The organism is Cupriavidus pauculus (genome assembly GCF_002858765.1).
Lineage (GTDB): Bacteria > Pseudomonadota > Gammaproteobacteria > Burkholderiales > Burkholderiaceae > Cupriavidus > Cupriavidus pauculus_B.
On the sequence record NZ_PJRP01000005.1, the window covers coordinates 66,087 to 121,972 of the forward strand.

At 65.6% G+C, this 55,886-nt stretch carries 56 protein-coding genes and 1 pseudogene (1 of these 57 only partly in view); 41 read left to right on the forward strand and 16 right to left on the reverse strand.

Annotated features, from left to right (window positions below):
- The first annotated feature begins 51 nt into the window (after positions 1–51).
- Positions 52–1,418 (forward strand): IS3 family transposase gene (locus CYJ10_RS12975; RefSeq protein ID WP_101679808.1). Its coding sequence is split into 2 segments (ribosomal slippage): positions 52–529 and positions 529–1,418, totalling 1,368 coding nucleotides; the frame shifts between segments, so codons are not numbered across the junction.
- Positions 1,419–1,499: 81 nt separating this feature from the next.
- On the opposite strand, the gene CYJ10_RS12980 is transcribed toward CYJ10_RS12975, so the two are convergent.
- A complete protein-coding gene (locus CYJ10_RS12980) occupies positions 1,500–2,738 on the reverse strand; it encodes a polyhydroxyalkanoate depolymerase (protein WP_101681916.1) in 1,239 nt (412 codons plus the stop codon).
- 232 nt (positions 2,739–2,970) lie between these two features.
- Positions 2,971–4,167 (reverse strand): amino acid aminotransferase, encoded by a 1,197-nt coding sequence (locus CYJ10_RS12985; RefSeq protein ID WP_101681917.1) that lies wholly within the window; start codon positions 4,165–4,167, stop codon positions 2,971–2,973.
- A gap of 234 nt (positions 4,168–4,401) precedes the next feature.
- Here CYJ10_RS12985 and uvrB point away from each other — a divergent pair, with 234 nt between their 5' ends.
- The 12 genes from uvrB (at position 4,402) to iscX (ending at position 13,638) form a co-directional block, all read left to right on the forward strand.
- Positions 4,402–6,495 carry an excinuclease ABC subunit UvrB gene (uvrB, locus tag CYJ10_RS12990; RefSeq protein WP_101681918.1) on the forward strand — a complete coding sequence of 698 codons (2,094 nt, stop codon included), beginning with the start codon at positions 4,402–4,404 and terminating at the stop codon, positions 6,493–6,495.
- Between the two features lie 107 nt (positions 6,496–6,602).
- Positions 6,603–6,824: a hypothetical protein gene (locus CYJ10_RS12995; RefSeq protein ID WP_066738836.1), complete on the forward strand. Its 222-nt coding sequence runs from the start codon at positions 6,603–6,605 to the stop codon at positions 6,822–6,824.
- Positions 6,825–6,870: 46 nt separating this feature from the next.
- Positions 6,871–7,110 carry a hypothetical protein gene (locus CYJ10_RS13000; RefSeq protein WP_101681919.1) on the forward strand — a complete coding sequence of 80 codons (240 nt, stop codon included), beginning with the start codon at positions 6,871–6,873 and terminating at the stop codon, positions 7,108–7,110.
- Positions 7,111–7,158: 48 nt separating this feature from the next.
- Positions 7,159–7,638 carry a low molecular weight protein-tyrosine-phosphatase gene (locus CYJ10_RS13005; RefSeq protein WP_101681920.1) on the forward strand — a complete coding sequence of 160 codons (480 nt, stop codon included), beginning with the start codon at positions 7,159–7,161 and terminating at the stop codon, positions 7,636–7,638.
- A 197-nt stretch (positions 7,639–7,835) separates the two neighbouring features.
- The gene (gene iscR, locus CYJ10_RS13010) at positions 7,836–8,390 is read left to right on the forward strand and encodes a Fe-S cluster assembly transcriptional regulator IscR (protein ID WP_066738832.1); all 555 of its coding nucleotides are present in this window, start codon (positions 7,836–7,838) and stop codon (positions 8,388–8,390) included.
- A 74-nt stretch (positions 8,391–8,464) separates the two neighbouring features.
- Entirely contained in the window at positions 8,465–9,685 is a 1,221-nt protein-coding gene (locus tag CYJ10_RS13015) for an IscS subfamily cysteine desulfurase (protein ID WP_101681921.1), read from the forward strand.
- A 55-nt stretch (positions 9,686–9,740) separates the two neighbouring features.
- Complete coding sequence (iscU, locus tag CYJ10_RS13020) at positions 9,741–10,142, forward strand: Fe-S cluster assembly scaffold IscU (RefSeq protein ID WP_066738828.1); 402 nt, start codon at positions 9,741–9,743, stop codon at positions 10,140–10,142.
- Between the two features lie 80 nt (positions 10,143–10,222).
- Positions 10,223–10,543, forward strand: a complete 321-nt coding sequence (gene iscA / locus CYJ10_RS13025) for an iron-sulfur cluster assembly protein IscA (RefSeq protein WP_101682131.1) — start codon at positions 10,223–10,225, stop codon at positions 10,541–10,543.
- Positions 10,544–10,646: 103 nt separating this feature from the next.
- On the forward strand, positions 10,647–11,165 hold the full coding sequence (gene hscB / locus CYJ10_RS13030; protein ID WP_101681922.1) for a Fe-S protein assembly co-chaperone HscB: 519 nt from the start codon (positions 10,647–10,649) through the stop codon (positions 11,163–11,165).
- A gap of 9 nt (positions 11,166–11,174) precedes the next feature.
- Positions 11,175–13,040 (forward strand): Fe-S protein assembly chaperone HscA, encoded by a 1,866-nt coding sequence (gene hscA / locus CYJ10_RS13035; protein WP_101681923.1) that lies wholly within the window; start codon positions 11,175–11,177, stop codon positions 13,038–13,040.
- Between the two features lie 42 nt (positions 13,041–13,082).
- Entirely contained in the window at positions 13,083–13,421 is a 339-nt protein-coding gene (gene fdx / locus CYJ10_RS13040; protein ID WP_101681924.1) for an ISC system 2Fe-2S type ferredoxin, read from the forward strand.
- Between the two features lie 22 nt (positions 13,422–13,443).
- The gene (gene iscX / locus CYJ10_RS13045; RefSeq protein ID WP_066738820.1) at positions 13,444–13,638 is read left to right on the forward strand and encodes a Fe-S cluster assembly protein IscX; all 195 of its coding nucleotides are present in this window, start codon (positions 13,444–13,446) and stop codon (positions 13,636–13,638) included.
- Positions 13,639–13,748: 110 nt separating this feature from the next.
- On the opposite strand, the gene CYJ10_RS34685 is transcribed toward iscX, so the two are convergent.
- From CYJ10_RS34685 to prfB, 4 genes are all read right to left on the reverse strand, one after another.
- Positions 13,749–14,456 carry a glycine zipper 2TM domain-containing protein gene (locus CYJ10_RS34685; protein ID WP_257993295.1) on the reverse strand — a complete coding sequence of 236 codons (708 nt, stop codon included), beginning with the start codon at positions 14,454–14,456 and terminating at the stop codon, positions 13,749–13,751.
- A 245-nt stretch (positions 14,457–14,701) separates the two neighbouring features.
- Positions 14,702–16,246 carry a lysine--tRNA ligase gene (gene lysS, locus CYJ10_RS13055; RefSeq protein WP_101681925.1) on the reverse strand — a complete coding sequence of 515 codons (1,545 nt, stop codon included), beginning with the start codon at positions 16,244–16,246 and terminating at the stop codon, positions 14,702–14,704.
- Between the two features lie 50 nt (positions 16,247–16,296).
- Positions 16,297–17,067: an SDR family oxidoreductase gene (locus tag CYJ10_RS13060; RefSeq protein ID WP_101681926.1), complete on the reverse strand. Its 771-nt coding sequence runs from the start codon at positions 17,065–17,067 to the stop codon at positions 16,297–16,299.
- Between the two features lie 121 nt (positions 17,068–17,188).
- Positions 17,189–18,293 (reverse strand): peptide chain release factor 2 gene (gene prfB / locus CYJ10_RS13065; protein WP_146002036.1). Its coding sequence is split into 2 segments (ribosomal slippage): positions 17,189–18,211 and positions 18,213–18,293, totalling 1,104 coding nucleotides; the frame shifts between segments, so codons are not numbered across the junction.
- 242 nt (positions 18,294–18,535) lie between these two features.
- Between prfB and CYJ10_RS13070 the strand changes: the two genes are divergently transcribed.
- Positions 18,536–19,270: a peptidoglycan DD-metalloendopeptidase family protein gene (locus CYJ10_RS13070; protein WP_374703263.1), complete on the forward strand. Its 735-nt coding sequence runs from the start codon at positions 18,536–18,538 to the stop codon at positions 19,268–19,270.
- A 42-nt stretch (positions 19,271–19,312) separates the two neighbouring features.
- On the opposite strand, the gene recJ is transcribed toward CYJ10_RS13070, so the two are convergent.
- Positions 19,313–21,013, reverse strand: coding sequence for a single-stranded-DNA-specific exonuclease RecJ (recJ, locus tag CYJ10_RS13075; protein WP_101681929.1), 1,701 nt, complete (start codon positions 21,011–21,013; stop codon positions 19,313–19,315).
- Between the two features lie 46 nt (positions 21,014–21,059).
- Complete coding sequence (locus CYJ10_RS13080) at positions 21,060–22,181, reverse strand: hypothetical protein (RefSeq protein WP_101681930.1); 1,122 nt, start codon at positions 22,179–22,181, stop codon at positions 21,060–21,062.
- Between the two features lie 102 nt (positions 22,182–22,283).
- Between CYJ10_RS13080 and CYJ10_RS13085 the strand changes: the two genes are divergently transcribed.
- The 6 genes and pseudogenes from CYJ10_RS13085 to CYJ10_RS34700 all read left to right on the forward strand — a co-directional run bounded on the left by CYJ10_RS13085 (position 22,284) and on the right by CYJ10_RS34700 (position 27,488).
- Positions 22,284–23,534 (forward strand): lipoprotein-releasing ABC transporter permease subunit, encoded by a 1,251-nt coding sequence (locus CYJ10_RS13085; RefSeq protein ID WP_101681931.1) that lies wholly within the window; start codon positions 22,284–22,286, stop codon positions 23,532–23,534.
- Positions 23,527–24,270 carry an ABC transporter ATP-binding protein gene (locus CYJ10_RS13090; RefSeq protein WP_257993296.1) on the forward strand — a complete coding sequence of 248 codons (744 nt, stop codon included), beginning with the start codon at positions 23,527–23,529 and terminating at the stop codon, positions 24,268–24,270. The genes CYJ10_RS13085 and CYJ10_RS13090 overlap by 8 nt, the downstream gene beginning before the upstream one ends.
- A gap of 16 nt (positions 24,271–24,286) precedes the next feature.
- The gene (locus CYJ10_RS13095) at positions 24,287–25,114 is read left to right on the forward strand and encodes a TatD family hydrolase (protein ID WP_101681932.1); all 828 of its coding nucleotides are present in this window, start codon (positions 24,287–24,289) and stop codon (positions 25,112–25,114) included.
- A 156-nt stretch (positions 25,115–25,270) separates the two neighbouring features.
- Positions 25,271–25,933 (forward strand): annotated as a pseudogene (locus CYJ10_RS34690) (ComEC/Rec2 family competence protein).
- Complete coding sequence (locus CYJ10_RS34695) at positions 25,900–26,469, forward strand: ComEC/Rec2 family competence protein (protein WP_257993323.1); 570 nt, start codon at positions 25,900–25,902, stop codon at positions 26,467–26,469. Before CYJ10_RS34690 ends, CYJ10_RS34695 begins: the two are co-directional and overlap by 34 nt.
- 161 nt (positions 26,470–26,630) lie before the next feature.
- Entirely contained in the window at positions 26,631–27,488 is an 858-nt protein-coding gene (locus CYJ10_RS34700) for a ComEC/Rec2 family competence protein (protein WP_257993297.1), read from the forward strand.
- 6 nt (positions 27,489–27,494) lie between these two features.
- On the opposite strand, the gene CYJ10_RS13105 is transcribed toward CYJ10_RS34700, so the two are convergent.
- Positions 27,495–28,544, reverse strand: coding sequence for a MurR/RpiR family transcriptional regulator (locus CYJ10_RS13105; RefSeq protein WP_257993298.1), 1,050 nt, complete (start codon positions 28,542–28,544; stop codon positions 27,495–27,497).
- 304 nt (positions 28,545–28,848) lie between these two features.
- Here CYJ10_RS13105 and edd point away from each other — a divergent pair, with 304 nt between their 5' ends.
- From edd to ftsB, 12 genes are all read left to right on the forward strand, one after another.
- On the forward strand, positions 28,849–30,774 hold the full coding sequence (gene edd / locus CYJ10_RS13110) for a phosphogluconate dehydratase (protein WP_101681933.1): 1,926 nt from the start codon (positions 28,849–28,851) through the stop codon (positions 30,772–30,774).
- 149 nt (positions 30,775–30,923) lie between these two features.
- Positions 30,924–31,448, forward strand: coding sequence for a gluconokinase (locus CYJ10_RS13115; protein WP_101681934.1), 525 nt, complete (start codon positions 30,924–30,926; stop codon positions 31,446–31,448).
- Positions 31,449–31,690: 242 nt separating this feature from the next.
- Entirely contained in the window at positions 31,691–33,166 is a 1,476-nt protein-coding gene (locus CYJ10_RS13120) for a circularly permuted type 2 ATP-grasp protein (RefSeq protein WP_101681935.1), read from the forward strand.
- Between the two features lie 33 nt (positions 33,167–33,199).
- Positions 33,200–34,153 (forward strand): alpha-E domain-containing protein, encoded by a 954-nt coding sequence (locus CYJ10_RS13125; protein ID WP_101681936.1) that lies wholly within the window; start codon positions 33,200–33,202, stop codon positions 34,151–34,153.
- 82 nt (positions 34,154–34,235) lie between these two features.
- Positions 34,236–35,066 carry a transglutaminase family protein gene (locus CYJ10_RS13130; protein WP_219621464.1) on the forward strand — a complete coding sequence of 277 codons (831 nt, stop codon included), beginning with the start codon at positions 34,236–34,238 and terminating at the stop codon, positions 35,064–35,066.
- A gap of 102 nt (positions 35,067–35,168) precedes the next feature.
- A complete protein-coding gene (locus CYJ10_RS13135) occupies positions 35,169–35,972 on the forward strand; it encodes a peptidase (protein ID WP_101681938.1) in 804 nt (267 codons plus the stop codon).
- Positions 35,973–36,070: 98 nt separating this feature from the next.
- The gene (locus CYJ10_RS13140; protein ID WP_101681939.1) at positions 36,071–36,892 is read left to right on the forward strand and encodes an alpha/beta fold hydrolase; all 822 of its coding nucleotides are present in this window, start codon (positions 36,071–36,073) and stop codon (positions 36,890–36,892) included.
- Between the two features lie 137 nt (positions 36,893–37,029).
- Complete coding sequence (locus CYJ10_RS13145; RefSeq protein ID WP_101681940.1) at positions 37,030–38,682, forward strand: CTP synthase; 1,653 nt, start codon at positions 37,030–37,032, stop codon at positions 38,680–38,682.
- Positions 38,683–38,707: 25 nt separating this feature from the next.
- Positions 38,708–39,577 (forward strand): 3-deoxy-8-phosphooctulonate synthase, encoded by an 870-nt coding sequence (gene kdsA / locus CYJ10_RS13150; protein WP_066738786.1) that lies wholly within the window; start codon positions 38,708–38,710, stop codon positions 39,575–39,577.
- Positions 39,578–39,711: 134 nt separating this feature from the next.
- Positions 39,712–40,002: a DUF1330 domain-containing protein gene (locus CYJ10_RS13155; protein ID WP_101681941.1), complete on the forward strand. Its 291-nt coding sequence runs from the start codon at positions 39,712–39,714 to the stop codon at positions 40,000–40,002.
- Between the two features lie 63 nt (positions 40,003–40,065).
- The gene (gene eno, locus CYJ10_RS13160; RefSeq protein ID WP_101681942.1) at positions 40,066–41,355 is read left to right on the forward strand and encodes a phosphopyruvate hydratase; all 1,290 of its coding nucleotides are present in this window, start codon (positions 40,066–40,068) and stop codon (positions 41,353–41,355) included.
- Between the two features lie 240 nt (positions 41,356–41,595).
- Positions 41,596–41,937, forward strand: coding sequence for a cell division protein FtsB (gene ftsB, locus CYJ10_RS13165; RefSeq protein ID WP_101681943.1), 342 nt, complete (start codon positions 41,596–41,598; stop codon positions 41,935–41,937).
- 84 nt (positions 41,938–42,021) lie between these two features.
- Here ftsB and CYJ10_RS13170 read toward each other — a convergent pair whose 3' ends face one another.
- From CYJ10_RS13170 to CYJ10_RS13180, 3 genes are all read right to left on the reverse strand, one after another.
- On the reverse strand, positions 42,022–42,420 hold the full coding sequence (locus CYJ10_RS13170; RefSeq protein ID WP_101681944.1) for a hypothetical protein: 399 nt from the start codon (positions 42,418–42,420) through the stop codon (positions 42,022–42,024).
- A gap of 131 nt (positions 42,421–42,551) precedes the next feature.
- Complete coding sequence (gene hslO, locus CYJ10_RS13175) at positions 42,552–43,556, reverse strand: Hsp33 family molecular chaperone HslO (protein ID WP_101681945.1); 1,005 nt, start codon at positions 43,554–43,556, stop codon at positions 42,552–42,554.
- A gap of 45 nt (positions 43,557–43,601) precedes the next feature.
- Complete coding sequence (locus CYJ10_RS13180) at positions 43,602–44,126, reverse strand: gamma carbonic anhydrase family protein (RefSeq protein ID WP_066738778.1); 525 nt, start codon at positions 44,124–44,126, stop codon at positions 43,602–43,604.
- Between the two features lie 131 nt (positions 44,127–44,257).
- Here CYJ10_RS13180 and CYJ10_RS13185 point away from each other — a divergent pair, with 131 nt between their 5' ends.
- Positions 44,258–45,142, forward strand: coding sequence for a ferritin-like domain-containing protein (locus CYJ10_RS13185; RefSeq protein WP_101681946.1), 885 nt, complete (start codon positions 44,258–44,260; stop codon positions 45,140–45,142).
- Between the two features lie 36 nt (positions 45,143–45,178).
- On the opposite strand, the gene CYJ10_RS13190 is transcribed toward CYJ10_RS13185, so the two are convergent.
- The gene (locus CYJ10_RS13190; RefSeq protein ID WP_101681947.1) at positions 45,179–46,915 is read right to left on the reverse strand and encodes an acyl-CoA synthetase; all 1,737 of its coding nucleotides are present in this window, start codon (positions 46,913–46,915) and stop codon (positions 45,179–45,181) included.
- 146 nt (positions 46,916–47,061) lie between these two features.
- On the opposite strand from CYJ10_RS13190, the gene CYJ10_RS13195 reads away from it, so the two are divergent.
- The gene (locus CYJ10_RS13195; RefSeq protein WP_101681948.1) at positions 47,062–47,955 is read left to right on the forward strand and encodes an alpha/beta fold hydrolase; all 894 of its coding nucleotides are present in this window, start codon (positions 47,062–47,064) and stop codon (positions 47,953–47,955) included.
- 66 nt (positions 47,956–48,021) lie between these two features.
- Here the strand turns inward: CYJ10_RS13195 and CYJ10_RS13200 are convergent, their stop codons facing one another.
- Complete coding sequence (locus tag CYJ10_RS13200; RefSeq protein ID WP_257993299.1) at positions 48,022–49,089, reverse strand: NAD(P)/FAD-dependent oxidoreductase; 1,068 nt, start codon at positions 49,087–49,089, stop codon at positions 48,022–48,024.
- Positions 49,090–49,209: 120 nt separating this feature from the next.
- Between CYJ10_RS13200 and CYJ10_RS13205 the strand changes: the two genes are divergently transcribed.
- The 7 genes from CYJ10_RS13205 to CYJ10_RS13235 all read left to right on the forward strand — a co-directional run bounded on the left by CYJ10_RS13205 (position 49,210) and on the right by CYJ10_RS13235 (position 55,341).
- The gene (locus CYJ10_RS13205) at positions 49,210–50,055 is read left to right on the forward strand and encodes a 3',5'-nucleoside bisphosphate phosphatase (protein WP_101682134.1); all 846 of its coding nucleotides are present in this window, start codon (positions 49,210–49,212) and stop codon (positions 50,053–50,055) included.
- Positions 50,056–50,088: 33 nt separating this feature from the next.
- Positions 50,089–50,724 carry an L-threonylcarbamoyladenylate synthase gene (locus CYJ10_RS13210; protein WP_101681950.1) on the forward strand — a complete coding sequence of 212 codons (636 nt, stop codon included), beginning with the start codon at positions 50,089–50,091 and terminating at the stop codon, positions 50,722–50,724.
- 106 nt (positions 50,725–50,830) lie between these two features.
- Positions 50,831–51,496, forward strand: a complete 666-nt coding sequence (locus CYJ10_RS13215; RefSeq protein ID WP_101681951.1) for a site-2 protease family protein — start codon at positions 50,831–50,833, stop codon at positions 51,494–51,496.
- A 62-nt stretch (positions 51,497–51,558) separates the two neighbouring features.
- Positions 51,559–52,137 (forward strand): class I SAM-dependent methyltransferase, encoded by a 579-nt coding sequence (locus CYJ10_RS13220; protein WP_101681952.1) that lies wholly within the window; start codon positions 51,559–51,561, stop codon positions 52,135–52,137.
- Positions 52,138–52,285: 148 nt separating this feature from the next.
- Positions 52,286–53,170, forward strand: a complete 885-nt coding sequence (gene dapA / locus CYJ10_RS13225) for a 4-hydroxy-tetrahydrodipicolinate synthase (protein WP_092596240.1) — start codon at positions 52,286–52,288, stop codon at positions 53,168–53,170.
- A gap of 58 nt (positions 53,171–53,228) precedes the next feature.
- Positions 53,229–54,485, forward strand: a complete 1,257-nt coding sequence (bamC, locus tag CYJ10_RS13230) for an outer membrane protein assembly factor BamC (protein ID WP_101681953.1) — start codon at positions 53,229–53,231, stop codon at positions 54,483–54,485.
- Positions 54,486–54,552: 67 nt separating this feature from the next.
- The gene (locus tag CYJ10_RS13235; RefSeq protein ID WP_101681954.1) at positions 54,553–55,341 is read left to right on the forward strand and encodes an MBL fold metallo-hydrolase; all 789 of its coding nucleotides are present in this window, start codon (positions 54,553–54,555) and stop codon (positions 55,339–55,341) included.
- Positions 55,342–55,439: 98 nt separating this feature from the next.
- On the opposite strand, the gene CYJ10_RS34705 is transcribed toward CYJ10_RS13235, so the two are convergent.
- Both CYJ10_RS34705 and CYJ10_RS13245 read right to left on the reverse strand, forming a co-directional pair.
- Positions 55,440–55,679 (reverse strand): hypothetical protein, encoded by a 240-nt coding sequence (locus CYJ10_RS34705; RefSeq protein WP_101681955.1) that lies wholly within the window; start codon positions 55,677–55,679, stop codon positions 55,440–55,442.
- A gap of 199 nt (positions 55,680–55,878) precedes the next feature.
- Positions 55,879–55,886, reverse strand: partial view of a ribosomal protein uL16 3-hydroxylase gene (locus tag CYJ10_RS13245; RefSeq protein ID WP_180862924.1) — the 3' portion only. Its footprint extends 1,201 nt past the window's final position; 8 of the gene's 1,209 nt are visible here — the last part of the coding sequence; its start codon lies off the right edge, out of view; its stop codon occupies positions 55,879–55,881.

The following is a 55,886-nucleotide window of genomic DNA, read 5'->3' on the forward strand; positions in this document are numbered from 1 at the left end:
TGAACTGCACCCCAAAAGTTGGACATAGATCCAACCTTTGGGGTGTTTTTCATGACGAAGTACGACGAGGCGCTCAAGCGTCAGGTGGTTAGGGAACATTTGTCGGGGACGATATCGACCACGGCTTTGAGCGAGAAGCATGGGATAGACAGGTCTATAGTTCGTCGCTGGATCAGTGCCTGGGAGCATCATGGAGAAGCCGGGCTGCGCAAGAAGCATGAAGCCTTTGGTGCCGAGTTCAAGCTAGCGGTGCTGCATCATATGTGGCGCCACGAGTTGTCTTATGCGCAGACCAGTGCTGTCTTCGACTTGCGCGATACCGGCGGAGTCAGCCGGTGGGAACGCCAGTATCATGAGGGCGGTATCGATGCCCTCAAGCCGCGCCGCAAAGGCCGGCCACCCAACATGTCCCAGCCCAAGCAGGATCCCCAACTCACTCCGGAGCCGGCTCAAAACGAGCGCTCGCGCGAGGATTTGCTCAAGGAGAATGAGTATCTGCGCGCGGAGGTGGCGTACCTAAAAAAGTTGGATGCCCTGCTCCGGGCCAAGGAGCAAGCGGCGCCAAAGAAAAAGCGCAAGTCGTGAACGCCTTGCGCGAGCATCACCCGCTGCCAATCCTGCTCAAGATCGCCGCTCTGGCGCGCAGCACGTTCTACTACCAACTCACGGCAAGCAAGGCCGGAGATCGTCACGGGGAACTCAAGGAGCGCATCCAACGTGTGTATGCCGAGCACAAGGGCCGATATGGCTACCGCCGGATTACGGCAACGCTGCGTCAGACGGGGACGTTGATCAATCACAAAACCGTGCAACGGCTGATGTCGGTGTTGTGGTTGAAGTCGCTCGTGCGGCCCAAGAAGTACCGCTCGTACCGAGGTCAGGTGGGGCGAGTCGCCCCTAATCTGCTTCAGCGCGAGTTCGAGGCGAGCAAACCGAATGAGAAATGGGTGACGGACGTGACCGAGTTCAACGTAGGCGGCAAGAAGCTGTATCTCTCGCCCGTCCTGGACCTATACAACGGGGAGATCATCGCTTGGCAAACCAGTGAGCGGCCCGACTTCGCATTGATCCGGGAGATGCTCGACAAGGCATTGCGGAAGCTGCGACCCGGCGAAGCCCCTTTGCTCCATTCGGATCAGGGCTGGGCCTATCAAATGGCGGCGTATCGCCGAAAGCTGGCCGCACGAGGCTTGCAACAGAGCATGTCTCGCAAGGGAAACTGCCTGGACAACGCGGCCATGGAAAGCTTCTTCGGCACGCTCAAGTCAGAATGCTTCCGGCTTGAGCGTTTCGCCGATATCGACCAACTGCGCAAAGGCATAGCCGAATACATCCGGTACTACAATCACGACCGCATCAAGCTCAAACTAAAAGGGCTGAGCCCCGTGCAATACAGGACTCAGCCCTTCGCGGCCTAACTTACCCGTCCAACTTTACGGGGTCAGTTCAGATATCGCGGGCGTTTTGCCGTTCTGGCCCTGGTCGGGGCCACGCTACGTTCAATACTTGCGGATGAAGTCGCGCAGTTCCGGGTAGATGTTCTCGCGCCAGCGACGGCCCGAGAAGATCCCGTAGTGGCCGCACTTCGGCGCGGTGATGTGTTGCTTGCGCGCTTTCGGAATGCCGGCGCACAGGTCGTGCGCGGCGGCCGTCTGGCCCGCGCCCGAGATGTCGTCGAGCTCGCCTTCGATCGTCAGCAGCGCGGTGCCCTTGATGTCCTGCGGACGCACCGGGTCGCCATCGATCTCCCACGTGCCGTTGGCCAGGCGGAATTCCTGGAACACTTCGCGGATCGTATCGAGGTAGTAGTCGGCCGCCATGTCCAGCACGGCGTTGTATTCGTCGTAGAAGCGCACGTGGGCTTCGGCGTCGTCGGCGTCGCCCTCGATCAGGCTCAGGTAATAGTCATAGTGCGACGACAGGTGGCGGTCCGGATTCATCGCCACGAAGCCGGCGTGCTGCAGGAAGCCCGGATAGACCTTGCGGCCATGGCCCGGATAGTTCGCCGGCACGGTGTAGATGACGTTGTTCTCGAACCACTCGTACGACTTGTTCGTCGCCAGGGAATTGACCGACGTCGGGCTCTTGCGGGCGTCGATCGGGCCACCCATCATCGTCATCGTGCGCGGCGTCTTTTCGCCGGCCGACGCCATCAGCGAGATCGCGGCCAGCACCGGGACAGTGGGCTGGCAGACCGAGACCACGTGCAGCTTGTCGGCGCCGATATGGCGGATGAATTCCTGGATGTAGTAGATGTAGTCGGCCAGGTGGAACGCGCCGTCCTCGGCCGGCACCATGCGAGCGTCGATCCAGTCGGTCACGTAGACCTTGTGGTCCTGCAGCAGCGTGCGCACGGTATCGCGCAGCAGCGTGGCATGGTGGCCCGACAGCGGCGCGCAGACCAGTACTACCGGCTCGTCCTTGAGCAGCTTGATGGTCTCGGGGTCGTCGGCGTAGCGCTTGAACCGCACCAGCTTGCAGAACGGCTTTTCCAGCACGGTCTGTTCGACGATGGGGATCTCGCGGCCATTCGAGCGCACGCTCTTGATGCCGAACTCCGGCTTCTCGTATTCCTTGCCGAGCCGGTACAGCAGCTCATATCCGGCCGCCATCCGGGGCGCGCCCGGAATCAGCGAGAGCGGGCTGAGGGGGTTCGTAAATGTCTTGGCGGTCGCCTGGGCCCACGCGGTCAGCGGGTTCAGCATCGAGCGCTGGAATTCATGCAGTTGGTAAAGCATGCCGGTACCTGTCTAGCCTTTCTTGTCGCGAGTGCTTGTCGCGCAACTGATTATGCCCGCAATCGAACTATCGTGCTTTGCAGCATACCCTTCCAAATTACGCCGGCAAGCGGGGAAGACAATAGGACATTGGCGCTAAATCTGGATGACACCGGCCGACAATGGCAAAAAAGGCGACCGGAGTGGCCTCCAGGTCGCCTTTTCTTGCTGACGCAGGGTCAGGTGTTGCTTTTTAGTACACGGCGGCGATGGCGTTGACCACGGCGTCGATGTTGCGGCTGTTCAACGCTGCCACGCAGATCCGGCCGGTGCCGACGGCGTAGATGCCGTGCTCGGTGCGCAGGAGGTCCACCTGGGCCGACGTCAGGCCCGAGTACGAGAACATGCCGCGCTGGGACTTCACGAACGAGAAGTCGCCCGGCACGCCCTTGGCGGCCAGCTTGTCGACCAGCGCGTTACGCATCAGCTTGATGCGGTCGCGCATTTCGCCCAGTTCCTGTTCCCACATGGCGCGCAGTTCCGGGCTGTTCAGCACGGTGGCCACGACGGTGCCGCCATGGGTCGGCGGGTTGGAGTAGTTCGTGCGGATCACACGCTTGATCTGCGACATCACGCGCAGGCCTTCTTCCTTGCCCGTGGTGACGATCGACAGGGCGCCCACGCGCTCGCCGTACAGCGAGAAGCTCTTCGAGAACGAGCTCGACACGAAGAACGGCAAGCCCGATTCGGCGAACAGGCGGACGGCGGCGCCGTCCGGCTCGATGCCTTCGGCAAAGCCCTGGTAGGCCATGTCCAGGAACGGGATCAGGTTGCGTTCCTTGACCAGTTCCACCACCTGCTTCCACTGGGCGTCATTCAGGTCCACGCCGGTCGGGTTGTGGCAGCAGGCGTGCAGCACGACGATCGTATTGGCCGGATACGACTTCAGCGATTCCACCATGCCGGCGAAGTTCAGGCCATGCGACGGGGCATCGTAGTAGGTGTAGTTGATCACCGGGAAACCGGCGGCCTCGAACAGCGCGCGGTGGTTTTCCCAGCTCGGGTCGCTGATGGCGACCGATGCGTTCGGGTACAGGCGCTTCAGGAAGTCGGCGCCGATCTTCAGGGCGCCCGTGCCGCCAAGTGCCTGAGCCGTCACGACGCGGCCTTCGGCGATCAGGGCCGAATCCTTGCCGAACAGCAGCGTCTGCACGGCCTGGTCGTAGGCGGCGATGCCTTCGATGGGAAGGTAGCCGCGCGGCGTGGCGGTGGCCAGGCGGGCCTTCTCGGCTTCCTGGACAGCGCGCAGTAGCGGAATTTTCCCTTCGTCGGTGAAGTACACGCCAACGCCCAGATTCACCTTGGTGGCGCGGGTATCGGCATTGAATGCTTCATTCAGGCCCAGGATCGGGTCGCGCGGGGCCATCTCGACGGCAGAAAACAAACTCATTTGGGATCTCGTGGTCAGCTGTGTAACAAAACGGAGGGCGTAGAATGCTTGGAACTGCGCTGTGGCTGCGGCGGCACCGGCGTCGGGATCCTGGCATTCTTTCCTGTCACTACTGACAGAACCTGACAGCATCCCTGCGGCAAACTACCAGGTCAAACCGGGCTTGAACCGATCCGCGCAACCCCCAGATTCTAGCGTATCCCGCCAGTATTCCTCAGGTTTTTCCCTACGTTTATGACGAATCTAGCCGAAGTCGCCCCGCCCCTGGACGAAGACAAATTCGTCACGTTCCCGGGGTCTCCGTTCCAGTTGTACCAGCCGTATCTGCCCGCGGGCGACCAGCCCGAGGCCATCCGGCAATTGATGGAGGGGGTGGATGACGGCCTGTCGTTCCAGACGCTGCTGGGCGTGACCGGTTCGGGCAAGACTTTCACGATGGCCAATGTGATCGCCCGGATGGGGCGGCCGGCCATCGTATTTGCGCCAAACAAGACGCTGGCGGCCCAGCTTTACTCGGAATTCCGCGAGTTTTTCCCGCGTAATGCGGTGGAATACTTCGTCAGCTATTACGACTACTACCAGCCCGAGGCCTATGTGCCGCAGCGCGACCTGTTCATCGAAAAGGACTCGTCGATCAACGAGCACATCGAGCAGATGCGGCTGTCGGCCACCAAGAGCCTGCTGGAGCGGCGCGACACGATCATCGTGGCGACGGTGTCGGCGATCTACGGTATCGGCAATCCAAGCGAATACCACAAGATGATCCTGACGCTGCGCACCGGCGACAAGCTGAGCCAGCGCGACGTGATCGCACGGCTGATCGCCATGCAGTACACGCGCAACGAGACCGATTTCCAGCGGGGCACGTTCCGCGTGCGCGGCGACACGCTCGATATCTTCCCGGCCGAGCATGCCGAGATGGCCGTGCGCGTGGAGCTGTTTGACGACGAGGTCGATTCGCTGCAGTTCTTCGACCCGCTCACCGGCCGCGTGCGCCAGAAGATTCCGCGCTTCACGGTCTACCCGTCCAGCCACTATGTGACGCCGCGCGAAACCGTTCTGCGCGCCATCGAGGACATCAAGGTGGAGCTGCGCGAGCGGCTCGACTTCTTCTACAAGGAAAACCGGCTGGTCGAGGCGCAGCGGCTGGAGCAGCGCACGCGGTTCGACCTGGAAATGCTGTCCGAGCTGGGATTCTGCAAGGGCATCGAGAACTATTCGCGGCACCTGTCGGGTGCCAAGCCGGGCGAGCCGCCGCCGACACTGGTGGACTACCTGCCGCCCGACGCGCTGATGTTCCTGGACGAATCGCACGTGCTGATCGGCCAGTTGAACGGCATGTACAACGGCGACCGGGCGCGCAAGACCACGCTGGTGGAATTTGGCTTCCGGCTGCCGTCGGCTCTGGACAACCGGCCGCTGAAATTCGAGGAATACGAGCGCAAGATGCGCCAGGCGGTCTTCGTGACCGCCACGCCGGCGAACTACGAGAAGGAGCACGCGGGGCAGGTGGTGGAGCAGGTGGTGCGGCCGACCGGCCTGGTCGATCCGATCATCCACGTGCGGCCGGCCACCACGCAGGTGGACGACCTGCTCAGCGAGATCCACCTGCGGCTGCAGGTCGGCGAGCGCGTGCTGGTGACCACGCTGACCAAGCGCATGGCCGAGCAACTGACAGAGTTCCTGTCGGAAAACGGCATCAAGGTGCGCTACCTGCATTCGGACATCGATACGGTCGAGCGCGTGGAAATCATTCGCGACCTGCGGCTGGGCACGTTTGACGTGCTGGTGGGGATCAACCTGCTGCGCGAGGGCCTGGATATTCCGGAGGTATCGCTGGTGGCCATCCTCGACGCCGACAAGGAGGGTTTCCTGCGTGCGGAGCGGTCGCTGATCCAGACCATCGGGCGGGCCGCGCGTAACGTCAATGGCACGGCGATTCTCTACGGCGACCGCATGACCGATTCGATGAAGGTGGCGATCCAGGAAACCGAGCGCCGCCGCGCCAAGCAGATGGCGCACAACGAAGCCCACGGCATTACGCCGCGCGGCGTGGTCAAGCGGATCAAGGACATCATCGATGGCGTCTACAACGCCGACGACGTCAAGGCGGAACTGACGGCCGCTGCGGAGCGCGCTAGGTACGAGGACATGAGCGAGAAGCAGGTGGCCAAGGAAATCAAGCGCCTGGAAAAGCAGATGCTCGATCACGCCAAGAACCTGGAGTTCGAGAAGGCCGCCCAGGTGCGCGACCAATTGGCCAAGCTGCGCGCCCAGGTGTTCGGGGCCGGCGCCGAAGGCGACCATCTGCTGCCGCCGTCAAGCTGAGGGAAGACCTGATCGGCGCCCGATGGGCATGGTGCGCCACGGCATCCTATAGTGATTAGGCAATCCGCCCAGCGCGGGACGCCGGATCACGAACCAGGGAGTGTGCCATGGTGACACAGTTCGAATATGGTGGTTATACGGTCGTTGCCCGTGCCATTGCGCATGCGGGCGGCGGCTTCGCCGGGGTGCTGACCATTTCCGATGCGTTTGGCGAGCCCGGCGGGCCGACGTTTGAAACGGAAACCGGCTCGGCCGATACGCCAGAGGCAGCGCTAGCGCTGGCGGAGGCCGAAGCCATGCGGACGATAGATGCCGGCGAGGTAAGCTGAACCCCGAATCTGCGCCCAAAGAAGACCGGCACGCCAGGAGACACTGATGTCCTATAGCAGTGAATGGAAAAAGAGGGTTTACGAAACGCACGAGATCCAGGTGCTGGTGAAACCCCGATCGCCCATCGAATGGGACTACACGGTCCGTGTGTGCCGCAAGGGCACCAACATCCGCGCGGCCGATACGCTGGTCGAAACGTCGCCTCCGACAGAGCACTACAAGTCGCCTGCGGACGCCGAAACGGCCGGGTTCGCGCGCGGCAAAGCGCTCGCCGAGCGGCTCTAGCGCCTGACGCTGGTTTTCAACGGCGTGGGGGCGGGTAAAATCGCGCCGATGGAAAAATATGCCATTCTAATGTGTTGCATGGGCAACATCTGCCGTTCCCCGACGGCGGAGGGCGTGCTGCGCGCCAAGCTTCAGGCCGCTGGTCTGGCCGATCGCGTGGAGCTGGACTCCGCCGGAACCCATGACTATCACGTAGGCCGCGCCCCCGACACCCGCAGCCAGCGCCACGCGCTGCAGCGTGGCTACGATCTGTCCGCGCTACGCGCCCGTCAGGTCGAAGTGGCGGACTTTGATCGATTCGATCTGGTGCTGGCGATGGACCTCGCCAACATGGACGGCCTGCGCCGGCTGCACCCAGAAGTCAGCCCCGACAAGCTGCGCCTGCTGATGAGCTTTGCCTCGCGTTATCAGGTCGAGGAAGTGCCTGATCCGTACTATGGCGAGGGCAACGGCTTCGAGCGCGTGCTGGACTACATCGAGGACGCCTGCGACGGTGTGGTCGCCATGCTGCGGCGCGAACTTGCCTGAGCCGGACAATCCAAATCGTCCCATGTCCATGCCGGAAATCAAGCCGGCGTGCTTTGCATGGCTGTTTTCCGAAGCGGCGGCGGGTGGATCGTTATGGGACGTGGAATAGTGCGTTGCGGGATGGGGTACTTGACTGATTTAGTCGGGATATCTTAAACTCGACCGAAATTCTCAAGTATTCCCTCTCCCCGAGCATCATGAGACTGACCACCAAAGGCCGCTTTGCGGTAACCGCCATGATTGACTTGGCCATGCGCCAGGATCAGGGTCCTGTCACGCTGGCAGGCATCAGTCAGCGTCAGAAGATCTCGCTGTCGTACCTGGAGCAGCTGTTTGGCAAGCTGCGCCGTCACGAGATCGTCGAAAGCGTGCGCGGTCCGGGCGGTGGTTACAGCCTCGCGCGCAAGGCCGAGGACGTTACCGTGGCAGACATCATCATTGCCGTGGACGAGCCGCTCGATGCCACCCAGTGCGGTGGAAAGGGCAATTGTAACGGAGATGACGGATCCGGACGCTGCATGACCCACGAGCTGTGGGCCACGCTGAACCAGAAGATGGTCGAGTACCTGGACTCCGTATCGCTGAAGAATCTCGTTGACCAGCAACGCGCCCGCCAGCCGGCGGTCCTGCACGACATGCGCGAAGACGCCGCGCAGCAGCCTGTGACCGTTTCGCGCGGCAAGGCCGAGAAGCAGGAAAAGCCGGCGCGGGCTCGCGTGGTCAACTCGGTGTTCAGCCTCGCGCAGTCGTAAGCAAGGTTGCAGCACCCGCATTAAACTATCGGTAGGCAGTACGCGATTAGCGATCCCTATAAGGCAGTCATAAGATGAGCACCACCCCACATTTCCCGATCTACATGGATTACTCGGCCACCACGCCGGTGGACCCGCGCGTGGCGGACAAGATGATTCCGTACCTGCGCGAGCAGTTTGGCAATCCGGCGTCGCGCAGCCATGCGTACGGCTGGGATGCCGAGCGCGCCGTGGAAGAGGCGCGCGAGCAGGTGGCGGCGCTGGTGGGGGCCGATCCGCGCGAGATCGTGTGGACGTCGGGGGCCACCGAGTCGGACAACCTCGGCATCAAGGGCGCGGCCAATTTCTACTCGGGCAAGGGCAAGCACATCATCACCGTGAAGACCGAGCACAAGGCCGTGCTGGACACCACGCGTGAACTGGAACGCCAGGGCTTCGAGGTGACGTACCTCGACGTCAAGGACGACGGCCTGATCGACATGGACGTGTTCAAGCAGGCGATCCGCCCGGACACGATCGTGGTGTCGGTGATGCTGGTGAATAACGAGATCGGCGTGATCCAGGACGTCGAGCAGATCGGCGAGATCTGCCGCGAGAAGGGCATCATTTTCCACTGCGATGCCGCGCAGGCCACCGGCAAGGTTGCGATCAACCTGGCCACGCTGAAGTGCGACCTGATGTCGTTCTCCGCCCACAAGACCTACGGCCCGAAGGGCATCGGCGCGCTGTACGTACGCCGCAAGCCGCGCGTGCGTATCGAAGCGCAGATGCACGGCGGTGGCCACGAGCGCGGCATGCGTTCGGGCACGCTGGCCACGCACCAGATCGTCGGCATGGGCGAGGCATTCCGCCTGGCCCGCGAGGAAATGGCCACCGAGAACGAGCGTATCCGCATGCTGCGTGACCGCCTGTGGAACGGCCTGTCGTCGATGGAAGAGGTGTACCTGAACGGTTCGATGGAACACCGCGTGCCGCACAACCTGAACGTCAGCTTCAACTTCGTCGAAGGCGAATCGCTGATCATGGCCATCAAGGACGTGGCCGTGTCGTCGGGTTCGGCGTGCACGTCGGCGTCGCTGGAGCCTTCGTACGTGCTGCGTGCCCTGGGCCGCAACGACGAACTGGCCCATAGCTCGATCCGCTTCACGGTTGGCCGTTTTACGACCGAAGCCGAGATCGACTATACCGTCGAGCTGCTCAAGAACAAGATCGGCAAGCTGCGCGACCTGTCGCCGCTGTGGGAGATGTTCAAGGACGGCGTCGACCTGAATTCGATCCAGTGGGCCGCGCACTGATTGCGACCCACGGTAAAAACAAGAACCCCATAAAGATTCGTCAGAGGTAACCAAAATGTCTTACAGCAACCAGGTTCTCGACCACTATGAAAATCCGCGCAACGTCGGTTCGTTCGACAAGAACGACGACGCGGTGGGTACCGGCATGGTCGGCGCCCCGGCCTGCGGCGACGTGATGAAGCTGCAGATCAAGGTGAACGAGGCGGGCGTGATCGAAGACGCCAAGTTCAAGACCTACGGCTGCGGCTCGGCCATCGCGTCGTCGTCGCTGGTGACCGAATGGGTCAAGGGCAAGACCGTGGATCAGGCACTGGAGATCAAGAACACCCAGATCGCCGAAGAACTGGCGCTGCCGCCGGTGAAGATCCACTGCTCGATCCTGGCGGAAGACGCCATCAAGGCGGCCGTCGAGGATTACAAGAAGAAGCACGGCGGCGCCGAGCAGAAGGCTGCCTGAGCGGCGTCGTCCGCTTCAGACGGGATGGTGTGGCCGCGCGCGGTGCGGTATCGCGCGTGGCGTTCGACAGCAAGGCAAAGATGATCACGATGACCGAAAAGGCGGCGAAACACGTTTCCCGCTACCTGGAACGCCGCGGCAAGGGCCTGGGCCTGCGCGTGGGCGTGAAGACCACCGGCTGCTCGGGCCTGGCGTACAAGCTCGAGTACGTGGACGAACTGCATCCGGAAGACCAGGTATTCGAGACGCATGGCATCAAGGTGATCGTGGATCCGAAGAGCCTGCCGTACATCGACGGTACCGAACTGGACTTCGCGCGCGAGGGCTTGAACGAAGGCTTCAAGTTCAATAACCCGAACGTCAAGGACGAGTGCGGCTGCGGCGAGTCGTTCCGGGTCTGATGGCCGGTGCCGCGCCCGGATCGGCAACCGATGCGAGGGCGGCAACACGACAAGGGGCGGCATGACCGCTCCTTTTTGTTGTGATGTTTTGGAAAGACGCGCTTTGAAAGACGATTTTTTCTCGCTGTTCGGGCTGCCCGCCCAATACGAAGTGGACGAAGCCGCGCTGGACGCGGCGTATCGCACCGTCCAGTCGCAAGCGCACCCTGACCGCTTTGCCAATGCCGGCGATGCCGAGCGGCGCGTGGCCATGCAGTGGGCCGCGCACGCCAACGAGGCGTACCGCACGCTGCGCCAGCCGCTGAAGCGGGCCATCTATCTGCTGCACCTGCGGGGCGTGGACATCCAGGCCGAAAGCAATACGGCGATGGCGCCGGCCTTCCTGATGCAGCAGATGGAATGGCGCGAGGCGCTGCAGGACGCGACGCAGGCGCGTGACGTCGACCAGCTCGACGCCGTACTGCGCGACCTGCGCCAGGAAAAACGCGAACGCCACGCCGCACTCGGCGCGCTGCTCGATGCCGGTGACAACGAAGCCGCCGGCGCCGCCGCGCGCCAGCTGATGTTTATCGAGAAGATCGAACACGACGCCAGCGAGGCGATCGATCGGCTCGAAGATTAGAAGATTCTCATGGCACTGCTCCAGATTTCCGAACCAGGCATGTCGCCAGCGCCTCACCAGCGCCGGCTCGCCGTTGGCATCGACCTTGGCACCACCAACTCACTGGTGGCCGCCGTGCGCAACAGCATTCCCGAAGTCCTGCCCGACGACGATGGCCGCGCGCTGTTGCCGTCGGTCGTGCGCTACCTGCCGAACGGCAACCCGCATATCGGCTACAAGGCCCAGGACGAAGCGGTGCGCGATCCCAAGAACACGATCGTTTCCGTGAAGCGGTTCATGGGGCGTGGCCTGCGTGACGTGGCTAACATCGAACACAGCCCGTACGACTTTGTCGATGCACCGGGCATGGTGCAGTTGAAGACCGCTGCCGGCATCAAGAGCCCGGTGGAAGTCTCGGCCGAGATCCTGGCCACGCTGCGCCAGCGTGCCGAGGATTCGCTCGGCGACGAACTGGTGGGCGCCGTGATCACGGTGCCCGCGTATTTTGACGACGCGCAGCGTCAGGCCACCAAGGACGCCGCGCAACTGGCGGGCCTGGACGTGATGCGGTTGCTCAACGAGCCGACCGCCGCGGCCATCGCCTACGGCCTGGACAATGCCGCCGAAGGCATCTACGCAGTGTACGACCTCGGTGGCGGCACGTTCGATATTTCGGTGCTCAAGCTGACAAAGGGCGTGTTCGAGGTGATGTCCACCGGCGGCGATTCGGCCCTGGGCGGCGACGACTTCGACCAGCGCCTGCTGTGCTGGGTCGTGGAGCAGGCCAGCCTGCAGCCGCTGTCGGCCGAGGATACGCGCCTGCTGATGATGCGCGCGCGCGCCGCCAAGGAAGCCCTGTCCGCAAGCGACAGCACCGTGATCGACGCGGTGCTGACGACCGGCGAGATCGTGCATCTGCCGCTGGACGCCCAGTCGTTCATCGCCATCACCGCCAACCTGGTGCAGAAGACCCTGACGCCGGTGCGCAAGGCGCTGCGCGATGCCGGTGTCACGCCCGACGACGTCAAGGGCGTGGTGCTGGTGGGCGGCGCGACGCGCATGCCGGCGATCCGCAAGGCCGTCGGCGAGTATTTTGGCCAGCAGCCGCTGACCAACCTGGACCCGGACAAGGTGGTGGCACTGGGTGCCGCCATGCAGGCGAACCTGCTGGCCGGCAACCATGCGCCGGGCGAAGACTGGCTGCTGCTCGACGTGATCCCGCTGTCGCTGGGCGTGGAAACGATGGGCGGCCTGGTCGAGAAGATCATCCCGCGCAACAGCACGATTCCGGTGGCGCGCGCGCAGGAATTCACCACCTTCAAGGATGGCCAGACGGCCATGGCCATTCACGTGCTGCAGGGCGAGCGCGAACTGGCCAGCGATTGCCGGTCGCTGGCGCGCTTCGAGCTGCGTGGCATTCCGCCGATGGTGGCGGGCGCGGCACGCATCCGCGTGACCTATCAGGTGGATGCGGACGGGCTGCTGTCGGTGTCGGCGCGCGAGACCAATTCGGGCGTGGAAGCGTCGGTGTCGGTCAAGCCGTCGTACGGGCTGGCCGACGACGATATCGCGCGCATGCTGCAGGAGAGCTTCCGCGAGGCCGAGCACGACATGAAGAGCCGTGCGCTGGCTGAGGAACGTGTGGAGGCCGAGCGGCTGGTGGAGGCCACCGGACGTGCGCTGGAAGTCGACGGCGATCTGCTGTCGGCTGACGAACGCGCGGCCGTGGATGCGCTGATGGTCAAGGTGAGCGAGATCGCGCGCGGTGACGACCACCACGCGATCAAGGCGGCTGTCGAGCAGCTGTCGCATGGCACCGACGAATTTGCCGCCCGCCGCATGGATCGCTCGATCAAGAGCGCGCTGGCCGGAAAGAAGGTGCAGGAACTCGGCTGAGCCGTCGCAGTTGCCTGCCAGGAAAGAGAGAACAGGAATCACATGCCACAGATCATCGTTTTGCCCCACGTCGAGTTGTGTCCGGAGGGCGCTGTCTTCGAGGCCGGCGCCGGCACCAGCATCTGCGACGCGCTGCTGAACAACGGTATCAACATTGAGCACGCCTGCGAGAAGTCGTGTGCCTGCACCACGTGCCACGTGGTGGTGCGCGAAGGTTTCAACTCGCTGGAAGATGCCGAGGAAAAAGAGGAAGACCTGCTGGACAAGGCGTGGGGGCTGGAACCCAATTCGCGCCTGTCGTGCCAGGCCCTCGTCGCGGACACGGACCTGACCGTCGAAATTCCGAAGTACACGATCAACCACGCCAAGGAAGGCCACTAAGGCCCGCGCGAGGAGTTTCCCCATGAAATGGACAGATACCTACGACATCGCCGCGGCGCTGTATGACAAGTTTCCTGACGTCGACCCCGTTACGGTGCGATTCACGCAATTGCGCCAGTGGGTGCTGGAACTGGATGGTTTCAGCGACCTGCCGGAGCGCTCGGGCGAGAAGATCCTGGAGGCAATCCAGCAGGCGTGGATCGAGGAAGCGGAGTAAGCCCGGCTGACCCCAGGCGAACCAAGCAAAAAAGCACGGCTGTCACGCCGTGCTTTTTTATTGGTGGTCGGGGCCGAACTCGTCTGACCCGAGCGGCATCTTGAATAACGTCAGCCCGTCACCAGAACGCCACGCTCCAGATGGACGCGCTGGCCCACATCGACCCCCGGCGGGTTCTGATAGGTAAAAGTGCGGCGCGAGCCGTCGTCCATCTTCACGCTGACGCGGTACGACTTGTTGGTGTTCAGCTTCTTTTCGGCGTAGTTGCCGCCGAAGCCGCCCGCTGCCGCGCCGGCCACCGTGCCCAGGATCCGGCCATTGCCGGAGCCGATCTGGTTACCCAGCAGGCCGCCGACTACGGCACCCCCCACGGCGCCCAGACCACTGGTCGGCTTTTCCGCTTCCATCACCTGCACACCAGTCACATGGCCAGCCGTATGACTCGGCCGGGCGGCGGGCTTCTCTTCCGCCTGGGCCTGCTGCGTCGGCTGGGCCGGCGGCGGTGCCGTCGCGTTCTGTGCCTGGCGCGTGTCATAGGCGGGCGGGCGCGTGGTCGATCCCGGTGCCGGCTGGCTCGTCAGCGGCGGTGGCTCGGTCATGACCGGCTGTGCGGATGTGTTGCTGCTGCCGTTGCCATATGCGCCGCTATATGACGCCTCGGTCGTCGGCCCCTGGGTGGCCTTGGTAATCGGCAACACACCCGTCACGGCTGCTACCACCGTCAGGCTGGCCACCACGAGTGCGATGGCGGTTGCGCCCACCAACGGGTTCAGGCGGCGTTGCGACGGCAGGGCGGGGAGGGTTTCCGGACCAGACATTTCTTGTTCTCCAAGTCATCCGCAAGGATGGATACCTAGAGTCTGGCCGAATTACGATCCGGTTTCCGTTTGATTTTGTAAGGATGTGTAGCTGGGAATTGGCTTGAAAATCAGGGGGTTACAGCGGATGCGAGGGGAAGGTGCGCGGGTGTCTGTAACAGCGCGAAGGCGGGGAGGTGGCGGGGGCTCCCCACGCCCAGGCAGGCGTGGGGAACAAGACATGACAACAGGCAGGCGCCTGCCGATCAGTCTTCGCGGCGAAGGTGCGGGAACAGGATCACGTCGCGGATGTTCGGGCTGTCAGTCAGCAGCATGACCAGGCGGTCGATGCCGATGCCGCAGCCGCCGGTCGGGGGCATGCCGTATTCGAGCGCGCGAATATAGTCGGCGTCGAAGTACATGGCTTCCTCGTCGCCGGCGTCCTTCTGCTCCACCTGCTTGCGGAAGCGGTCGGCCTGGTCTTCCGGATCGTTAAGCTCCGAAAAGCCGTTGGCGATCTCGCGGCCCGTGATGAAGAGCTCGAACCGCTCGGTGATGCCCGGCTTCGTGTCCGACGCGCGCGCCAGCGGCGACACTTCCACGGGGTAGTCGACGATATAGGTCGGCTCCCACAGCTGCGACTCTGCCGTTTCCTCGAACAGCACCAGTTGCAGCGTGCCCAGGCCGGCGTTCAGGAACTGCGGCGCGCTGGTGTTGATCTTGAACTTGCTCTTCAGCTCGGCACGCAGGAAGTCGGCGTCGGCCAGCTGTGCATCGGTATATTCCGGCGCGTACTTCTGGATCGCCTGGCAGATGGTCAGGCGATGGAACGGCTTCGACAGATCCAGTTCGCGGCCCTGGTAGTTCAGTACGGCGCTGCCGCTGGCGTCAATGGCGGCCTGGCGGATCAGGTTTTCGGTGAAGTCCATCAGCCAGCGGTAGTCCGTGTAGGCCGCGTAGAACTCCATCATCGTGAACTCGGGGTTGTGGCGCGGGCTCACCCCTTCGTTACGGAAGTTGCGGTTGATCTCGAACACGCGCTCGAAGCCGCCGACGATCAGGCGCTTCAGGTACAGCTCGGGGGCGATACGCATGAACATCTGCATGTCCAGCGCGTTGTGGTGCGTGATGAACGGCTTGGCCGCCGCGCCGCCCGGAATCGGGTGCAGCATCGGCGTTTCCACTTCCATGAAGCCGGCGTCGGACATATGGCGACGCAGCGACGACATCGCCTTGGTGCGGGCGCGGAACGTGTCGCGCGTTTCCGGCGAGACGATCAGGTCCACATAGCGCTGGCGGTATTTCATTTCCTGGTCGGCCAGGCCGTGGAACTTGTCCGGCAGCGGGCGCAGGCTCTTCGACAGCAGGCGCAGTTCGCGCACCTGTACCGACAGCTCGCCCTTGTTGGTGCGGAACAGCTCGCCGCGCGCGCTGATGATGTCGCCCAGGTCCCAGTGCTTGAACGCCGCGTAGACGTCCTCGCCCACCTTGTCGCGCGTGATGTAGAACTGGATCTGGCCGCTGCCGTCCTGCACGGTGGCAAAGCTGGCCTTGCCCATCACGCGCTTGAGCATCATGCGGCCGGCGATCGACACTTCCACCGGGCTGGCTTCCAGCGTTGCCTGGTCGGTCTCGCCATACTGCGCATGCAGCGCGCCGGCCTGGTGCGTCGGGCGGAAATCGTTCGGGAAGGGCACGCCTTGCTCGCGCAGGGCCTGCAGCTTCTCGCGCCGTTCGGCAATGATCTTGTTCTCGTCTACGGCAGGCGCGTCGGCAGGTGCGGCGGCGGGCGTGCGGGTCGGTTCGGTCATGGTGTCAGCTTCGGTCGTGCAAGGCGCGGGGCCTTGCGCGATGGTTCAGTTCAATAGTTGCGGATGTCGTCGAGTTCGGTCTTGCCGAAGTCGGCGCGCTCCAGATAGGCGGCGATGCGTTGCGCGACGTCGTCCGGCGACGCCAGTTGGTCATTCGCCTTCAGGTCGCGGAAGCGCTGCACCTGGGCAAAATCGGCGCCGCGGATGGTCTCCTGCATGCCCGTGTCCACCACGCCCGGTGCCAGCGCCACGGCGCGTACCGAACGATCGTCGGCCAGGCCGGCATACTCGGCGTTGACCGAGCGGATGAACATGTCCAGGCCTGCCTTGCCGGCGCAGTAGGCGCTCCAGCCCGGCACCGGGTTGCGTGCCGCACCCGACGAGATGGCCAGCACCTTGCGCGGGCAGTCCAGGCGCGCGGTGGCGTCGATGAACGCGCCGGTCATCGTCATCGGCGTGACCAGGTTGGTCTGCAGATGCGGTACCAGCGTGTTGTCGTGCAACTCGGTGATCGGGCCGATGGGTTCCACCACACCTGCGTTCAGGATCAGCGTCACGCTGGCCGGGGCATCGTCCACGGCTTCGAGCACGCTGGCCAGCCAGCCGGCCGACGGGCCGGGCTGCGACAGGTCCTGCAGGTGCCAGGCCACCGGCACGCCGCTGGCCGAGGCTTCGCGTTCCAGGTCGGTGTTGCGGCTGCGCGCCACGCCGATGATGCGGTTGCCCGGCTTGAGCAGCGCGCGCACAAGCGACGCGCCCAGGCCGCGCGAGGCGCCGGTGACGATATAGAGATGGGTGGAGCGGGGCGTTCCGGTGGTCATGACGTGGACCTTGTTCGATGAAACGGCGACTCCGGGATGGAGACTCTTGGTATTTGTCGCGCCGCCATGCCGGCACGGGGCAGGCATGGCGGCGCGGCTGCGGCTGCAGGTCCGGCTGATGTTACAGGCCCTGTTTCAGGCTGGCCTCGATGAACGGGTCGAGATCGCCGTCGAGTACCTTCTGCGTGTTGGACATTTCCACGTTGGTGCGCAGGTCCTTGATGCGGCTCTGGTCCAGCACGTACGAGCGGATCTGGTGGCCCCAGCCCACATCGGTCTTGCCGGCTTCGAGCTTGTCGGCCTCGGCCTGGCGCTTGCGCATCTCGTGCTCGTACAGGCGCGATTTCAGCATCGACATGGCTTCGGCGCGGTTGCGGTGCTGCGAACGGTCGTTCTGGCACTGCACGACGATGCCGGTCGGGATGTGCGTGATCCGCACGGCCGAATCGGTCTTGTTGATGTGCTGGCCGCCCGCGCCCGATGCGCGGTACGTATCCACGCGCAGGTCGGCCGGGTTGACCTCCACCTCGAACGAATCGTCCACCTCGGGGTAGACGAACACCGACGAGAACGACGTATGGCGACCGCCCGACGAATCGAACGGCGACTTGCGTACCAGGCGGTGCACGCCGGTTTCGGTGCGCAGGTAGCCAAACGCGTATTCGCCCTCGATCTTGATCGTGGCGCTCTTGATGCCGGCCACGTCGCCCTCGGACTCTTCCAGCACCTCGGCCTTGAAGCCCTTGCGCTCGCAGTACTTCAGGTACTGGCGCAGCAGCATCGATGCCCAGTCGCACGCCTCGGTACCGCCGGCGCCGGCCTGGATGTCGATGAAGGCGTTGGCCTGGTCCATCTCGCCCGAGAACATGCGGCGGAATTCCATGTCGGCGACGATCGCCTCGAATCCCTGCACGTCGGCGTCGATCGATTCCAGCGTCTCGTCGTCACCTTCCTCGCGCGCCAGCTCGAACAGCTCGTCCGTGCCGGAGAGGTCGTCGGTGAGCTTGCCCAGCGTCTGCACGACGGCTTCGAGCGCCTTCTTTTCCTTGCCCAGGTCCTGGGCACGCTTGGGGTTGTTCCAGACGTCCGGGTCTTCCAGGAGTCCGTTGACTTCGTCTAGGCGGTTTTCTTTGACATCGTAGTCAAAGATACCCCCGTAGATCTTCCGTTCGCGAACGGAGATCGGAGATGGCACCGGAGATGGCGTTGAGGCGTTCTGCTTCCATTGATATTCCTAGTAATTCTGCGCTTGCAAAACGTGGAATTATAGCGGATTGGCGACGCGAATCCGGTCTGCATGCCACCCGGATTGCAGTCAGGGCGCCGCGCTGGCGGGGGAATCTGCTGAACTGTTCGCAGTGCGAACGGTCTATTGCGTGACTTTCCCCTCTTTTCGCCGCAAGGTTTCGTTCCAACTTCGGCGACAATAGCGGCCACGATCAGGAGTTTCCCCGTACGCATGACAGGAATCCACGCAGTCCATCACGACGTGACGCGCCCGCAGGGTGCGCGCCGGCGCACGCTGGGGCGTCTGGCCGCGATCTCGCTGGCCGCCATGCTGGCCGCCTGCGGCACCACGCCCAGCGAGCCCGCGCCCGAAGGTTATTACCGCGTCGAGCGCGGCGACACGCTGTACTCGATCGCCCGGCGCCACAACCGCTCGGTGGCCGATCTGGCGCGCTGGAGCAACATTTCCGATTCGAGCCAGATCGAAGTCGGCCAGCTGATTCGCGTCAAGCCACCGGCCGGCGCCGGCATCTCGGCCGCCAAGGCCGCCGACAAGCCTGCCGTCACATCCGCCCCGCGTGCCGCCGCCCCCGACACCACGCCGTCGAAGCCGCCCGCCAGCGCCATCCGCCTGCAATGGCCGGCTGACGGCCGCGTGACAGGCAGCTTCGCGCCGCCGGCGGAGAAAGGGTTGCGTATCGAGGTGCCCGCGGGTGGCAAGGTGCGCGCCGCGGCGCCCGGCTGGGCGATCCACGTGGGTACGCTGCGCGGTTACGGCCAACTGGTCATCATCAAGCACAACGACGACTGGCTGACCGTGTACGGCAATCTGGACCGCCCGCTGGTCAAGGAAAACGACCGGATTTCGGCCGGCCAGGACATCGGCAGCATGAACAACGCCAACGAACTGCACTTTGAAGTGCGCGGCAACGGCAAGCCGGTGAACCCGGCCAGCTACCTGCCGTCGCGCGGATAACATCCCGGGCCCGGCGCCGCCGGGCGGCCGGGTGACGCTGGCCTACTGTGCGTGTTCCACCACCAGCTGCACGCGCGTCACGCCGTTGAACGTGTTGTTGTCGAGCCGGTAGGCCACCAGCGCGCTGGCACCGTCCAGCGCGTCGGCGTGGTTGAACCAGATCGCGTCGAAGCGCTGGCTGCCACGGCCCAGTTGCAGTTTGAGGTGCTTGCCTTTCAACACGGTCTGGCGCAGCACCTCGAACTCGCCCGAGAACGTGGGCGGCGGAAAGCCCTGGCCCCACACCTGGCCCTCAAGCATGGTCACAAATTCGGGGCTGAAGCAGCCGTCGTCGATATCGCCGTCAGTCTCGATCACGCGGGCCAGCTGCTCTTCACTGAGCCATTCGCGGCCCACGGCCTCGAAGGCCGCCACGAAGGTGTCGAAATCCTTCGTGCGCACGGTCAGGCCGGCCGCCATGGCGTGACCGCCAAATTTCACCAGCAGGCCGGGATGGCGCTTGGACACCAGGTCCAGCGCATCGCGCAGGTGAAAGCCCGGAATCGACCGGCCAGACCCCTTGACGTGCTCGTCGTCGCCGGGCGCAAAGGTGATGGTCGGACGGTGGAATTTTTCCTTGAGCCGTGAAGCGACGATGCCGATCACGCCCTGGTGCCAGGTCTCATGGAACACGCTCACCGTATAGCGTGACGCCGGATCGAGCCCGGCCAGCGGCTGCTCCAGGATCTGCAGCGCTTCCTGCTGCATGCCGGCCTCGATATCGCGGCGCTCGCGGTTCATGCCGTCCAGTTCCTGGGCGATTTCCCAGGCGCGGTTGGCGTCGTCGGTCAGCAGGCACTCGATGCCCAGCGACATGTCGGCCAGGCGGCCCGCCGCATTCAGGCGCGGTCCTACCCCAAATCCCAGGTCGAACGTATTGGCGCGCGGGGCTTCGCGGCCAGCTGCCCGGAACAGGGCGGCCACGCCGGCATGCATCCGGCCCATGCGCATGCGCTTCAGGCCCTGCGCCACCAGGATGCGGTTGTTGGCGTCGAGCTTGACCACGTCGGCCACGGTGCCCAGCGCCACCAGGTCCAGCAGCGTCTGCAACGGCGGCTGGGTGTCCTTGGTGTACACCCCGCGCTGGCGCAGTTCGGCCCGCAGCGCCAGCAGCACGTAGAACATCACCCCCACGCCTGCCAGGTTCTTGCTCGGGAATTCGCACCCGGGCTGGTTCGGATTCACGATCACGGCGGCGTCGGGCAGCACGGCACCCGGCAGGTGGTGATCGGTCACCACCACGTCGATGCCGCGCGCGTTGGCGGCCGCCACGCCGTCGACGCTGGCGATGCCGTTGTCGACCGTGACAATCACGTCGGGCCGCTGCTGCGCGGCCAGTTCGACGATCTCGGGCGTCAGGCCATAGCCGTACTCGAAACGGTTCGGCACGATGTAGTCCACCTGTGCCCCCAGCATGCGCAGCCCGCGCACGCCCACGGCGCAGGCCGTGGCGCCGTCGCAGTCGTAGTCGGCCACGATCAGCAGCTTGCGTTGCGCGGCGATAGCGTCGGCCAGGTACGCGGCGGCGTGGTCGATCCCCTTCATGGCGGAAGGCGGCAACAGTCCGGGCAGTTCGGTGGCCAGTTCGGCCGGGTCCAGCACGCCGCGCGCGGACAGGATGCGCGCCAGCGTGGGGTGCAGGCCGGCGGCGGCCAGCACGTTGGCGTGGTCGTCGGAATAGGAGCGGATGGCAATCCGGGTCATGATCTTTGTTCCGGTAGCGTTCAGGCGTTCGGGCGCATCCAGGCGTCTAGGCGGCCATGGCCAGGTTCGACAGCAGCGCGCGCCAGTCGCCGCGCGCGCCCAGGCCGCGCCAGAACTTGCGCAGGTCGGCCCGCGTGACCGTGAATTCGGCAAAGTGGTTCTCGCCACCCAGCACCAGCGTGATGGCTTGCACCTGGCCGGTGGTCAGCGCATCGAGCACAGGCTGGAACCATTCGGCGTCCAGCGCATGCATCCGTTCCAGCCACAGGCCCCAATCGGATGCGATATGGGCCTCGGTGGCGCTGTCCAGCAGGCACATGACGCTGCCGTCGGTATTCGCCACGTCGGCAAAACGGGTCGGCTGCGGGCCGAGCCGGCTGCCGGCGGCCAGCGCCAGGCCGGCCATGAACGGGTCGCCGGTCAGAACGGTGTCAGCCAGCTTGCGGGCGGTGCCCGCCTTGCCGCCGCCATGCAGCCAGACCGAATTGACCGGCAGGCGGCCTTCGGCCTCGCGGGCGTCGTTCACCGGATGGCCGTGCCAGGTCATCTGGATCTCGTTCTGGAACCGGCGCCAGTCGCGGGCGCGCGGCCCGGCCTGCATCCAGATATCGATATTGCGGCCGGTGGCGCGCACCGGCGTGGTGGCCGTCAGCTCGCCGAAGGTGCCCTCGGGAACATACCAGCGGGCCGGGTGGGGCGCTTCGAGCGGGATACCGGTTTCATCGAACAGTTCGGCGATGGCGGCACGCAGCGTGTCGGCTTCGTCGGCGCGGATGTCGAGCTGGTCGGGGTGCATCAGCACCAGGTGGTCGCGCGCGGCGTGGATATGCACCGGCTGCAGGCAGGCCCAGCCGGCGCCGGCGTCAGGACTGGCTTCGGCAGGCAGGCCAGCGGCGGCGCGGTCGGCCAGCCGCATAAAGGGCGCAGTCGGCACCTGGGTGGTATCCAGGCCGGCACGGCCGGCCAGCCAGCGTTCCTGCGGCAGCGTACGCAGGTAGGGATCGTCGTGCGCTTCGCGGGGTCCCGGGGTGGCACGCGTCAGCAACTTTCCAAGCGCGGGCAACTCCAACTGGCGCAGCAGCGCGCCAGGGACGACATCGTCCGTGGCGTCGTCGCCGGCGCCAGGCGGGACGGAAAAAGGCACAATCAGGGTCAGGTGCGTCATCATGGTTGCCGAGATTGTAAACTTCCGGCTGGCCGGCGCCAGTCTTCCGTCACCCCCGGGTGGCAAAATTGGCGCCGACGCGTTTCCAGAACAACAGGACTCCTCTTGAACTTTCCTTACGAGTGGCAGATCGGCTGGCGATATACCCGCGCAAGCAAGCGCGCCAGCCGCAACACGTTCATTTCGTTCATCTCGATGATCTCGATGCTCGGCATCGCGCTGGGCGTGGCCGCCCTGATCGTCGTGCTGTCGGTCATGAACGGTTTCCAGAAGGAGGTGCGCGACCGCATGCTGTCGGTGCTGTCGCACATCGAGGTCATCGGGGCAGGGCCGCTGCAGGACTGGCAGAAGACCGCCGCCGAAGCCGAGCGCAACAAGGAAGTGATCGGCGCCGCGCCCTATGTGGCGGCGCAGGCCATGCTCACGCGCGACGACGCCGTACGCGGCGTGCTGCTGCGCGGCGTGGACCCGAGCCAGGAACCCAAGGTGTCGGAAATCGGCAGCCAGTTTCGCGCCGGCAGCATGAACGCGCTGGTGCCGGGCGGCTTCGATATTGCGCTGGGCGGCGAACTGGCCAACGCCCTGGGCGTACGCGTGGGCGACAAGGTCACGCTGGTGGCGCCGCAGGGCACCATCACGCCGGCCGGCATCCTGCCGCGCCTGAAGCAGTTCACCGTGGTCGGCATCTTCTCGTCCGGCCACTATGAGTTCGACAGCGCGCTGGCGCTGATCAACATGGAAGACGCCGAACTGCTGTTCCGCCAGAACGGCCCGACCGGCGTGCGGCTCAAGCTGCAGGATATGCAGCGCGCGCCGCAGGTGGCGCAGGAGTTGTCCACCACCATGTCCGGCGACCTGTACCTGCGCGACTGGTCGCGCCAGAACCGCAACTGGTTTGCCGCCGTGCAGACCGAAAAGCGCATGATGTTCATCATCCTGACGCTGATCATCGCCGTGGCGGCCTTCAACCTGGTGTCGACGCTGGTCATGACCGTGACCGACAAGCAGGCCGACATCGCCATCCTGCGCACGATGGGGGCCCAGCCGCGCTCGATCATGAAGATCTTCATCGTCCAGGGTGTGGCCATCGGCTTCATCGGCACGGTGCTCGGCGTGCTGGGCGGCACGCTGATCGCGACCAATATCGACGTGATCGTGCCGTTTATCGAGCGCGTGCTGCACGTGCAGTTCCTGCCCAAGGACATCTATTTCATCAGCGAATTGCCTTCGGACCCCCGCGTGAACGACATCGCCACGATCGGCATCATCTCCTTCGTACTGGCCACGCTGGCCACGCTCTACCCCAGCTGGCGTGCCGCCCGCGTGAATCCGGCGGAGGCCCTGCGCTATGAGTGACACGACGCTGATTCCGGACGCGGCGGCCGTGCCCGCCGCATCGATCCAGACCGGCGGCTCGCCGGTGCTGGTGGCCGAGGGGCTGACCAAGCGCTTCCAGCAGGGCGGGCTCGATGTGGAGGTGCTGCGCGGCGTGGATGTGCGCGTCAATGCCGGCGAGAAGGTGGCCATCGTGGGGGCGTCGGGGTCGGGCAAGTCGACGCTGCTGCATGTGCTGGGCGGTCTCGACAACCCCGACGCCGGTCGCGTGGCGCTGCTGGGCAAGCCGTTCACGTCGCTGCGCGAGAAGGAGCGCAACATCGTGCGCAACCGCTCGCTGGGCTTTGTCTACCAGTTCCACCATCTGCTGCCGGAATTCACGGCGCTCGACAACGTGGCGATGCCGATGCGCATCCGCGGCCAGACCGAGCGCCAGGCGCGCGAGGCGGCCCAGGCCGTGCTGGACCGCGTGGGCCTGGGTGGCCGCGCGAAACACCGCCCCGGCGAGCTGTCGGGCGGCGAGCGCCAGCGCGTGGCCATTGCGCGGGCCCTGGTGGGTCAGCCAGCCTGCGTGCTGGCCGACGAGCCCACCGGCAACCTGGACGATCACACCGCCGGCGGCGTCTACGACCTGATGCTTGACCTGTCGCGTACGCTGGGCACGAGCTTCGTGATCGTGACGCATGACATGGACCTGGCAGGCCGCTGCGACCTCGTGTTCAGGCTGCGCGACGGGCACCTGCACCAGGAACGCTGACCCGCGACGCCATCCCATGTGGATCGATACCCATTGTCATCTGGACGCCCGCGAGTTCGATGCCGACCGCCAGGGCGTGATCGAGGCCGCCGTGGCCGCAGGCATCTCGGGCATCGTGCTGCCGGCCGTGGCGGTGTCGAACTTCGACGCCGTGCGCGCGCTGGCCGGCGAGGGATCCCGCTGTGTCTACGCGCTGGGCATCCATCCGCTCTGCACGTCGGGTGCCGGGCAGGCCGATCTCGACGCCCTGCGGCAACAGGTGGCGGCGTCGATCGACGATCCGCGCCTGGTTGCCATCGGCGAGATCGGGCTCGATTTCTTCGTGCCCGGCCTGGACGCCCAGCACCAGACCTGGCTTTACACCGAGCAACTCAAGATTGCCCGCGAATTCGACCTTCCGGTGCTGCTGCACGTGCGCAAGTCGCAGGATCAGGTCTATGCCGGCCTGCGCCGCGTGGGCGTGCGGCAGGGTATCGCGCATGCCTTCAACGGCAGCCACGAGCAGGCGCGCCGCTATGTCGAGCACGGCATGAAGCTTGGCTTCGGCGGCAACGTGACGTTCTCGCGGGCGAAGCAGATCCGGCGCCTGGCCACGGAGCTGCCCATCGAGGCCATCGTGCTAGAAACCGATGCCCCCGATATCGCCCCGGCCTGGCTGTCCGACGACCAGTTCGGCGAACAGCACAAGGCGCGCAACACCCCGGGCGAAGTGGCCGGCGTGGCGCGCGTAATGGCCGAATTGCGAGGTCTGCCGGAGCGCGCACTGGCGGACGTCATGTGGCGAAATTCCGTGGCGGCGTTGCCCCGCCTGGGCGCGTTCGCGGACATCATGGCGCCGCGGTAGGCATCGTTTTTTCGCCATTTATGGTGCCGTTCTGGTGCCAGGCCGCCCGGGTCGATGCAGATTTAACGTATTGACACAACGGCGCATCATTCGGACACGTTTTTCCCTTCCTTTGCACGGTACAAAGCCCCCTTCGTGACATCGATCGAGGGCTTTATGCGCTTGCTGTTGCTGGCGTTCGTGGCGGGGTGCTGGCTGCTGCAACAGCAGGGCGCGCTGCCGGGGCGCGCCGAATGGCTTGCCGGGTCGGCGGTTGCGGTGGGGCTGACTGGCGTGACATGGGCATCGGCGCGCTTGCCTGGCCGATGGGCGCGGCGCGGGCGGCTGGTACTGGGCGCCGCATTGGCGCTGCTGGTCGGCCTGGGCTGGGCCGCCTGGCGCGCGGATTCGCGCATCGACCGCTGGCTGCCATCGGATATGGCGGGCAAGGATCTGGTGGTGGAAGGCATCGTCGCGGGGCTGCCCGATGCCGCGCCGCACGGCACGCGTTTCCTGTTCCGCGTCGAGCGCTAGCCGGACGGCCCGGCGGGACACGGGCTACCGGAGCGGCTGCTGCTGACTTGGCGCGACGAGGTGTCCGGCGACGCCGTTGCATCCAGCGAGTCTGTTGAGGCGGGTCGGCTGCGGCCGGGCCAGCGCTACCGCCTTGCCGTGCGCCTGCGCCTGCGCCGTCCGCGCGGGCTGGCAAATCCGCACGGCCTCGACTATGCGTACTGGTTGCTGGCCGGCGGCGTGCATGCCACCGGATACGTGCGGGGCGGCGGCTGCGCCGTCCGTTGCCGCTGGTGTGGCCGGCGCAGAAGGCCGCGCTGGTGGTGACCGTGCTGGCCGCGCTCGGCTATGGCAGGATCGCCGGCATGCAGATTCCGGCGCTGCGCACCGTGGCGATGCTGGTCGTGGCGGCGTTGGCGCTGTGGAGCGGGCGGGCCACGCCGCTGTCGGTGGTGCTGGCGTGGGCGGCCGGCATTGCGGTGGCGATCGATCCTTGGGCGGTCATGTCGCCGGGCTTCTGGCTGTCCTTCGGTGCGGTAGCGGTGATCTTTCTCCATGCGCGCGATCCGGAGGATCAACAAGCGGCGCACGGCACGCGAGGTGAGCGGGGGCGAATGGCGCGGCTGCGCGCGGGTGTCGTCGACGCGGCGCGTACCCAGTGGGCGGTGACCATCGGCCTTGTGCCGCTGACGCTGCTGCTGTTCGGCCAGGTGTCATTGGTGTCCTGCGTGGCCAACGCGGTGGCGATCCCGGTGGTGAGCCTTCTCGTGACGCCGATGGCGCTGGCGGGGGGGGCGCGCTGCCGACGACGCTTGCCACACCGTTGCTGGCCGTGGCGCACGCCGTGCTGGGCTGGCTGGTGAGCGGGTTGGCGTGGATGGCCGCACCAGCGTGGGCCGTGTTGCCGCGTATCAAGTGGCCGCGCATCGGATGGTCTCAAATCGAACGGCTGCAAACCACTGGCCCAAGGACGACGAGTCCGCGAACCGGATGGCCAATCCCGCGCTGGGCTGGCGCCGGCCTGATGCTGCCGATACTGATGACGGGGCGCGCCGCAGTGGCCGAAGGCGAGATGCGCGTGACGGCGCTCGATGTGGGGCAGGGCACGGCGGTGCTGGTGGAAACGCGGCGGCACGCGCTGCTGTACGACGCCGGTCCCGCCTACGTGTCAGGGACCAGTGCCGGAGGGCAGGTTGTCGTGCCGTTCCTGCGTGCGTCGGGGGTTCGCAGGCTGGACATGCTGATGGTCAGTCACGAAGACGCCGACCATGCCGGGGGCGTGAGCGATGGCATGCAGGCGGTGCCGATCGGGTCGCGGCTGACTGCCGCGCCGCCTGGGCATCGGCTGTTGGCGGGCGGGGTGGGTGCCGACTGGGACCCGTGCGTGAGCGGCGCAGGCTGGCAATGGGATGGGGTGCGGTTCGATATCCTGCATCCCACGACGGAAGAACTGGCCGCCGGCAGGCTCCAGAGCAATGCACGCAGTTGCGTGCTGCGTGTGGCCACGGCGCGGCGCAGCGTGCTGCTGACCGGGGATATTGGTGTGCGCGAGGAACTGGGACTGATCGGCCGACATACGCCGGACGCGTTGCGTGCCGACATCCTGCTGGTGCCGAATCACGGTAGTGGCACGTCATCGCATGTGGCGTTCCTGCGCGCTGTACGGCCGGAATTGGCGATTTTCCAGCTCGGGTTTGTAAACCGCTACCGCCATCCGCGCGAAGACGTCTGGCGGCACTACGAGCGGGCGGGGGTCGCCCGCTATCGGACGGACGAGACTGGTGCGGTATCGATCGTGACGTCGGGCGACGCGCGTGAGGCCGTGCCGTATCGGCAGCGCTATCGGCGCTACTGGCGCGATGGGCCGCCCGCGCCGCGTTGATACGCGTCAGTCAGCGCGTGCGGGCGCCTTTTTGCTCGGCTTGGTCGGCTTGACCGTGGGGCCGGTGCGGGATTTGGTGCTGGCCTTCGCGCTCGTACTTGCGCTGGGCTTGGCTGCGGCTTGGCGGACCTTGGCTGGCTTCCGGGCTGCTGGTCGGGTGGCGACTGGCTCGGTGCCGTCGCCGGTGTCGTCCACCTGGTCCGCCAACGCGGCCGGTTCCGCGCCGGCAATGCGCCGCTCGCGCAGATGGGCCTTGGCGCGCTGCAGGCCGCCTGCCACGGCATCGGCGCGTTCCAGTGCCACGCCGGCGGCCAGCACATCGCCCAGCACCAGATGGCAGATGCGCGACGTCATCGGCGTATAGACCTCGCTGTCCTCTTCGACATCGGAGAAGACGCAGACGTCGGCCAGCTTGGCCAGTGGGGATCCGCTGTGGGTCAGCGCCAGGACGCCGGCGCCGCTGCCCCGGGCCAGCGTGGCGGCGGCCAGCATGTCCCAGGTGCGGCCGCTGTTCGATACCAGTACGGCGACATCGCCCGGCCGCAGCAACGCGGCGGACATGCTGAACACGTGCGAATCGGAGTAGGCCGTGGTGGGAATGCCCAGGCGGAAGAACTTGTGCTGGATGTCGAGCGCGACGATGCCCGAGTTGCCGCAGCCGTAGAACTCGATGCGCCGCGCGCTGGCCAGCAGGCGGATGGCGTGTTCGATCTGGTCGGCGGACAGCGCGTTGCGCACGGACATCAGCGTGGCGATGGTGCGGTCGAACACCTTGCCGGCGATGTCGGCGGGGCGGTCGTTGGCTTCCACGTCCTGGTGCACGAACGGCGTGCCGCCGCCCACGTTCTGGGCGAACTGGAGCTTGAACTCCTTGAAGCCGTCGTAGCCAAGCGCGGCGCAGAAGCGCGCGATGGTCGGCTGCGAAACGCCGGCACGTTCGGCCAGTTCCGGCATGGTCAGCCGGATGACGCTGGCGCCGTGGCGGGCCACATAGTCGGCCAGCCGGCGTTCGGACGGGCGTAGCGTGTCGTAGACGGCAAGGATTCTGTCGCGCATGGTGAAGGTCGTGCGGGAAACGGTGCGTGGGAGTTGTGACGCGGGCCGTGGGTGGCCGCGCCTTTGAATTATGTAGAGATTCTACACATTCACCTGTCAGATTCGCAGCCCCCGAAACTGGGTTTTCATCCTAGGATTTACCCGGATTTGCGCGCATAACGCCATTTCTACGCGATGACAAGGCTTCCGGCTGTGTGTTGGCCGTGGCTATAATGTAGAAAATCTACAGATTCGGTGGCCTGCAATGACATGTTCTAACCTGTCGCGCGGTTGTCCGGATCGCCCCACGAGGATCCATTCCGCCATGACCCAAGCCGCCAAGGGCCACGTCCGCGCCGAAGTTTCGGCCGTCACCGACCGCATCGTCGAACGCAGCCGCGCCAGCCGCGCCGCCTATCTGGCACGATGCGAGCGCGCCCAGCAAGACCTGGGGCCGCTGCGCGGCATGTCGTGCGCCAACCTGGCCCACGGTTACGCGGCACTGCCCACCGACGACAAGCTCAAGCTGCGCGTGGAACATGCTCCCAACCTGGGCATCGTCACGGCTTACAACGACATGCTGTCGGCCCACCAGCCCTACGAGCGCTATCCGGCCGTGATCCGCGAGGCCGCGCGTGCGGTCGGCGCCGTGGCGCAGGTAGCGGGCGGCGTGCCGGCGATGTGCGACGGCATCACGCAGGGCAATGCCGGCATGGAGCTGTCGCTGTTCTCGCGCGATGCCATCGCCATGAGCACTGCCGTGGCGCTGTCGCACAACACGTTCGATGCCGCGCTGATGCTGGGCGTCTGCGACAAGATCGTGCCGGGCCTGTTGATGGGCGCGCTGCAGTTCGGCCACCTGCCGGTGGTGTTCGTGCCGGCCGGCCCGATGGCCTCGGGGCTGTCGAACAAGGAAAAGGCGCGCGTGCGCCAGCTTTATGCCACAGGGCAGATCGGGCGCGATGCGCTGCTCGAAGCCGAATGCGCGGCCTACCATGGCGCCGGCACCTGCACGTTCTACGGCACCGCCAACAGCAACCAGTTCCTGATGGAAATCATGGGCCTGCACATGCCGGGCGCAGCGTTTGTGCATCCGGACAGCGGCCTGCGCGATGCGCTGACCACGGCGGCGGCGCAGCGGGCGCTGGCGCTGATCGCGCGGGGCCGCGAGTACACGCCGCTGGCGCAGATCGTCGATGAGCGGGCCGTCGTCAACGCCATGGTCGGGCTGCTGGCCACGGGCGGCTCCACCAACCACACGATCCACCTGGTGGCCATGGCACGTGCCGCGGGCATCGTGATCGACTGGAACGATTTCGACCGCCTGTCGGGCGTGACGCCGCTGCTGGCGCGCGTCTATCCGAACGGCTCGGCCGACGTGAACCACTTCCATGCCGCGGGCGGCGTGGCCTACGTGATCGGCCAACTGCTCAAAGCGGGCCTGCTGCACGAGGATGTGAACACCGTGGTGGGCCGCGGCCTGGCGCGCTACACCGAAGAGCCGGTCATGACCGATGGCGCGCTGCGCTGGCGCGACGGCCCGGCTACCAGCGGCGACGCCGCCGTGCTGGCGCCGGCATCGGCGCCGTTCTCGGCCGAAGGAGGCCTGCGGTTGATGGCCGGCAACCTGGGGCGTGGCGTGATCAAGGTCTCGGCCGTGACCAGCGAGCATCGGGTCGTGGAGGCACCGGCGCGCGTGTTCGATTCGCAGGAGGCGCTGCAGGCCGCGTTCGAGGCCGACGAACTCAATCGCGACGTGGTGGCCGTGGTGCGCTTCCAGGGGCCGAATGCCAACGGGATGCCCGAATTACACCGGCTGACCCCGGCGCTGGGCGCGCTGCAGGACGCCGGCCACAAGGTGGCGCTGGTCACTGATGGCCGCATGTCGGGCGCGTCGGGCAAGGTGCCGGCCGTGATCCATGTGGGCCCGGAGGCGCTCGTGGGTGGCCCGCTGGCCCGCGTGCGTGACGGCGACGTCATTCGCGTCGACGCCATGGCCGGTACGCTTGAACTGGTAGGCGATGCCGGCGTCCAGGCAGATTTCGCCGCACGGACGCCGGCACCGGCGCCGGCCGACGATTTCGCGGACTTCAGCATGGGCCGTGGCCTGTTCGGACTGTTCCGGCGCCATGCCCGCATTGCCGAGGAGGGTGGCAGCGCGCTCGACCTGTCCGAGGCCGATGCCCCGGCGATTGCCACGTCGGCCACGTCCGGTGCGGCTGTCAAAACCGCGTCCGCCGTCGCACAATAGGCGGACGTCCAGGCCCGACTCGCTTTCAGACATCCCGTATTCCCCGCGGCGCTGGTGCCCCGGGGCACTGCCGGGCCACGCCGACGCGTGGCCGGCGGCTACCGACAAGGGTGGCAATACCACCCGACACCATGTTCGATGGAGCAGACATGATCTATATCCTGATGGGCGTTTCCGGCAGCGGCAAGACCACCGTGGGCCAGTTGCTGGCGCAGCAGTTGCACTGCGGCTTCCATGATGCCGACACCTTTCACAGCGAGGCCAACAAGGCCAAGATGCACGACGGCGTGCCGCTGACCGACGAAGACCGCTGGCCGTGGCTGGCCGCCATGCGCGCGGCCATCGATACGGCCCGCGCCGAGGGGCGCACCCATGTGTTCACCTGCTCGGCGTTGCGCCAGACCTACCGCGACCGCCTGACCCCCCCCGATGGCGGCGTGACGTTCGTGTTCATGAAGGGCGACGCCGCGACGATCGGCGGCCGGCTGTCGGCCCGCGCCGACCACTTCTTCAATCCGGCGCTGCTGCAGAGCCAGTTCGATACCCTGGAAGAGCCCCAGGACGCGCTGGTGCTCGATATCCGCCGCGCGCCCGAGGTGCTGGTCGAGGACATCTTGACCAAATGCCCGCCGGAGTCGGTTTCTTGCACCGGCCAGGCGAAGACCGCGCACTGACCCCTGCACCATGGCCGGCCACGCGTGGCTGGCAAGCATCTTGCTAAACCGTTTTGCGTACCGGCGCATGTCTTGTGCATGCAACCCCTTGCGGGATTTGCCGGTGCGGATATGCTGGAAGCGTCGACTCGACGAGGCATCGATAAACGGGTGGCCGGCGGTATTGCCGTGCAGCAAGGCCGAGGAGTAGTCAGGCGGCACGGACCGCGGCAGGCGCCCATTTCCACGAAGGAGCGGCCATCATGGCGGCGCGGTTTTTCGACGAGATGCTGGAAGGGCGAGAGGACGGCACGGTGACGGCCGTCGAGGCCGGGCAGGTGTTGCCGCCAGGGGCGGTCCGGTCCCACTACCGAAGTTTTGCGGACTGGCTGGGCCGGCAGTCCGTGTCCACCATGGACAACAAGCGCGCGGAGGCGGACCTGATCTTCCGGCGCGTGGGCATCACCTTCGCCGTCTACGGCGACAAGGACGAGTCCAACAGCGGCACCGAGCGGACCATTCCGTTCGACGTGATCCCGCGCGTGTTCCCGGCGAGCGAGTGGGCCACGCTGGAGCGCGGCCTGCGCCAGCGGGTGGCGGCGCTGAACCGGTTCATCCACGACATCTACCACGGGCAGGACATCATCCGCGCCGGCGTGATTCCGCCCGACCAGATCTACAACAACGCCCAGTACCGGCCCGAGATGCTCGGCATCGACGTGCCGCGCGACATCTACGCCCACGTGGCCGGCATCGACGTGGTGCGCGCGGGCCAAGGCGAGTTCTACGTGCTGGAAGACAACCTGCGCGTGCCGTCGGGCGTGTCGTACATGCTGGAAAACCGCAAGATGATGATGCGGTTGTTCCCCGACCTGTTCGCGCGCAACCGCGTGGCGCCGGTGGCCCACTATCCCGACCTGCTGCTGGACATGCTGCGCAGCGTCTCGCCGCAGAACATCGCCGATCCCACCGTGGTCGTGCTCACGCCGGGCATGTACAACTCGGCGTACTTCGAGCACGCGTTCCTGGCCCAGCAGATGGGCGTGGAACTGGTGGAAGGCAGCGACCTGTTCGTCGAGGACGACCACCTCTACATGCGCACCACGCAGGGGCCGCAGCGGATCGACGTGATCTACCGCCGCGTGGACGACGACTTCCTCGATCCGCTCGTGTTCCGGCCCGATTCGGCGCTGGGCGCGGCGGGGCTGCTGTCGGTCTATCGCGCCGGCAACGTGACGATCTCCAATGCCATTGGCACCGGCGTGGCCGACGACAAGTCGATCTATCCGTACGTGCCCGACATGATCCGGTTCTACCTGGGCGAAGAGGCCATCCTGTCGAACGTGCCCACCTACATGTGCCGGCGGCCCGACGACCTGCAATACGTGCTAGACCACATGGCCGACCTCGTCGTGAAGGAAACCCACGGCGCCGGCGGCTACGGCATGCTGGTGGGCCCGGCCGCGACAAAGGCCGAGATCGACCAGTTCCGCGAGGTGGTCAAGGCGCGGCCCGAGCAGTACATCGCCCAGCCCACGCTGGCGCTGTCCACGTGCCCGACCTATGTGGAATCGGGCATCGCGCCGCGCCATATCGACCTGCGGCCGTTCGTGCTGTCGGGCAAGGAGGTACGTATGGTGCCGGGCGGGCTGACGCGCGTGGCGCTGCGCGAGGGGTCGCTGGTGGTGAATTCCTCGCAGGGCGGCGGCACCAAGGACACCTGGGTGCTGGAACGCTGAAGCCGAACACACTGATCGCCGGGAGAACCCATCATGCTGAGCCGAACCGCCGACCACCTGTTCTGGATGGCCCGCTATACCGAGCGCGCGGAAAACACCGCGCGCATGCTCGACGTCAACTACCAGACCTCGCTGCTGCCGCAATCGGCCGAAGTGGCCGAGCAGGGCTGGTGGGCGATGCTCGACATCTCCGAGCTGACCCAGGCCTACGACCACAAGTACGGCCTGTTGCACCGTGACGACGTGATCGACTTCATGGTGCGCGACATGACCAACCCGTCGTCGATCATGAGCTGCCTGCGCGCGGCGCGCGAGAACGCGCGGGCGGTGCGGGGGTCGCTGACCACCGAGGTCTGGGAAACCATCAACACCACGTGGCTGGACGTGCAGCGCCTGATTGCCGATGGCGACCTGCACGACGATCCATCGCGCTTCTTCGAGTGGGTCAAGTTCCGTTCGCACCTGGCGCGCGGCGTGCAGTTCGGCACCATGCTCAAGGACGACGCGTTCCACTTCATGCGCCTGGGCACGTTCCTGGAGCGCGCGGACAACACGGCGCGGATCCTGGACGTCAAGTTCCAGGCGTCGGGCCGCGACGACAGCGATCCGAACCGCGAGCAGAACGATTTTTACCATTGGGCGGCCGTGCTGCGGTCGGTGTCGGGCTTCGAGGTCTACCGCAAGATCTACCGTGCCGTGATCACGCCCCAGCGCGTGGCCGAACTGCTGATCCTGCGGCCGGACATGCCGCGCTCGCTGGTGTCGAGCCTGGACGAAGTGGTGGCGATCCTGGCGCTGGTGGCCAACCAGCAATCGTCGGAGACCGAGCGCCAGGCTGGTAAACTCCACGCTGACCTCAAATACGCGCGCATCGACGATATCTTCGCCGTCGGCCTGCACGCCTACCTGACCAGCTTCCTGGAGCGCATCGGCGATCTCGGCAATGGCATCAGCCGGGATTTCCTCGTGCCGTTGCTGGCCGCCTGAATCGTCATGGATGTGCCCGGCGCATCACGCGTCGGGCGAGGAAAGCACCGGCAGGTGCCGTGCCGGGCGCGCGATACGCATCGTGAAATACAGGATCCACCACAAGACCGTCTATCAATACACCGAACCGGTGCGCCGCAGCGTGCACGAGCTGCGGCTGGCGCCGCGCTCGGGGCCGCTGCAATCGGTGCAGGACTGGCAGCTTTCGGCGCCGGGCAACCTGACCGAGGCGCGTGACGGCTTCGGCAATATCGTTCACAACTTCACCATGGCCGGACCGGCCCGTACGATCGCCATCACCGCCACCGGCGAGGTGGAAGTGCAGGGTGGGGTTGGCGAGCACGCCGCGCACCATGCGTTCGTCGATCTGCCGGACTCTGGCGAGTCGCGCGTGTCGCCGCTTTATTTTGTGTCGACTACGCCTCTTACGCAGGCTCCCAGCGGTATGCAGGCGTTTGCCGCGCCTTACGTGGCGGCCGGCCACGATGTGCCGGCGTTGCTGGCCCTGGCGGGCGGCATTGCCGATCGCGTCCGCTACCAGGCCAATACGACGGATGTTGGCACGTCGGCGGCCCAGGCCTTCCAGATGGGCAGCGGCGTTTGCCAGGACCAGGCGCAGGTGATGGTGGCCGCGTGCCGGGCGCTGGGCATTCCAGCGCGCTATGTCAGCGGTTACTTCTACGATCCGGCCGCTACCGCGCTGGCCAGCCATGCCTGGGCCGACGTCTGCCTGGATGCCAGCCGGGGCCTCTGGTGCAGCATCGACGTGACGCACCGATGTGTGACGGACGCCCGCCACGTGCGGCTCGCCGTGGGGCGCGACTATGCGTCGGCTGCACCAATTCGGGGCATTCTGGAGGGTGGCGCGGGCGAAACGCTCGACGTCGATATCGCGATCACGCCCGCTGCCTGAGCGACCGCCCGGGCATTCAAACGGCGTGGCGTTTTGCCGAGCGGCTAGAATGCAAATTTGCCGTCTCGCCGGAGTCGCGGCGCCCCAACAAGACACCTGTTCATGACGTACTGCGTAGCGATGCGGCTGGATGCCGGTCTGGTTTTCCTGTCCGATTCCCGAACCAATGCCGGGGTGGATGCCATTTCCACCGCGCGCAAGATGACCGTTTTCGAAGAGCCGGGCGACCGCGTGCTGGTGCTGATGACCGCCGGCAACCTGGCGATCAGCCAGTCTGTGCGGCAACTGCTGGCCGAGGCGCGCGACGAAAAGCGTTCGCTGTGGACCGCCCGCGACATGTTCGAGGCCGCCACCATCGTCGGCGATGCCGTGCGCGCCGTGCACAAGCGCGATGCCCACGCGCTGCGCGAGGCCGGCATTGACTTCAACGTCAGCATGATCTTCGGCGGCCAGATCCGCGGCGAGCGCACGCGGCTGTTCAATATCTATGCGGCCGGAAATTTCGTCGAGGCGTCGCCCGAGAACTGCTACTTCCAGATTGGCGAGGCCAAGTATGGCAAGCCGATCGTCGACCGCGTGGTGTCGCCGTCGCTGCCGCTGGGCGAAGCCGCCAAGTGCGCGCTGATCTCGATGGACTCCACGCTCAAGTCGAATATCTCGGTGGGCCTGCCGCTGGACCTGCTGGTGTACGAAGCCGATTCGCTGCGCGTGACGCGCTTCGTCAACATCGACGAGAAGAACGCGTACTTCCGCATGATCCGTGACACCTGGGGCCAGCGCCTGCGCCAGGTGTTCGGCGAGATCAGCAATCCCGAATGGGATGCCGCCGAGCCGGCCGAGTTTCCGCTGGCACGCGACGAAGCGGATCGCTGGGGCCAGCCCGTGCGCGCACGCCGCGACCGGTAGAGGGAAACGTCTACCGGGTTCGCGCCGGCGCGGGCGTCGAATGTCGGGCGTCGCAGTACACTCTGCTGCGACTGCCACATTCCCATTGCACTTGTCTCATGCGCGACATCCTGCTGTTCTCCCACGCCAACGGCTTTCCCGTCTCCACGTACCGCAAGCTGTTCGGCGCGCTGGAAGATACCTTCGAGATCCGCGCCGTCGAACGCTACGGCCACGATCCGAAGTACCCGGTCACGCGCGAATGGCCCAATCTGGTGGACGAACTGCTACGTGAAATCGAGCGCGCCCGCCGCGTGGGTGCCGATAGCCGAAAGGTCTGGCTGGTCGGGCATTCGCTGGGCGGCTTCCTGTCGCTGATGGCCGCGCTGCGCGAACCGCAGCGCGTGCGCGGCGTGGTGATGCTCGATTCGCCGATCATCGCCGGCTGGCGGGCTTCGCTGCTGCGGGCGTCTCAGGTGCTGGGCCTGGACGAAAAGCCAAGCCCGGCCGCCGTGACCAAGAACCGCCGCACGCACTGGCCCGACACCGAATCCGTCTGGACCCACTTCCAGGCCAAGCGCAATTTCCAGGTCTGGGACCCCGATGTGCTGCGCGACTACGCCGAGCATGGCACCGAGCCGACCGGCCGCGCCGCCGAGCGCCGCCTGCGCTTCGATCGGGACGTGGAATACCGCATCTATCGCACGCTGCCCACCAGCCTGGGCCGGCGCGTCGCACATGGCGCGCCGGTGCCGGTGGGCTTCATTGCCGGCACGAAGTCGCGCGAGGTCCGGCAGGTGGGGCTGGGCGCCACGCGCAAGCTGGTGGGGGACCGTCTGCGCTTCATTGAGGGCGGGCATCTCTATCCGATGGAGCGGCCGCTGGAAACGGCTGGGACCGTGAGCGAGCTGATCGGGCAGATGCGCCAGAGCGGCCACTGAAGACGGGCAAGGGGCGGAGCGGCGCATGCGCCGCAGCGGCGGGGCGGGGCATCACGGACACTGCCCTGTCACAAAATCCGGGTCGGCGGCGGACGGGCTCTCATGTATAATCCCGATTTCCCCGGCAAGCTCGGTTTATGACCAAATTCGTCTTCGTCACCGGTGGCGTCGTCTCTTCTCTCGGCAAGGGCATCGCTGCTGCTTCGCTCGCGGCCATTCTCGAGTCGCGCGGCCTCAAAGTCACCCTCCTCAAGCTCGATCCCTACATCAATGTCGACCCCGGCACGATGAGCCCTTTCCAGCATGGCGAGGTGTTCGTGACCGAGGATGGCGCCGAAACTGACCTGGATCTGGGTCACTACGAGCGCTTCGTGTCGGCCAAGATGCGCAAGTCGAACAACTTCACGACTGGCCAGATCTATGAGTCGGTGATCCGCAAGGAGCGCCGCGGCGAGTATCTCGGCAAGACCGTGCAGGTGATTCCGCATATCACCAACGAGATCCAGGCATTCGTGGAACGCGGCGCGGCCGCTTCGCACGACGGCAAGGCCGACGTGGCCCTGGTGGAAATCGGCGGTACGGTGGGCGATATCGAATCGCTGCCGTTCCTGGAAGCCGCCCGCCAGATGAGCCTGCGCATGGGCCGCAACCATTGCGCGTTCGTTCACCTGACGCTGGTGCCGTTCATCGCCAGCGCCGGCGAGCTGAAGACCAAGCCGACCCAGCACTCGGTGCAGAAGCTGCGCGAAATCGGCATTTCGCCGACGGCGCTGCTGTGCCGCGCCGACCGTCCGATCCCGGACGACGAGCGCGCCAAGATTTCGCTGTTCGCCAATATCCCGCAGGACGCCGTGATTTCGGTGTGGGATGCCGACAGCATCTACAAGATCCCGCAGATGCTCAACGAGCAGGGCCTGGACCGCCTGATCTGCGAGGAACTGCGCCTGGATCCGAAGCCGGCCGACCTGTCGATGTGGCAGAAGCTGGTCAACGCGCAGGAAAACCCGCAGCACGAGATCAAGATCGGCATGGTCGGCAAGTATGTGGACCTGACCGAGTCGTACAAGTCGCTGATCGAGGCCCTGCGCCACGCCGGCATGCATACCGCCACGCGCGTCAACATCGAGTACATCGATTCCGAGGAACTGGAATCGGGGCACCTCGAAGTGCTGCAGCCGCTGGACGCCATCCTGGTGCCGGGCGGTTTCGGCAAGCGCGGCACGGAAGGCAAGATCCGCGCGATCCAGTACGCCCGCGAGAACAAGGTTCCGTACCTGGGCATCTGCCTGGGCATGCAGCTGGCCGTGATCGAGTTCGCGCGCCACGTGGCGAGCATGAACGACGCCAACTCGACCGAATTCAACGTCGAGACCGAACATCCGGTGGTGGCACTGATCACCGAATGGGTTGACCGCGAGGGCAAGGTGGAACAGCGTTCGGCCGAATCCGACCTGGGTGGCACGATGCGCCTTGGCGCGCAACGGGTGCCGATCGAGCCGGGTACCAAGGCCTCGCAGATCTACGGCGCCGAAGTCAACGAGCGTCACCGCCATCGCTACGAGGTCAACAATCACTACGTGCCCCAGCTCGAAAAGGCCGGCATGGTGATTTCGGCCCGTACCCCGACCGAAAACCTGCCGGAAATGATGGAGCTGCCCGCGTCGATGCACCCGTGGTTCGTGGGCGTGCAGTTCCACCCGGAATTCACGTCGACCCCGCGTGACGGCCATCCGCTGTTCAAGGCCTACGTGGAAGCCGCGCTGGCCTCGCAGCAGCGCAAGGGCGTCTGACGCGTCGCGACGAAGGAGACAAGCCATGAAACTGTGTGGATTCGACGTCGGCCTCGACAAGCCGTTCTTCCTGATCGCCGGCCCGTGTGTCATCGAGTCCGAACAGATGGCACTGGACACCGCCGGCGAACTGAAGCAGATCACCGGTGAACTGGGCATCCCGTTCATCTACAAGTCGTCGTTCGACAAGGCCAACCGGTCGTCGGGCAAGTCGTTCCGTGGTCTCGGCATGGAGAAGGGTCTGGAAATCCTGGCCACCGTGAAGCGCGAAATCGGCGTGCCCGTCCTGACGGACATTCACGAGATCGACGAGATCAAGCCCGTTGCCGCCGTGGTGGACGTGCTGCAGACGCCGGCCTTCCTGTGCCGCCAGACTGATTTCATCCGTGCATGCGCCCAGAGCGGACGCCCGGTGAACATCAAGAAGGGCCAGTTCCTGGCGCCGCACGACATGAAGAACGTGATCGACAAGGCGCGTGACGCGGCCCGCGAGGCCGGTCTGCCCGATGACGTGTTCATGGCCTGCGAGCGTGGCGTTTCCTTCGGCTACAACAACCTGGTGTCGGACATGCGCTCGCTGGCGATCATGCGCGAGACCGGTGCCCCGGTGGTGTTCGATGCCACCCACTCGGTGCAACTGCCAGGTGGCCAGGGCACCAGCTCGGGCGGCCAGCGCGAGTTCGTGCCGGTGCTGTCGCGTGCCGCGGTGGCCACAGGCGTGGCGGGTTTGTTCATGGAAACCCATCCGGACCCGAGTAAGGCCATGTCCGACGGCCCGAACGCGGTGCCGCTGTCGCGCATGAAGGAACTGTTGGCCGTGCTGAAGGACCTGGATACCCTGGTCAAGCGCGCCGGCTTCCTCGAAGACAACTTCGGCTGGCCGGCCTGCGCCTGATCCAGCCAGCAGTACCCGCCGCCCGCGCCCGTCGCGGGCGGTGTCGCTTCCGGACGTGTCAATTCGGGTGTGAGCGTGAATCGACCCTGACGCACCGGTATCGAAAGACAATACAAAAGATTCGGAGATAGCGTATGGCCGCCGGCCTTATCATCGCGTACGTCGACGTGACGGATCCCCAGCAATACGAGCAGTACAAGGTGCTTTCCACGCGGGCCATGCGGGCCCACGGCGCGGAAGTGCTGGTGCGGGGCGGCAAGACCGAGCCGCTCGAGGGGCAATGGGCGCCGACGCGCGTGGTGGTGCTGAAATTCCCGAGCTACGAGGCTGCCAAGGCCTTCTACGCCAGCGAGGAATACCTGGCGGCCCGCCAATCCCGCGAGCATGCTGCAAAGATGAACATGATCGTCGTGGAAGGCGTCTGAGACTTCCACCCGTCATCTGGCACGTAGAAGATTCACGAAGATTCAACAGTCCTGAGAGGAAATATGAGTGCAATCGTAGATATCATCGGTCGCGAGGTGCTGGATTCGCGCGGCAATCCCACGGTCGAGTGCGACGTGCTGCTGGAATCCGGCGTGATGGGCCGTGCCGCCGTGCCGTCGGGTGCATCGACGGGCTCGCGCGAAGCCATCGAACTGCGTGACGGCGACAAGTCGCGCTACCTGGGCAAGGGCGTGCTGAAGGCCGTCGAGCACATCAACACCGAAATCTCCGAAGCCATCATGGGCCTGGACGCTTCCGAGCAGGCGTTCCTGGACCGCACGCTGATCGAACTGGACGGCACCGAGAACAAGGGCCGCCTGGGCGCCAACGCCATGCTGGCCGTGTCGATGGCCGTGGCCAAGGCCGCTGCCGAAGAGGCTGGCCTGCCGCTGTACCGTTACTTCGGCGGTTCGGGCGCGATGCAGATGCCGGTGCCGATGATGAATATCGTCAACGGTGGCGCGCACGCCAACAACAGCCTGGACATCCAGGAATTCATGATCATGCCCGTGTCGCAGACCAGCTTCCGTGAAGCCCTGCGTTGCGGCGCCGAGGTGTTCCACGCGCTGAAGAAGATCCTGGCCGACAAGGGCATGTCGACGGCCGTGGGCGACGAAGGCGGCTTCGCACCGAACTTCTCGTCGAACGAGGAGTGCCTGAACACCATCGTGCAGGCCGTCGAAAAGGCTGGCTACAAGGTGGGTGAAGACGTGCTGCTGGCGCTGGACTGCGCCGCCAGCGAGTTCTACCACGAGGCCGAAGACGTCTACGCGCTGGAAGGCGAAGGCCTGAAGCTGTCGTCGACGCAATTCGCCGACTACCTGGCCAACCTGTGCGACAAGTTCCCGATCGTGTCGATCGAGGACGGCATGGCCGAAGGCGACTGGGAAGGCTGGAAGACGCTGACCGACAAGCTCGGCAAGCGCGTGCAGCTGGTGGGTGACGACCTGTTCGTGACCAACACCAAGATCCTGAAGGAAGGCATCGACAAGGGCATCGGCAACTCGATCCTGATCAAGATCAACCAGATCGGTACGCTGACCGAGACGTTCGCCGCCATCGAAATGGCCAAGCGTGCCGGCTACACGGCCGTGATCTCGCACCGTTCGGGCGAGACCGAGGACAGCACGATTGCCGACATCGCCGTGGGCACCAACGCTGGCCAGATCAAGACCGGCTCGCTGTCGCGTTCGGACCGTATCGCCAAGTACAACCAGCTGATCCGTATCGAGGAAGATCTGGGCGATATCGCTACGTACCCGGGCAAGAGCGCGTTCTACAACCTGCGCTGATACCCTGAGCCTGCCGTCGGCCCACGCTGTCGGCAAGCCAACGAAAAACGCCGCCTCCGGTTCGCCGGGGCGGCGTTTTTTGCTATCTGGTGTGGCGATTGTGCCGATATTGGCTGCCGGACGCACCGTTGTTGCGCTTTGTAGCGTCTTTTGTTTTGCAATCTGCCGCCGCATGATGGATCATTGGTGCCCATCGGAAACCTCCGACCACGCCATCTTCCCGTTGCGCCTTTTGCCCCAATGCGCCTGATTTCCCTGCTGTTGTTCGTGCTGTTGCTGGCCATTCAGTACCCGCTCTGGCTGGGCAAGGGCGGCTGGCTGCGCGTCTGGGACCTGAATCGCCACGTGGGTGAGCAGGTGACGCACAACCAGGCGCTGAAACTGCGCAATGCCAAGCTCGAAGGGGAAGTGAAGGATCTGCAGGATGGCACGGGTGCCATCGAGGAACGCGCCCGCTACGAGCTGGGCATGGTCAAGGACGACGAGGTGTTCGTCCAGTTCGTGGCCCCGGCCCCGAAGGTCAGCGCCACGCCGCCGCTGCCGCCGCCCGCCAATTCCGTCGCCGGACGCGGCGGTCACTAGACGTCATCCAGCAGGCGTCATCAGGCATTTTGTCCGGCCGCGCAACGCGGCCGGTATCGTTTTTGAAGCCGCACGCCGCAAGTATCACCACCAGCCGCCGTACGGATAACCCCCGTAGCCGTACCCCGGGAAGCCGAAGCCTACGCCGGCTCCCCAGCCACCTCCGCCGCCGCCCCAACCGTTGTAGAACATGTTGACGCTCGTGTTCGGGTAGTACGACGCGCGGCTCCAAGCGGCCGCCGACTGCTGGTTGGCCATCACCGTGGCCTGTTCCTGAAGGATCTGCTGGTTCAGCGCGCCCAGCCTCTGGCGTTCGGCGTCGTTAAGCGGGGCGGGAGGAATGGCGTGGTCCGGCAACCGTGCCGTAGCCGGCACGCCGTCGGGGCTGCGCGGCACGGGCGCCGCGCAGCCGGCAATCAGGCTGGCAAGTGCCAGTACGCCGGCCAAGGCAAGGGACGGTCTGGATCGAATGGTCGCTGTCATATCGGACTCCGTTCGAGCAGCTGAAGAACAAGCATGCCTTTGGACCCGACCACCCGTGTGTGTGGTTCCGCACGGTAGGCGGACCGATGGTTTTTCCGTCCCCGATCTTCCGAAAAGGGGCGGGTGGTGCCTCAATGCTGCTGATTCGCACCCTCGCCGGCGCCGGTAGCCACTGGCGCGGTGAACAGCTGCGCCGCGTCCACGGGGTCGAACGCGTAGCGCTGGCCGCAGAAATCACAGTGGATTTCCACTTCGCCGCGCTCGGCGATGATGCCTTCGATCTCCTCCTGGCCCAGCGTCTGCAGCATGCCCGCCACTTTTTCGCGCGAGCACGAGCACTGGAAGTGCGGTGTCATCGGCTCGAACACGCGCAGGCCGGCATTCTGGAGTTCTTCCCAGAACAGGCGGCGCAGCAGGGTTTCCGGCGATTCGGCCAGCAGTTCGTCTTCCTTCAGCGTGGCGCCCAGTTGGCAGGCACGATCCCAGGTATCCAGGTCCTGGCCTTCGCCTTCGTCGGTCAGCGCCCCGCCGGTCTCGCCGATCTGCGCCCCGGCCGTGCCGCCATACGACGGCAGCTTCTGCAGCAGCATGCCGGCCGCCACCTGATCGTTCGACGCCAGCCACAGGCGTGTGTCGAGCTGTTCGGAAGCCTGCATGTAGTGTTCGAGCACCTCGGTCATGGTAGCCAGCGGGCCGTGTTCGTCGGCCAGCGGCACGATGCCCTGGTAGGCCTGCTGGCCCGGCAGCTTGTCCTGCGGATCGAGCGTGATGGCGAAGCGGCCCTTGCCGTGCACGTTCACGAGCTGCTTGAGCGTGGCGTCGTCGGCAATCTCGGCGCCTTCGGCAATCTTGGCCGTGGCGCGCAGCGACAGGTCGGAGAGGCATTCCACCACCAGCATGCGCACCGGCCCGTCGCCGTGTACCTGCATGACCAGCGCGCCATTGAACTTGAGATTGGCCGACAGGAGCGCCGCGGCCGCGATCATCTCGCCCAGCACGCGCCGCACCGGCTCCGGATAGGCATGGCGGTTCAACACCTCTTGCCAGGTGGATTCGATGCGGACCAGTTCGCCACGCACGGGGGCGGCATCGAACAGGAATTTCTGAAGCGTATCGGGATTCGAGGAAGCGGTCACGGTTCTGTCTAGCGGTTAAGTCGGCGGATCGGCGGGACGGGGCGGTCAGCCGATACGCTTGAGTTCGGTCTTGTACACGGCCTGCCGCTTCGCATACGTTTCGGCGTTGCGATAGAGGTTGGCCACGTCGGCATCGGTCAGTTCGCGCACCACCTTGGCGGGCGCGCCCAGGATCAGCGACCGGTCCGGAAACACCTTGTTCTCGGTGATGACGGCGCCGGCGCCAACCAGGCATTCCTTGCCGATCACGGCGCCATTGAGCACCACGGCCTGGATGCCGATCAGCGAGCCTTCACCCACGGTGCAGCCATGCAGCATGGCCTGGTGGCCCACGGACACCTTGTCGCCCAGCGTCAGCGGACGGCCCGGATCGGTGTGCAGCACCGAGCCCTCCTGGATGTTGGTGTCTTCGCCCACCACGATCGGCTCGTTGTCGCCGCGAATCACCACACCCGGCCAGGCGCTGGCACGCGCCTTGAGCGTCACGTTGCCGATGATGGTGGCTTCCGCCGCCACGTAGGCATCTTCGTGGATTTTCGGGGCGGTATCGCCGAGCTGGTAAAGCGCCATGGGGTCTCCTGCTGAATGTGCGTAATTGGGGATGGCCGCGCGGATTAAAAGAGCCCGCTGAACGGGCCGGCCCGGGACAAGCCTTGGGGCGGGCGGGGCTCTACAATGGCGGCTTCCCGAATTTTACGCCTATGCCAGTGATCGCACCCGCCGACATCGCGCCCTCGCCACTTGTCGAGCCCACGCCAGGGTCAACTGCCGCGCCCGTTTCCGCACGCCAGCGCGCGCTGGCCATGCTGTGCATGACCGATGCCCGGGCCAAGGCCGCGGCGGCACGCGCCCTGTATGCCGCGCTGCTGACCGGTACGGATACCGTAGTCGATCCCGATGAAAGCCTTGTGGCGGTGCCGGGCGCGGTGCCCGGCCGTCCCGCGCGCCCCGAACTGGTGCCGCCGATGCGCGTGGAGCGGCGCCGGTCGATCCATACCACCGCCGGCCGCGCCAACATGATCCACGCGCTGTGCCATATCGAGTTCAACGCGATCAACCTGGCGCTGGATGCCGCCTGGCGCTTTTCCGGCATGCCGGCCGAGTACTATCGCGACTGGCTGCGCGTGGCCGACGAAGAGGCCTATCACTTCACATTGCTGGCCGATCACCTGGCAACGCTGGGTGCCACCTATGGCGATTTTCCGGCCCACAACAGCCTGTGGGAGATGACCGACAAGACGGCGGGCGACGTGCTGGCGCGCATGGCGCTGGTGCCGCGCACGCTGGAAGCGCGCGGGCTCGATGCCTCGCCGCCGGTGCGCGCCAAGCTGGCCGATGCCGGCGACGAAGCCGCCGCGGCGATCATCGATATCATCCTGCGCGACGAAGTGGGCCACGTGGCCATCGGCAACCACTGGTATCGCTGGCTCTGCACCCAGCGCGGGCTGGAGCCCGTGGCCACCTATGCGCAGCTGGCCGAACAGTACAAGGCGCCGAAGCTGCGCGGCCCGTTCAACCTCGACGCCCGCCGGGCGGCAGGGTTCGACGAGGATGAACTGGCCTGGCTGGAGGCCTCGGCCGGCTGATCGTCTGATCGTCAGGTCGGCGTACCTGATTGCCGCCTAGCCTGCCTGGCTGTCCGACTGCTGCGCGCGTTCCTGCTCCATCAGCCGCAGTACACGGCGCTGGATCTTGCCCGTGGTGGTCATCGGCAACTGGTCGATGAATTCAATGGCCTTCGGGTATTCGTACGGCGCCAGCTGGCCGCGCACATGCCGCTGCAGTTCGGCCACCAGCGCCGCATCGTTGTCGAACGACCGCGCCACGGCGGGCGTCAGCACGATGAACGCCTTGACGATGGCCCCGCGCTCGGGGTCCGGCGACGGCACCACGGCGCAGTTCGACACCGCCGGATGCTTGAGCAGGCAGTTCTCGATCTCGCTCGGCCCGATCCGATAGCCCGATGACTTGAACACGTCGTCGGCCCGGCCCTGATACCAGAGATAGCCCTCGGCATCCATGCGTGCCAGGTCGCCGGTGCGGCACCAGCGCAAGCCGTCGGATTCCGAATATTTGCCGGCCGTGGCGGCTTCGTTCTTCCAGTAGCCCAGGAAGAACACGGGGTCGGGGTGGCCATGGATGTCGGTGGCACAGACGGCCACCTCGCCATCTTCGCCCGGTGCGCACGGGCGCCCCTCATCGTCGATCACGGCCACGCGGTGGCCCGGATAGGGGCGGCCCATCGACCCCGGCCGCGCCGGCCAGCCCAGATGGTCGTCGTCGTACTGCGCCGTGCAGTTGCCGACGATGTAGTTGATCTCGGTCTGGCCGAACATTTCGTTGACGATCACGCCCAGCGCGTCGCGGCACCACGTGAACACGGTCTCGCCCACGGCCTCGCCCGCGCTCATGATGGCGCGCAGCTTCAGATCGTATTTTTCCGATGGCGCCGGGCAGGCCTTCATCATCTGCTTGAGCGCGGTCGGGAACAGGAAGGTGTTGGTCACCCCGTAGCGTTCCAGCAATTCAAAGGCGCGATCCGCCGTAAAACGGCCCTGGTAGCCGACGATCGGGTGGCCGAAGTACAAGGCCGGCATCAGCGCATCCCACAGCCCGCCGGTCCAGGCCCAGTCGGCGGGGCTCCAGAACACGTCGCCATCCTGCGGATACCAGTTCTGCGAGCAGACAAAGCCGGTCAGGTTGCCGATCAGCGCGCGGTGCGGAATCAGCGCGCCCTTGGGCGGCCCCGTGGTGCCGCTGGTGTAGATCAGCACCGCGGCTTCATCGGCCTTGGTCTGCTCGGCCGTGAAATCGGGCAGTTGCGCCGCCAGCAGGGTGTCCCAGTCCAGGTCGCCACGGCCCGTGGCCTCGCCGGCGCCGATCACTGTCTTGAGCGTCGGACATTCGGGGCGGGCGGCCAGCAGGTTGTCGATCGAGGTTTCGTCGGCAATGGCCACGCGTGTTTCGCTGTGATCGATCCGGTAGGAAAGCGCCTCGGGGCCGAACAGCATCGACAGCGGCATGGCGATGGCGCCAAGCTGGTAGACGGCCATGCCGGCGATGACCGTTTCGATGCGCTGGGGCATCACGATGGCCACGCGGTCGCCGCGCTGCACGCCAAGCTCGCGCAGCGCCCGCGACAGCCGGTTGGCCTCGGCCTGGATATGCGCGTAGGTGTACGACGCGCGCCGGCCATCCTCGTGTTCGGTGTGCACGGCGATGCGGCTGGCCGTGGCCGGGTCGCGGGCCCAGCGGCCACAGCAGACCTCGGCCAGGTTGAAGAACGCGGGGACGTTCCAGTGGAACGATTCGTGCAGCGCGTGATAGTCGTCACGGCGCGTGGCCGGCAAGGCGGTCATGCAATTGTCTCCAATGTTCCCGCTCGCTTCGACTGGCCGTTTGGCTATAATCCGACAAGCGAACGATCGTTCTATTTTTATCCGGGCCGCCGCGTGGCCGTGGGCTGCGCGCGCATCAGAAGACCCGGGCACAGAGGGTAGACACCATGACCATCACGGAAACTTCGCGTTCCGAATTTATCACGCTGCGCGGCCTGCGCACGCACGTGCGCCACTGGGGACAACCCGGCGCGCCCAAGCTGTTCATGTTGCATGGCTGGATGGACGTGGCGGCGTCGTTCCAGTTCCTGGTCAACGCGTTCCAGCGCGACTGGCATGTGATTGCCATGGACTGGCGCGGCTTTGGCGAGAGCGATTACCCGACCCAGTACCCGGGCACGCGCTCGTACTGGTTCCCCGATTACGTGGCCGATCTGGAAGCGCTGCTCGACCATTACCAGCCCGACGGGCAGGTGGACCTGGTGGGCCACAGCATGGGCGCCAATGTGGTGTGCATCTACGCCGGGGTGCGTCCGGAGCGCGTGCGCCGCGTGGTGGACCTGGAAGGCTTCGGCCTGGCGCGTACCCGGCCAGACCAGGCGCCAGCCCGCCTGGCGCGCTGGCTCGACGAACTGCGCACGCCGCCCGAACTGAAAACCTACGACAGCGAGGCCGCCGTGGCCGCGCGGCTGCAGAAGACCAATCCGCGCCTGCCCGACGACCGCGCTGCCTTCCTGGCCGCGCACTGGTCGCGCCGTAATGCAGACGGGCGCTGGGAGATTCTGGGTGACGGCGCGCACAAGATGACCAATCCGACGTTGTACCGCATCGACGAGATCATGGCGATCTGGGAAAAGGTGGTGGCGCCGGTGCTGCACGTGGAAGCGCGCGACTCGGCCACGCTGAAGCACATCGCGCACAAGCAGAGCGTGGAGGAGTTCAAGGAGCGCTTCCGCGCCTTCCCGGACTTCCGCGAGGTGTTCGTCGACGATGCCGGACACATGCTTCACCACGACCAGCCGCAGGTGGTGGCCGGCCTGATCGAGGACTTCCTGGGTTGAGTCCGGGGTTCGGCGATGGTTGCTCCCCTCTGCCATTTCATGGGAGGGGGCGAAACGCCCAGCCGCTCAAGCGTGCGTGAGCTTTTCCTTCAGCGCGGGGTTGTTGCTGGTGTGCATATGCACCAGCTTCTTGTCCGGGAAGGCGTAGTGATACGCCTTGCGCAGGGCCAGCGCGGCTTCGTGAAAGCCCGACAGGATCAGCTTCTGCTTGTTTGGATAAACGGCGATGTCACCGGCCGCAAAGATGCCGCGGCGCGAGGTTTCGTAGGTGGTGGTGTTTTCGATGTGGATGCGGCCGGCGTGCATGTCCAGGTCCCACTGGGCGATCGGACCCGGTTCCGACACCAGGCCGTACAGCGCGACGAGTTCGTCGGCGTCGAGGGTGCGGTCGCCGTCGCGCGTCTTGATGCCGGCGTGGGTGAGGGCGCCGCCGTCATCGGTTTGCAGGCTGCCGAGCATGCCGACCAGGAAATCCATCTCGCCGGCGTCGACGGCCGCGCGCATGGCGGCCACCGAGTGATCGGCGGCGCGAAAGCCTTCGCGCCGGTGCAGCAGCGTCACGCGCGCCGCTACCTTGCGCAAGGCCAGCGCCCAGTCCAGCGCGGAATCGCCGCCGCCGGCCACGATCACGCGCTTGCCGGCGAAGCGCGACACGTCGCGCACGGCGTAGTGGACGTGCCGGTCTTCCAGCGCTGCGGCCTCGGGCAGCGACACGCGTTGCGGGGCGAACGCGCCGGCACCGGCGCAGATCAGCACGGCCGCCACGTCGAAGCGCTTGCCGCCATCGGTGGTCACCAGCAGGCGCGGATGGCCGTCGGCGCTGGCGGTGTCGCTGACCGACTGCGCGCGCTGGCTGAAGTGCATCGGGAATGCGAACGGCGCGCACTGTTCGAGCAGGCGATCCACCAGTTCCTGCGCCAGGCAGCCCGGCACGGCCGGAATGTCGTAGATCGGCTTTTCAGGATACAGCTCGGTGCATTGGCCGCCGGCGCGGTCCAGCACGTCGATCAGCTCGCATTTGAGGCCCAGCACGCCGGCCTGGAACGCCGCGAACAGGCCCACCGGGCCGGCGCCGACGATCAGCACGTCGGTCTGGATGGTTTTCGGGGTCTGGGAGGCGAGCATGGAGGTCATGGCTGGAAGCTGAAAAATGCGGTCTGGACAGGCCCCATCATACCTTGCGTGCCGCGGCAATCCGGGCACGCCACCTTTGGCGGCAGGGCTAAAAAACCCTGCCGGGAGTAGAATATGACCATGCAAAATGCCCATGCTATCAACGCCGACCTGCACTGCCATTCCACTGTGTCCGACGGGATGCTGTCTCCGTCCCAGGTGGCCGCACGTGCGCACGCGGGTGGCGTGGCGTTCTGGGCCCTGACCGATCACGACGAGGTGGCCGGCCAGACCGAAGCCCGCGCCGCGGCGGAAGCGCTGGGCATGCGCTATGTGCCGGGCGTGGAGATTTCGGTGACATGGGCCGGGCAGACCGTGCATATCGTCGGCCTGCAGATCGATCCGTCCAACGCCGACCTGATCGATGGCCTGGCCCGGACCCGCGACGGCCGGGCCCGCCGCGCGCAGGACATTGGCGAGGCGCTGGCGAAGATCGGCATCCACGGCGCCTACGAAGGCGCGCTGCGCCACGTCGGCAATCCCGACCTGATCTCGCGCACGCACTTTGCGCGCTGGCTGGTGGACGAGGGCCGCTGCAAGACGATTGGCGATGTGTTCAGCGAATACCTGTCTGAAGGCCGTCCGGGCTTCGTGCCGCACCGGTGGTCCGCCTTGAAGGAAGCCGTGGGCTGGATTCGCGGCGCCGGCGGCATTGCGGTGATGGCGCACCCGGGTCGGTACAACTACACCGATTTGCAACACGATGCGCTGTTCGACGAATTCACGCAGTTGGGCGGTCGCGGGGTCGAGGTCGTGACCGGCAGCCATACGCCGGACCAGTTCCGCCGCTACGCCGACGTGGCGCGGCACTATGGCCTGCTGGCGTCGCGCGGATCGGATTTCCACGGTCCCGGCGAGGGCCGGGTGGAAATCGGCACGCTGCCGCCGCTGCCGTCCGACGTTACGCCGGTCTGGTACGACTGGTAAGCTGCCCGCCCCGGAAACCCGCCTGCGCCCTCTATGTCCCAGTACTTCGATATCCATCCCGACAATCCGCAGGCGCGGCTGATGAAACAGGCCGCGCAGATCGTGCAGAAGGGCGGCCTGATCGCGCTACCCACCGATTCCAGCTACGCGCTGGCCTGCCAGCTGGACGACAAATCCGCCGTGGAGCGCCTGCGCCGGCTGCGCGGCATCGACGAAAAGCACCATCTGACGCTGATGTGCAGCGACTTGTCGGAACTCGGCAACTTTGCGCGGGTCGATAACCGCCAGTACCGCTGGATTAAGGGCGCCACGCCAGGGCCATACGTGTTCATCCTGGAGGCGACCAAGGAAGTGCCCAGACGGCTGTCGCACCCGGCGCGCAAGACCATCGGCGTGCGCGTGCCCGATCATGCGATTCCGCTGGCGCTGGTGGCCGAACTTGGGCAGCCGCTGATTTCGGCCACGCTGCAGCTGCCCGACGACGAGGCGCCGATGAACGACCCGGCGGAGATCCGGGCGCGGCTGGAAAGACAGCTCGACCTGGTGATCTGCGGCGGCCCTGCGCCGGCCCAGCCGACCACCGTGATCGACCTGACCAGCGGCGAACCGGAGCTGGTTCGCGCCGGGCGGGGCGACGTGGAGCGCTTTGGACTGACCGCCACCACCTGAACCCGCCAGCCTTTGTTTCATCTGGCATGGCGTTTCTGATACATACCGCACATCCGCGGACATACCGGACAGCCGCGGGTGCCGGCGTCCCGATAGAATAGTTTGCATGGATTCCTCGATCATCCAGACCATCGCCGTGTACGCACTGCCCGTGCTGCTCGCCATCACGCTGCACGAGGCGGCGCATGGCTTTGTGGCCAAGTACTTCGGCGACGACACGGCCTGGCTGCTCGGGCGCGTCAGCCTGAACCCGATTCGCCATATCGATCCGATCGGCACCGTGGCCGTGCCGCTGCTGCTGTATTTCCTGACCGCCGGGCAGTTCGTATTCGGGTTTGCCAAGCCCGTACCGGTGGTGTTCAGCCACCTGCGCAACCCGCGCTGGCATGGCATGTGGGTGGCGCTGGCCGGCCCCGGCAGCAACATCGTGCAGGCGTTCCTGTGGGCGCTGATCGTCGTGGGCCTGGCCGTGGCGCAGGTTCGGGAGCCGTTCTGGGACCAGATGGCCCGCGCCGGCGTACTCGTCAATACCGTGGTGGCCGCGTTCAACCTGTTTCCGATCCCGCCGCTCGATGGCGGCCGCGTGTTGACGGCGTTCCTGCCGCGCCGCATGGCCGAGGCGATTGGCCGGGTCGAGCCGTATGGCATCTTCATCGTGCTGGCGCTGGTAGCGGCCGGCGTCATCACGCGGATCTGGATGCAGCCGGTCATGACGGTGCTGCTGTCGATCGTCGAATTCATGCTGCACCCCGTGCTGATGGTGCTGCAATAGCGCCGCGGCCGTCCCTCCGTTCCGGCTTCCCGGTTTCCCCCCCTTTTTTCACGTTTTCTGCGATGCACTCCCAGCTTGCCGCGCCTTCCATCTGGCTGACCCGATGGGCCCACCTGATCCGGCCCGGTGGCCGCGTTCTCGACCTGGCTTGCGGCAGCGGGCGCCACGCCGCCTGGCTGGCCGGGCAGGGGTTTGCCGTGCTGGCCGTGGATCGCGATGCCGAGGCCATCTCCGGTCTGCCGGCCGGTATCGAGGGCCGGGTGGCCGATCTGGAGCAGGGCGCCTGGCCGCTGGCGGACGCCGGACGGTTCGATGCCGTGGTGGTCACCAACTACCTGCACCGGCCGCTGTGGCCGCACCTTATGGACGCCCTAGCGCCGGGCGGCGTGCTGATCTACGAGACCTTCGCGGCCGGCAACGAGACCGTCGGCAAGCCGTCGCGGCCTGATTTCCTGCTGCGTCCGGGCGAATTGCTGGAAGTGGCGCGCGGGACGTTGCGGGTGACGGGTTACGAGGACGGCACGCTGGCAGTGCCGCGCGAGGCCTTCGTGCAGCGGATCTGTGCCGTCCGCGAGGTGCCTCGGGGTGAACCGGAGGCCGCGCCGCCGCGCTATCCGCTGCCCGGATGGTCGCAGCCGTGAGGCCCCGGGGGCGCAGCGGAGGGTGTCAGCGAGACCGGCGCGCCACACGTTACGCCCGCTAACGTTTTCCCTCATTGATAGGGGGGGCGGAGCCCCTGACGGTTCCGGTACAATCCCGTTTGTTAGAATTTCCCGAATTCCCTGAGATATGACACAGATTACCGGCAGCATCGTGGCCATCGTCACCCCGATGCATGAGGATGGCAGCCTGGATTACCCGGCCCTGCGCGCCCTCATCGACTGGCATGCGGCGGAAGGCACCGATGGCATCGTGATCGTGGGTACCACGGGCGAGTCGCCGACGGTCAACGTCGAGGAACATTGCGAACTGATCCGCGTGGCGGTCCAGCAGTCGGCTGGCCGCGTGCCCATCATCGCCGGGACCGGCGGCAATTCCACGAACGAAGCCATCGAGCTGACCGCCTTCGCGAAGAAGGTGGGCGCCGATGCGTCGCTGCAGGTCGTGCCGTACTACAACAAGCCGACGCAGGAAGGGATGTACCGCCATTTCCGCACCATCGCGGAAGCCGTGGACCTGCCGGTGCTGCTCTACAATGTGCCCGGCCGTACCGTGGCGGACATGAACAACGAGACGATCCTGCGCCTGGCGCAGGTGCCGGGCATCGTGGGCGTGAAGGAAGCCACCGGCAATATCGACCGTGCCGCGCAGCTGATCAAGGACGCACCCGATACCTTCGCCATCTACAGTGGCGACGATCCCACCGCGGTGGCGCTGATTCTGCTGGGTGGCAAGGGCAATATCTCGGTCACCGCCAACGTGGCGCCGCGCAAGATGCACGAAATGTGCGTCGCGGCCCTGAAGGGCGATGTGGTGACGGCCCGTCGCCTGCACATGGAACTGATCGACCTCAACCGTGCGATGTTCGTCGAGGCCAATCCGATTCCGGTCAAGTGGGCGCTCCAGCAGATGGGCAAGATGGAAGGCGGTATCCGCCTGCCGTTGACCCCGCTGGCGGAAGGCCAGCACGAAACCGTGCGCCGCGCGCTGGCAGCGGCCGGCCTGCTGGGCTGAGATTCGCCGGCTGAACGTTCGGCTATTCGCCGATTCTTGAAACCAGGATTACGTGTCAATGAAACAGAAGCTTAACCGTCGCGGCGCGACGCAGATCCGCCGTGTCGCCGTGGTTGCGCCCGTGCTGGCGCTGACGCTGATTGCCGGCTGCAGCAGCATCAATGAAGCCATGCAGCCCGACAAGATCGACTACAAGTCCCAGGGCAAGAAGACCGCGTCGCTGGACATTCCGCCGGACCTGACCAAGCTCGAAGGCGACCGCCGCTATACGGTGCCCGACGCTGCGGGCACGTCGACGCTGTCGAACTACCAGCAGGCCACCAAGACGCGCGAGGCCGAGCCGGCCACCAGCGTGCTGCCGTCCTCGCAGGGCATCCGCATGGAGCGTGATGGCAACCAGCGCTGGCTGGTGATCAGCAACGGCATGCGTGCAGATCAGCTGTGGGAGTCGCTGCGCGGCTTCTGGCAGGAGAGCGGTTTCCTGTTGACGCAGGACTCGCCGCAGACCGGCATCATGGAAACGGACTGGGCCGAAAACCGCGCCAAGATTCCGCAGGACATCATCCGCAACACGATCGGCAAGGTGTTCGACGGCCTGTACTCGACGTCCGAGCGCGACAAGTTCCGTACCCGCGTGGAGCGTGCCCAGAACGGCCAGCTCGAAGTGTTCATCAGCCATCGTGGCGCGCAGGAGCAACTGACCGGGGTGGACAAGTCGACCACGGTCTGGACGCCGCGTCCGGCTGACCCGGAACTGGAAGCCGAATTCCTGTCGCGCCTGGCGCAACGCCTGGGCGTGCAGAAGGAGCAGGCCAACCAGATGGCCAAGAACCCGACGCCAGTGGGCAATGCTGCGGCCGCCACAGCCGCCGCATCCCCGGCACCGTCGGGTGACGCCGCGGGTATCGGTGCCGCTGCGGCTACCGGTGCTGCGTCCAGCGCTGTCGACAGCAAGTCGTTCCTGGCGCAGGTCAATGGTGCGCCGGCACTGCAACTGCCGGAGCCGTTCGATCGCGCATGGCGGTCGGTCGGTCTGTCGCTGGATCGCGTGAACTTCACGGTGGAAGACCGCGACCGCGCGCAAGGCCTGTACTACGTGCGCTATGTGGACCCGAAGCAGTCGGTGGATGACCGTGGCTTCTTCTCGAAGATCTTCACCAAGGCCAACGACGGCAAGACCGCGAAGAAGTATCGCGTGTCGCTGAAGGGCAATGGCACCGGTACGACCGTCACCGTGCAGAACGATGCCGGCCAGCCGGAAAACACCGAGATCAGCAAGCGTATCCTGTCGCTGCTGGACGAACAGCTGCACTGATGTTCGTCTGTAGTCTGTCGATGCCGACGGCGCCCGCCGTCGGGTATCTCCCCAAGCGAGCGCATCGATGATGCGCTTTGCTTTTTTGGGAAGTGGCAGCGAAGGCAATTCGCTGCTGATCGAAGCCGGCGAGGGCGCGTCCGTGACGCGTGTCCTGCTCGACTGCGGCTTCGGCATAAAGGAAACGGCGCGTCGTCTCGAACGGCTGGGCGTGCTGCCCGGGCAACTCGATGCGTTGCTGGTCACCCACGAGCATGGCGATCACGTGGGTTCGGCCTACGCGTTTGCCGCGAAACACAAGCTTCCGGTGCACACAAGCCACGGAACCTGGCTCGCCACTTCGCACATGCGCGGTGCGGACCAGGCCGACGTGCGCGTATGTTGCGCCGATCACGTATTCGCTGTGGGCGGCCTGCAGATTCATCCCTACACGGTGCCGCACGATGCACGCGAGCCGTTGCAGTTCGTGCTGACCGATGGCGATGCGCGACTCGGCGTGCTGACCGACGCAGGCATGGAAACGCCCTACGTCACCGCGCGGCTGGCTGGCGTGCATGCGCTGGTGCTGGAATGCAACCACGATCGCGACATGCTGGCCAACTCGGTGTATCCGTGGTCGCTGAAGCGGCGTATCGGTGGTGACTTCGGCCATCTGGCCAACGATATCGCGGCCAGCATCCTGTCGCAGGTGACCCATCAGGGCTTGTCACGCGTGGTGGCGGCGCACCTGAGCAAGCAGAACAATACGCGTGAGCTGGCGGCGGGCGCACTGGCCACCGTACTGGGTGTGCTGCCCGAGGAAATTCTGATCGCGGATCAGGAGGAAGGGTTGGGCTGGCAGCCCGTGCGGGCATAATCGGCGAGCGCCGATCCCGCTAATGGAGGGGTGTCAGATAATCGCAAAAACAAAAAGCCGACCTTCGGGTCGGCTTTTTGTTTCTCGGAAAGATCCGATTACTGCTTGGCAGCCGGAGCCGAAGCGTCAGCAGCCGGAGCCGAAGCGTCGGCAGCCGGAGCCGAAGCGTCAGCAACCGGAGCAGCAGCTGCGGGAGCCGAAGCGTCAGCAGCCGGAGCAGCAGCGGCCGGAGCCGAAGCAGCGGTATCAGCAGCGGGGGCAGCGGCTTCTTCCTTCTTGCCGCAGGCGGCCAGAGCAACAGCAGCCAGCAGGGATGCGATCAGGAGAGACTTCTTCATTGTTCGTCCTTTAACTTTTAATAAAACGAAAACAGGCGATGAATAATTACCGGTAATTATCGCTCTTGTACTGCAAATATGAGGCTCTCCCGGGTGCCGACAGTGCAGTGGTCCACAGTACTAGCCAGCGGGCGATTATATCCGCGTTTTCCCGCCTTGTGTATAGGCGAAATATGTCGGTTCATTCTGTTACGTAAAATTACACAC

Coding starts and splice junctions, on each gene's coding strand:
- CYJ10_RS12980 (WP_101681916.1), bottom strand. CDS start 2,738: ATGCTTTACCAACTGCATGAATTCCAGCGCTCGATGCTGAACCCGCTG.
- CYJ10_RS12985 (WP_101681917.1), bottom strand. CDS start 4,167: ATGAGTTTGTTTTCTGCCGTCGAGATGGCCCCGCGCGACCCGATCCTG.
- uvrB (WP_101681918.1), top strand. CDS start 4,402: ATGACGAATCTAGCCGAAGTCGCCCCGCCCCTGGACGAAGACAAATTC.
- CYJ10_RS12995 (WP_066738836.1), top strand. CDS start 6,603: ATGGTGACACAGTTCGAATATGGTGGTTATACGGTCGTTGCCCGTGCC.
- CYJ10_RS13000 (WP_101681919.1), top strand. CDS start 6,871: ATGTCCTATAGCAGTGAATGGAAAAAGAGGGTTTACGAAACGCACGAG.
- CYJ10_RS13005 (WP_101681920.1), top strand. CDS start 7,159: ATGGAAAAATATGCCATTCTAATGTGTTGCATGGGCAACATCTGCCGT.
- iscR (WP_066738832.1), top strand. CDS start 7,836: ATGAGACTGACCACCAAAGGCCGCTTTGCGGTAACCGCCATGATTGAC.
- CYJ10_RS13015 (WP_101681921.1), top strand. CDS start 8,465: ATGAGCACCACCCCACATTTCCCGATCTACATGGATTACTCGGCCACC.
- iscU (WP_066738828.1), top strand. CDS start 9,741: ATGTCTTACAGCAACCAGGTTCTCGACCACTATGAAAATCCGCGCAAC.
- iscA (WP_101682131.1), top strand. CDS start 10,223: ATGATCACGATGACCGAAAAGGCGGCGAAACACGTTTCCCGCTACCTG.
- hscA (WP_101681923.1), top strand. CDS start 11,175: ATGGCACTGCTCCAGATTTCCGAACCAGGCATGTCGCCAGCGCCTCAC.
- fdx (WP_101681924.1), top strand. CDS start 13,083: ATGCCACAGATCATCGTTTTGCCCCACGTCGAGTTGTGTCCGGAGGGC.
- iscX (WP_066738820.1), top strand. CDS start 13,444: ATGAAATGGACAGATACCTACGACATCGCCGCGGCGCTGTATGACAAG.
- CYJ10_RS34685 (WP_257993295.1), bottom strand. CDS start 14,456: ATGTCTGGTCCGGAAACCCTCCCCGCCCTGCCGTCGCAACGCCGCCTG.
- lysS (WP_101681925.1), bottom strand. CDS start 16,246: ATGACCGAACCGACCCGCACGCCCGCCGCCGCACCTGCCGACGCGCCT.
- CYJ10_RS13060 (WP_101681926.1), bottom strand. CDS start 17,067: ATGACCACCGGAACGCCCCGCTCCACCCATCTCTATATCGTCACCGGC.
- recJ (WP_101681929.1), bottom strand. CDS start 21,013: ATGACCCGGATTGCCATCCGCTCCTATTCCGACGACCACGCCAACGTG.
- CYJ10_RS13080 (WP_101681930.1), bottom strand. CDS start 22,181: ATGATGACGCACCTGACCCTGATTGTGCCTTTTTCCGTCCCGCCTGGC.
- CYJ10_RS13090 (WP_257993296.1), top strand. CDS start 23,527: ATGAGTGACACGACGCTGATTCCGGACGCGGCGGCCGTGCCCGCCGCA.
- CYJ10_RS13095 (WP_101681932.1), top strand. CDS start 24,287: ATGTGGATCGATACCCATTGTCATCTGGACGCCCGCGAGTTCGATGCC.
- CYJ10_RS34700 (WP_257993297.1), top strand. CDS start 26,631: ATGCTGCCGATACTGATGACGGGGCGCGCCGCAGTGGCCGAAGGCGAG.
- CYJ10_RS13105 (WP_257993298.1), bottom strand. CDS start 28,544: ATGCGCGACAGAATCCTTGCCGTCTACGACACGCTACGCCCGTCCGAA.
- edd (WP_101681933.1), top strand. CDS start 28,849: ATGACCCAAGCCGCCAAGGGCCACGTCCGCGCCGAAGTTTCGGCCGTC.
- CYJ10_RS13115 (WP_101681934.1), top strand. CDS start 30,924: ATGATCTATATCCTGATGGGCGTTTCCGGCAGCGGCAAGACCACCGTG.
- CYJ10_RS13120 (WP_101681935.1), top strand. CDS start 31,691: ATGGCGGCGCGGTTTTTCGACGAGATGCTGGAAGGGCGAGAGGACGGC.
- CYJ10_RS13125 (WP_101681936.1), top strand. CDS start 33,200: ATGCTGAGCCGAACCGCCGACCACCTGTTCTGGATGGCCCGCTATACC.
- CYJ10_RS13135 (WP_101681938.1), top strand. CDS start 35,169: ATGACGTACTGCGTAGCGATGCGGCTGGATGCCGGTCTGGTTTTCCTG.
- CYJ10_RS13140 (WP_101681939.1), top strand. CDS start 36,071: ATGCGCGACATCCTGCTGTTCTCCCACGCCAACGGCTTTCCCGTCTCC.
- CYJ10_RS13145 (WP_101681940.1), top strand. CDS start 37,030: ATGACCAAATTCGTCTTCGTCACCGGTGGCGTCGTCTCTTCTCTCGGC.
- kdsA (WP_066738786.1), top strand. CDS start 38,708: ATGAAACTGTGTGGATTCGACGTCGGCCTCGACAAGCCGTTCTTCCTG.
- CYJ10_RS13155 (WP_101681941.1), top strand. CDS start 39,712: ATGGCCGCCGGCCTTATCATCGCGTACGTCGACGTGACGGATCCCCAG.
- eno (WP_101681942.1), top strand. CDS start 40,066: ATGAGTGCAATCGTAGATATCATCGGTCGCGAGGTGCTGGATTCGCGC.
- ftsB (WP_101681943.1), top strand. CDS start 41,596: ATGCGCCTGATTTCCCTGCTGTTGTTCGTGCTGTTGCTGGCCATTCAG.
- CYJ10_RS13170 (WP_101681944.1), bottom strand. CDS start 42,420: ATGACAGCGACCATTCGATCCAGACCGTCCCTTGCCTTGGCCGGCGTA.
- CYJ10_RS13180 (WP_066738778.1), bottom strand. CDS start 44,126: ATGGCGCTTTACCAGCTCGGCGATACCGCCCCGAAAATCCACGAAGAT.
- CYJ10_RS13185 (WP_101681946.1), top strand. CDS start 44,258: ATGCCAGTGATCGCACCCGCCGACATCGCGCCCTCGCCACTTGTCGAG.
- CYJ10_RS13190 (WP_101681947.1), bottom strand. CDS start 46,915: ATGACCGCCTTGCCGGCCACGCGCCGTGACGACTATCACGCGCTGCAC.
- CYJ10_RS13195 (WP_101681948.1), top strand. CDS start 47,062: ATGACCATCACGGAAACTTCGCGTTCCGAATTTATCACGCTGCGCGGC.
- CYJ10_RS13200 (WP_257993299.1), bottom strand. CDS start 49,089: ATGACCTCCATGCTCGCCTCCCAGACCCCGAAAACCATCCAGACCGAC.
- CYJ10_RS13205 (WP_101682134.1), top strand. CDS start 49,210: ATGCAAAATGCCCATGCTATCAACGCCGACCTGCACTGCCATTCCACT.
- CYJ10_RS13210 (WP_101681950.1), top strand. CDS start 50,089: ATGTCCCAGTACTTCGATATCCATCCCGACAATCCGCAGGCGCGGCTG.
- CYJ10_RS13215 (WP_101681951.1), top strand. CDS start 50,831: ATGGATTCCTCGATCATCCAGACCATCGCCGTGTACGCACTGCCCGTG.
- CYJ10_RS13220 (WP_101681952.1), top strand. CDS start 51,559: ATGCACTCCCAGCTTGCCGCGCCTTCCATCTGGCTGACCCGATGGGCC.
- dapA (WP_092596240.1), top strand. CDS start 52,286: ATGACACAGATTACCGGCAGCATCGTGGCCATCGTCACCCCGATGCAT.
- bamC (WP_101681953.1), top strand. CDS start 53,229: ATGAAACAGAAGCTTAACCGTCGCGGCGCGACGCAGATCCGCCGTGTC.
- CYJ10_RS13235 (WP_101681954.1), top strand. CDS start 54,553: ATGATGCGCTTTGCTTTTTTGGGAAGTGGCAGCGAAGGCAATTCGCTG.
- CYJ10_RS34705 (WP_101681955.1), bottom strand. CDS start 55,679: ATGAAGAAGTCTCTCCTGATCGCATCCCTGCTGGCTGCTGTTGCTCTG.